We start from the raw sequence: 50,925 nt of genomic DNA, 5'->3' as shown, positions 1-50,925 counted from the left end.
GGCGCAGGTGTGGGCGGTCCTGGACGGCCGGGAGCTTGCCCGGCTGGCAGCGAGCCGCCGGCAGAGCCTGCCGGGCGTCCTTCCCGATCCCGCCATCCGGAACCTGGCCTCGGTCGTGGACGGGCGGCTGGCGGCGATCGTGTCCGAGAACCTCGGCGTCACAGTGGAGATCGACACGCTGACCGAGAAGAGCGCCCGGAACCTGGCCGACGCGGTGCGGGGAATTCTCGCCTTCGGGAAGCTCGGGACGCAGGGCCGGGATCCTGACTCGGCCGCGGCGCTGGAGACGATCTCGGTGACCGACCGCGGCAAGGTCGTCGACGTCCGGATGGAGATGCCCGGAGACCTCTTTCAGCGCCTCAAGGAGAAGTTCCGCCCGCCTACCCCCGCGAAGCCCGCCCCCGGCTCATAAAAGCACCAGAACGGGCCCGCAGCGACCGAGTTGTGTGACGCTTTACGAGTAGTGCTCAAGTCGCGAATTCGGGCGTTGTGTTTAGTCACTCGCGAGGGAGTCGCGCTGGAAGAGCAGGCGAAACCGGTAGCGCAGCTTGCCGGCGATCCGGTTCAGCGAATGGTTGCGGGGAAGGGCGGGAAAGACGGCATCCTGGCGCCGCTCGTGCCGGTCCAGCTCTTCGATGATGCGGGGGTGCTTGGGCCGCAGGGCGAGGCCTTTACGGAACGCCTCGAAGGCCTGCTTCCTGCGCCGGTTCCTCATGCTCACGATTCCGAGGTTGCAGAAGAGATCGGCATCGTAGAACTCGCGCTTCACCGCCTGCTCGCAGAGCTTCTGCCCCTCCTCCGATCTTCCCTGGGAAAGCGTCAGGGCGAGCCCCAGATAGGAGAGGTGCTTCATCCGCGGCGCGGCGCTCGTCTGCTTCTCCGTATCCATCGCGGTGCGCAGCATGGAGATGCACTGCTGGTATTGCTTATGCTCCAGCTGATCGATCGCCTTCCTGAAAAGCTCCTCGGATGTCGATGGGGATGGGTCGGGCATCGCGCCTCTCGAAAGGGTGGCCTGACGAAAACGGCCGGGGGTTAATATATTTCCAGGTCCGGCGGAGTCAACCGCCGGCCCGAAGAGGCCGGCGCGCGGTTACTTTGTCGTAATCAACCCAGGCGAGGCGCGGGAAAAACTAGGCGAGCAGCGATTTCAGGTCGTCCGCCATGGGAGAGAAGTCCATCTCCTTGCCGCCGAGCCGCTCCATGGCGTCCGAATAGCTCAAACGGCCCCCTCCCTTCCAGAGGTCCTTCAAGAAGCCTCCGACGTCCCGCTTGGCGAACCACTCCGGCCCAAAACGCTCGGCCAGCCGGCGTCTCAGCACCGATTCGAGCAGCAGTCCCAGGAGGTAGCGGGCCGAGTTGAAATGGAAGTCGGTCAGGTGGAGATAGGCCTCCGGAGCGAACCGGACGGAGCAGTGCTCGGCGATCATGTCGGAGAAGACGACGTCCATCTTGTCGGGTTGGTCGCTGGAATGGAGCGCCAGCTCGTAGCGGAACTGCGTGGCCAGGAGGCGCTGGAAATAGATCTCCTTGAGGCCCAGGGTCGCCAGGAGAGGGTCGGGATCCTTGTGCAGGCTCTTGCGCTTCGCCAGCCACCTCCGGTTCAGCAGGATGCCGCCGAACAGTCGGCCCGAGGCCTGGAAGACCGATGGAAATCCCAGGAAGCGGAACTCGAATGGCAGGGTGGGATCGACGGCCGACCGGTGCATGGCCTGCCCCGCCTCCTCCAGGAATTGCCGCAGCGCGGCGGGCCCCGCTTTTAGGCGCACCGAGACGACGAGCTCGTCCGGCACCCGGATCATGTAGGCGCAGCTCCGGTGGGATTTCCCGGACCGTTCGTCGAGGTCGTACGCGATGCGCCCGCCGGCGGTCGGATCGAGCCCCATGTCCTTCTGGATCTCCTCGACCGTGGAGACCATCTCCTTGGCCGGGAAGGCCTCGTCGAACTCCGTTCCTCCCAGGAGGTAGGCCATGTCCTCGCGGCGCAGATCGTCGAGCCCCAGGCCGAGGCGCTCGCGGGCCGCGCGCTCCATCGATTCGAAGTAGAGATCCCGCGTCCCGGAGAGGAACCGATCCACGGCTTCCCCCAGGACCTTGAGGTTCACGCCGATCTGGCGGCCGCACAGCTCGACGTGCCCGCCGCGGTTGAGCTGGTTGGAGGCGGTATGGAGATCCTTCAGGATCGAAAGAAGGATCGGATTGAGATGGCTGAAAATCCGGTGCTGCTCGCTGCCGATCAGCAGGCGCACGACCCGATCCGGCTCCGTGGCCAGCGCCGCCTGGCTGCGGCGGAAGGGGAGGGACTTGCGCCGAATCTTGAGAGTGGCCTTCCCCTGGCGGGAGTAGAGCCGGTTCTGCAGGGCGCTCACCTGGCTGTCGAGGAGCTGATCCAGCAGAAAGCTCAGCAGGTGAAAGGTCTTCGAGGCCTCTTCGCCCCGCGCCTTCCCTAGCTCCTTGGTCACTTCCTGGATCGCGCCGGGAGAGGCGAGGTCGGCGTACGACTGCTCGATGTCGAAAAGATCGGTTTCGCCCTTCAGACCGGACGAGAACAGGTATTCCTCCCGGTTGACCGCTTCCAGGTATTCTTCGCAGCGGCGGCGGATGTCCTCCAGCGCCGGGGGCGCCGGCGGCTGGATCGGCTTCCTCTTCATTCCATCCTCCTCCTCTGCAGGTCTTCCGCGATTCGGAACAGGCGCTCCACCTGGCGGTCCAGCTCGGCGATCGTCGGCTGAATGGCGTCGCCGGGGGAGACCAGGCTCATCGCCCGCCTCGAGTAGGCGCGGGCGATGGTGAGCGGCTGGCTGATCTCGTGGAACGAGCGCCGGAAGATCCGGATCAGCTTCTCGCGAAACAGCCCCTCGACCCGGGCCACGACCTCGCGGGGATCGCACGGGACGGCCACTCGATCGACCGGCTCGTCCAGCTCCGAGAGGGAGAAGCCGGCCGCCCGAGGCGGCTCGAGGAGCAGGATCGGGAGGTGGTCGTCCATCGGAGCGCCGTCCCAGAATTCCTGGATCGCGGCAAGCGACAAAGGCGCGGGGGCCTCCAGGACGAGGAGGCGCGGGCCGAGCGACCGGACCCTGTCCGGCCGGGCCTCGGCCGGCTCGAGGCGCCGGACGTCGAATCCGGCGTCCTCCAGGGCTGCGGCGATCGGCGCGGTCGACGCGCGCCCGGCGGCCAGCAGGACCGGCTGGCCCTTCATGCCGGTGCTCCGGCTTCCGCGCCGAGGTCGATCAGCTCGACCCCGACTTCCTTGGCGATGCGGAAGCTCTTCTCGTCGCGGTAGAACTCGCCGTAATAGATGCGCTTGATTCCGGCGTTGGCGATGAGCTTGAAGCAGTTCCAGCAGGGGCTCGCCGTCGTGTAGAGCTCCGCCCCGCTGATGTTCACTCCGTTCTTGGCGGCCTGGAGAATCGCGTTGGCCTCGGCATGAATCGTCGCGATGCAGTGGCCGTTCTCGAGATCGTGGCCCACTTCATCGCAGTGGGGCCGGCCGCGGATCGACCCGTTGTAGCCGGTGGAGAGAATCATCCGATCCCGCACGATGACGGCGCCGACGAACTTCCGGTCGCACGTCGAGCGGCTCGCCGCCTGGCGGGCGATGTTCATGAAATACCGGTCCCAGCCGACCCGTTCCCGCGCGGCCAAGAGACGCTCCTTTCGGACGGACTCTAGCGGCTCGAGACGGTGACGCGATCGATGGTCACCGGCTTGAGCGGCCGGTCGCTCGCGTCCCGCGGCGTGTTGGCGATGGCGTCGACCACCTCCAAGCCCGTCAGGACCCGGCCGAAGATCGAGTACTGGTTGTCCAGGAATTTGGAGTCCTTCTGCACGATGAAGAACTGACAGGAGGCGGAGTTGGGATCGGTGCTTCGGGCCATGGAGACCATACCGCGGACGTGGCTGGCCTTGTCGGAATGGCTGAATTCCGCCTTGATGCGCCGCGGGCCGCTTCCAGTTCCCCACGCGGAGACGTTGTCGGTCCGGGTGTTCGGATCGCCTCCCTGGATCATGAAGCCGGGGATGACGCGATGAAACTTCGTGCCGTCGTAGAAGCCGTTTTGGGCCAGCTCCAGGAAGTTCTTCACGTGCTCCGGAGCGAGCTCCGGAAGGGGCTCGAACGTGACGGTTCCCATGCTGGTCTGGATCGTGGCGATCGACTTCCCGGGCGTGGTTTCCATGTATTCCTCTCCTGGACGTGAGAAAAGATGATATAGCAAGGTCCCCCCAGGTGTACAGGGCGGATCCGCCGGGGTCCCGGTCAACTGCCGGAGCCTCCAGGGGTTGTGACCTGCAGATCGTAAGAGACAAATCCCAGGCGACGCGGGCCGCGGATACTGGCTTAAGTTCGCGCGGCCGGAGCCGACTGCCTTTGACCCGCGGGCGTGGTTTCTACGCCCGTCGGGTCCAAGGGCAATCTACTTTGAGGGAAGTGGAGAATCCGAATGTCGGGTCCAAGGGCAATTCACTTCGGTGAAGAGGAGTCTCCCGATTTCGGGACCGTAGCCTTCGGCTTAGCCTCAGATTTCTGGATCGTGGCGGACTTGATGTAATCCAGATTCGGGAAAGACTTTGTCAGGTAGGAGTTTCCTTCGGTCTGGGAGCGGCCCTGGTCCGGTCCTCGGCCCTGGGGCGCTCCCTCGCCGTAATCGGCGTAGAGCTTGTCGACGACCTCCATCCCCTCGGTCACCAGGCCGAAGGGGGCGAAGCCCTGTCCGTCCAGCATCGCGTTGCGGTCGTTGTAGTTGATGAAGACCTGGGTGGTTCGCGTCCCGGGGCCGGCCGTGGCAAAGGTGACGTATCCGCGCTTGTTGCTCTGGGCCACCGGATCGTCGGGAATCCTCGCCTCGCGCCAGACCTGGTTGAGCGCCGCATCGCCGTTGATCCCGAACTGGACCATGAATCCCGAGATCACCCGGAAGAAACGGGCCTGGTCGTAGTAGCCGTTCTTCACGAGGTTGTAGAAGCGGTCGGCGCCGTTCGGCGCCCAGGCGCGCGTGACTTCGACGACGAAATCGCCTTTCGAGGTGACGAACTTCGCTTTGAAGGTCTCGGGAGCCTTTTCATTGAGGGCCGAGGGGTTCATCAGCTTCGGGTTGGCCGCCAGAGCCGGAGCGCCGGCCGAAACGAGGAAAATGGCGAAGCAGGCGCCCAGGGCAAGGAACTTCACGATTCGCATCACCGTCTCCATGGAGAGGAAATTTTATACGAGCGGTCGCAGGCGCCATTACTTTAGATGAGGGACGCCGGAGGGTCAAATCCGGCTCTCCGGGCCCGGTCTGGGCCGGTCGAGCTTGTATAATCCGGGCCATGAGTTCCGCCACCCTGGATTCCCGCGTGACGGCCCTCGCCGCCGCCCTGAAGGAGGCGGGCGGCAGCGCCTACCTCGTCGGAGGATGGGTCCGCGATCTCGCGAGGCTGCGCCTGGAAGGCCTCGACGGCTATCCGGAGCAGCAGGAGATCGACGTCGAGGTCTACGGCCTGCCGGCCGAGCGGCTCGCGGCGCTCCTCCAGCGCTTCGGCCGAGTCAATCTGGTCGGAGAGTCCTTCGCCGTCTTCAAAGTCGTGCCGGAAGCCCGGGACGAGGGCGGCGCCGCGGGAGCCACGATCCCCGTTTTCGACGTGAGCCTGCCGCGCCGCGACAGCAAGGTGGCCGCAGGCCACCGGGGCTTCGCCGTGACGGGAGACCCCGATCTCTCGCAGTGGGAGGCGTCGCGGCGCCGTGATTTCACCGTGAACGCCATGCTCTTCGACCCTCTCTCCGGCGCGCTGCTCGACCCCTGGGGCGGGCAAGCCGACCTGAAGGCGAGGGTCCTGCGGGCCGTCGACCCCGCCACCTTCGCGGAGGACAGCCTCAGGGTCCTGCGCGCGGTCCAGCTCGCCGCCCGGCTGGAGTTCGAGATCGATCCCGGCACGGTCGCGCTTTGCCGCTCGATCGAGCTTTCCGATCTCCCCGCCGAGAGGATCTGGGGCGAGTTGGAGAAGCTGCTTCTCAAGGCGCGCCGGCCGTCGCGCGGCATGGAATGGGCCGATCGGCTCGGAGTCGTGGACCAGCTGTTTCCGGAGGTGGCGGTGCTGAAGGGCTGCCCGCAGGAGCCGGAGTGGCACCCGGAGGGCGACGTCTGGACCCACACCCTCCTCTGCCTGGATCGGGGCCGGGAGGAGACGGAGGGTCTCGATCGGGAGAGGCGCCTGACGGTGATGCTCGCGCTTCTTTGTCATGACTTCGGCAAGCCCCTCACGACGGCGGTGATCGACGGCCGGATCCGCTCCATGGATCATGAGGACGCGGGCGTCGCGCCGACGCGCTCCTTCCTGGACCGGCTCAACCTTCATACGCTCGGAGGCTACGATCTGCGCGAGCAGGTGGTGCAGCTCGTCGCGCACCACCTCACGCCGAGCCATTTCTTCAAGAACCGGGATCACGTCGGGGACGGGGCGTTCCGCCGCCTCTCCCGGAAGCTGGAGCCCGACCTTCTGTATCGCGTCTCCCGGGCCGATTGCCTCGGCCGCACGGGAGAGTTCGAAACCGATGCCCAGGAATGGTTCCGGGAGCGCGTCCGATCGCTGGGCGTCGAGGTGAAGCCTCCGGCGCCGATCCTGATGGGAAGGCATCTGCTCGCGATGGGGCTCGCCCCGGGGCCGCGCATCGGAGAGATCACCCGGGCGGTCTACGAGATGCAGCTCGACGGCCGCGTGGGAACCCTGGAGGAGGCGCTCGCGGGGGCGCAGCGGCTGCTCCTGCCGGCGGGGGAGCTTGCCGGCGGCGCCGGCACCGGCCGGGCCGGCGGGAATTCCGGGCGCGGGAAGGGGAGGTGAGGTTGCGAAACCCCCGCGCGGCGTTATATTTGCGGACTGGAGGACGGTGAAAAGACCATGCGGGTCACCTGGGACGTCGGCGGCTTCAGCCAGCCCGGCAAGCGACTGGTCTCGATTGTCATGGCGATCATCTTTGCCGTGGTGGCTGGAAGCCGGATTTTCTCCTCGGGACCGGGAGTGAGCGCCTCCTGGATTCTGGACCTCGCCGCGGCGGTGGGCGCGGGTTTCCTCGTGCGCTACGGCTTCCGCCAGCTGCGCAAGAAGAACATGATCGAAAACGTGCCGTCGTCGCCCATCCGGTCGGTTGCCATGGGCCTCTCCGAGATCAAAGGGAGCGCTCCCCGGGAGGCGGCTTTGGCGGCCCCGCTGTCGGGAGCCCGCTGCCATTACTTCCGGTACCTGGTGGAGGAGGAGCGGCAGCGCAGCAAGGGGGGCAAGGAGTGGGTGACGGTCGACCAGGGGAAATCGAACGTCCCGTTCCAGGTCGAGGACCCGACGGGCAGGATCCTCGTCAACCCGGAAGGCGCCGACGTCATCCTGCAACGCGACTATCAGAGAATCGACCGCGCCGAAGGGTGGTTCGGCAGGCGCAAGCGCTATTCCGAGTGGCGCATCGATCCGCGCGACGGTGTCTACGTCCTCGGCACGGTGTCGAAGCAGCGGGACCTGCTCGAGGATCGGCGCGCCGCCCTGAGCGAGAGACTCCGCCAGGTCAAGCGGGATCCCGGCGCCGTGAAGCGCTTCGATCTCGACGCCAACGGGACGCTGGACGAGCAGGAATGGGCGGGAGCGGTCGCGGTCGTGAGGCAGGAGCTGCTCCAGGAGGAGGCGGGAAGAGCGGCGGCGGAGCCGCAAGCGAGCCTGGTGGTGGGAGTGGGAGAGACCGAGTCGACGTTCGTGATCTCGGATCGCGACGAGAGGAGCATCGCCCGGCTGCTCGGTTGGAAGGCGTTCGGATGCATCGGGCTCGGCGGCGCCGGCGCGCTGGCGATGATGACGTCGCTTCTGGGCCGTTTCGGGGTCTTGCCGGGAGGCTGGACCTTCCCGTGGGCTTCACTTTTCGGATAGGGAGGAGACGATGGGGATCGTCGTGCTGATCGGGCTCGTGGTCTTGACGGTGATCGCGGTCGGCTATCTCATCGGCATTTACAACCAGCTCGTGCAGATCAAAGTGAACGTCGACAAGTCGTGGGCCAACATCGAGGTGTTGGAGAAGCAGCGCTACGACGAGATCCCGAAGCTGGTGAAGGTGTGCGAGGGGTACATGCAGTACGAGCGCGGGACGCTGGAGAAGGTGATCGAGGCGCGCAGCCGCTTCCTGCAGGCGAAGGGCCCCGCCGACATGGCTCAGGCCGGCGCCGAGATGGGGGGCGCGCTGAAGAGCCTCTTCGCCCTGGCGGAGGCCTACCCCGACCTCAAGGCGAACCAGAATTTCACCCAGCTCCAGCAGCGCGTCAGCGCGCTGGAGAACGAGATCGCCGATCGCCGCGAGTTCTACAACGAGTCGGTGACCATCAACAACGCGCGCATCCAGCAGGTGCCTTACGTCTTCCTGGCGGGAACGCTTTCCATGACGCAGCGGGAGATGTACAAAGTCGCCCCCGCCGAGAAGGAATCGCCCGAGATCAAGTTCGCGATGCCCGCTTAGGCGTCTCGTCCCTGAAATTCCGTCACATCCGGCCGTCGAGCCATCCCGGCTGGCGGCGTTGCGACCTCGCTGGCGTACCGCTTTGGGTACGCGACGCTCGGGCGCGCCTTGCCATCCGGGCGCCTCGACGGCCTCGGTTGGAACGTTATTTCAGAGACGCGGCGCTCCTATAGCATCCCAAAATCGTCAATTCCTTCGACGCTCGATGGCCATGACTTGCCGCCTTTGCCGACAGCGCCGACGGTGAAACCCCGGCGGTGCGAATGCTCCTAATCTGCACTGCAATACCCGGGGGTCGGGGGGCCGGTGGGAAGATCGGGCCGCGGCGGCTCCGGGAGGACGGGCGTGGGCGGAGTCCGATCCAGCCCGGGCGCAGCGCCCCCGAATCGGAAAGAATATCCCGCCAGGACGATGTAGTCGGGGAACGTCGCGTCTCCGGGGTTCCCGGTGTAAGGATTCGGCCGGCGATTGCGCACCAGCCCCTTCGGCACGTACAGCGACCAGGTCGAGCGGCTCGTGGAATAGATGATTCCGGGCTCGACGAAGGTCTCGTAGCCCGGCCGCCGCCAGCCGTGGCTGTCGCCGAACAGGTCGTACCGGGGCAGTCCTTCAATTCGAAAGCCGAGGCTCAGGCTGAGCCGGTCCTTCACGACCGGGAAAGCGGCCCCCACGCGGGCGACGTATTGGTCGGGAACGGAGTTCTCGATGATTCCCGCGAACGCCGGATTGGCTCCGAATCCGAGCCCGACGATGATCGACGGCGTCCCGTTGGTGTCGCGCGGATTCGCGAGGTAGGTCCCCGATCCGTAGAACGTGACGTGCTTCAGGCTCTTGTAGCCCTGGAGGTCGAAGAGAATTCCCCACCCTCCGTCTCCCGGCTGAATCGACTGATCGACCGCCTTGACGGTGTTGTTGGTCCCGTTGATGTTGGGGTACTCGTCCTCCGCGTCGTAATCGCCGGTCGGTGCCTTGACCCCGATCCCGGCGGCGATGTTCCCGCGCGGATGCTTCGACGGGCTGAGAAGCCAGAAGCGGGCGATGGCGCTCGCGTCGCCGATGCCGCTCGCGTTCTGCTCGCGCCGCGGTCCCAGCGGAGCCGTCGTCGGCTCCGGGATCGACCAGGTGGCGTTGACGATCGGCAGGCTGCCGAAGACGCTGAACCGCTGCGTGAAGTTGTACGAGGCGCCGAGATCGTAGAGCTGCTGGGTGTTGAGGACGAAGTTGCCTGCCGATTTGCGCTGGTACTGGAATTTGGTGCCGTTGTAGTGGTCGTTGGAGCGCAGCCCGCGATAGTTCAGCGAGAGCTGCCATTCATGGGGAGTGAAGGCGATCGACTCGGACGCGCCGAACACGGGCGCGTTGTTCCGGATGAGGACTCACCCCTGCGCCCAGGCCGGCTTGCCGGGAAGCAGCGCCGCCAGGGCGACAAGGGCCGCCGGGCCGAGAACCCGAAAGGTGCGCGCGTTGAGGCGCTGAAAGACCCGTCCCATCATGCTGTTCCCCCTCAAGGCCGACTGATCTACTTGGATTGAGCTCAACCAAGCAGCAAGAGCCGGGCCAGCGAATTCGAGGCGAGACGGAGCCCGCGAACGCAGATCCGGCGAATCACGCAACTAATTATTATTCTGTAAGTTGACGGCTGCTCGGGCTTGCGACTCCGGCGCGGCCCGGCCCGATTTTGGGCCGGGTCTCATCATTATTTGGATGAGTTATCTTAGGCCCGATGAGCGCGAATCCACGGGAGGGAACGGCCGAAACACGCTGCGGGACATCAGCACAAAAGGCCCGTCTTCATGTAGAATAGCGCTCCACGTGCCGAGGCATTCCGTGACGGCGCGACCAAACCCCAAGACCCACATGCAAGCAAGGAGCCCGAGAAGGACCATGACGACGACCAAGACCGCCACGGCAGACTTCATCAAGCTCGAAGAGGAATACGGAGCCCACAACTATCATCCGCTCGACGTCGTCATCGAGAAGGGGCAGGGGGTCTGGGTCTGGGACGTCGAGGGGAACAAGTATCTCGATTTCCTCGCCGCCTATTCGGCCGTCAACCAGGGGCATTGTCACCCTCGGATACGCAAGGCGCTGGTGGAGCAGTCGGAGAAGGTGACGCTGACCTCGCGCGCCTTCCGCAACGACCAGCTCGGCGCGCTCTACCGGCAGGTCGTCCAGCTTACCGGCTACAAGCGGATGCTCCCCATGAACTCGGGGGCCGAAGCGGTGGAGACCGCGATCAAAGCGGCCCGCAAGTGGGGATACAAGGTGAAAGGAGTTCCGGACGGCAAGGCGGAGATTCTGGTCTTCCGGGGCAACTTCCACGGCCGGACCACGACGATCGTCGGCTTCTCGGACGACGAGCAGTACCGCGACGGCTTCGGTCCGTTCACCCCCGGTTTCACGCTGCTGCCCTACGGCGATCTCGAAGCCATCCGCGCCGCCATGAACCCGAACGTAGTCGCCATCCTGGTCGAGCCGATTCAGGGCGAAAGCGGCATCGTCGTCCCGCCCGCCGGATACCTCCGCGGGATCGCGGATCTCTGCCGGAAGCAACGCGTCCTGTTCGTGGCCGATGAGATCCAGTCGGGTCTTGGACGGACCGGAAAGCTGTTCGCGTTCCAGCACGAAGCGGTGCGGCCGGACGTCGTGATCATCGGCAAGGCGCTCGCCGGCGGTTTCTATCCCGTCTCGGCGATCCTCGCCGACGACGAGGTGATGGGGGTCTTCAATCCGGGCGATCACGGCTCGACCTTCGGCGGGAATCCGCTGGCGGCAGCCGTGGCGCGCGAGGCGCTCCACGTGCTCCTTGAGGAGAAGATGATCGAGAACTCGGCGGAGCAGGGGGAATGGTTTCTGGGCCGGCTGCGGCAGATCCGCGACCCGCGAATCCGCGAGGTCCGGGGCCGCGGACTCTGGATCGGCCTGGAGCTCGTGCCGGAGGCGCGCGGGGCGCGGCGCTTCTGCGAGGCGCTGATGAAGAAGGGCCTGCTCTGCAAGGAGACCCACGCCAACACCATCCGCTTCGCGCCGCCGCTGGTCATCACCCGGACCGATCTGGAATGGGCGTGCGAGCGCGTCGAGCAGGTGTTCCGCGAGCTGAGCTGAAGCCCTAGCCTCCGAACTGGCGCCAGAGGAGCGCCGCGGTCACCACGAGGCCGATGACCACCACGGCCGCGCGCGCCCGCCCCCGTCCCATCCGGCGCGCCCAGCGCGCTCCGGCGTAGCCTCCCCCGATGGCCCCCGCGATCATCATCAGCGCGACCGGCCAGTCGACCGCTCCCTGGAGGATGAACCAGGCGGCCGCGACGCCGTTCATGCACATCCCGAAGAAGTTCTTCACGCCGTTCGCCGCGTGGATGTCCCCGAGTCCGAGGAAGCCGAGGACCGCGAGCATCAGGATCCCGATGCCGGCCCCGAAGTACCCTCCGTAGATTCCGATTCCAAGCTGCAGCACCCAGGCGAGCGGAAGCCGTTTCGCTCTCAGCCCTCCCGGCGCTTCCTGCCGGCGGCGGGCGATCGCGCCCTGGATCATGAAGAGCGTGGTCGCGAAGAGGACGAGGAAGGGAGACATCCACTCGAAAACGGCGGACGGCGTCCGCAGGAGCAGAGCGGCCCCGATCGCCCCGCCGAGGAGGCTCGGCAGGAAGAGGAGCTTGAGCCAGCCGGCGTGGCTTCTCACTTCCCGGCGGTAGCCGTAGAGGCTCGCGGCGGCGCCCGGCCAGAGGGCGACCGAGGAGGTGGCGTTGGCGATGATGGCCGACTCTCCCGCGAAGAGGAGCGCGGGATACGTGAGAAGCGTCCCTCCTCCCGCCATGGCGTTCATCATCCCGCCGCCGATCGAGGCGGCGATGGCCAGAGTGATCTGCGGAGCGTCCATCGGTTGGTTCGTCTCTCCCGTTCGAAGAGCTTCCCGCCGGAGCTCCGGCGCCGGGCGGGCGGATGGGTCGCTTAGAATACTCCAAGCACGGCTTTGCCGAGGGGCCGCCCGAACCCGCGGGCGGCTTACCGGCAGGGAAGGGAGGGAAGGGATCGTGCCCGAGCTGCCCGACATCGTCGTCTACGTCGAGGCCCTGGAGCGGCGCGTGAAAGATCGCGAGCTGCGGGAGGTCCGGCTGGCGAGCCCCTTCCTCCTGCGCTCCGTCGATCCGCCGCTCGCGGCGGTCCGGGGACGCACGGTGAAAGGTGTCCGGCGCCTTGGCAAGCGCATCGTCCTGGAGATCGAGCCGGATCTCTTCCTGGTGCTGCACCTGATGATCGCCGGAAGGCTCCATTGGAAGAAGCGCGGCATGAAGATCCCGCGCCGCTTCGGTCTCGCCGCCTTCGACTTCCCCGACGGGACGCTTCTCCTGACCGAGGCGGGCTCGAAGAAGCGCGCGTCGCTGCACGTGGCGCGCGGCGACGCGTCGCTTGCGGCTCTGTCGCGCGGCGGGCTCGAAGTCCTCGAAAGCCGGGCGGGCGAGTTCATCGACGCGCTTCGCCGGGAAAACCACACCTTGAAGCGGGCCCTCACCGACCCGCGGCTCTTCAGCGGGATCGGCAACGCCTATTCCGACGAGATGCTGCACCGCGCGCGCCTCTCTCCCGTACGGCTCACCGGCCGCCTCACCGATGAAGAGGCGGGACGCCTGCGCGACGCGGCCGTCGCGACGCTGACGGAGTGGACCGATCGGCTGCGCCGGGAGGCCGGCGAGAAGTTCCCGGAGCAGGTCACCGCTTTCCGCGAGGAGATGGCGGTCCACGGGCGATTCGGCAAGCCCTGCCCGGATTGCGGCACCCTCGTCCAGCGCATCGTCTACGCGAAGAACGAGTGCAACTACTGTCCGCGCTGCCAGACCGAAGGACGGGTTCTCGCCGACCGTGCGTTGTCGCGCCTTCTCAGGGAAGACTGGCCGAAGACGATCGAGGAGTTGGAGGAGAAGTCGGGGATGAAAAGCCGCCGAAGAGAGCCCTGAACAGAACGACCGTACCGAGCCTCGGCGCGGTCTGGCCACCTCAGATCGCCCAAGGACTCCGGGCGACGTTCCGTTCCACGACCGGTCCTGCCCATCGACGACCGCGGATTCCCTGAAACGTCGCCGCTCAGTGCGTCAGAATCCCCCGAATGGTGAAGATTTCGACCTGGTTGGACCGAATGTCCATCCAGACCGGATGGACCGAGTCCGCGGTCGCCGCGATGCCGAGATAGTCTCCGATAAACCCTCTCCCCCCGAGGGAAGACTTGGCTGAGGAGAGCCTCACGTTCGGCAGGAAGACGATGCCGTCGGACGTGTTGGCGTAGAACGCGTTGTAGTCGACGTTGTTCGGGTCGAGCCTCTTGTCCAGCCAGGTGAGACTCAGCAACCCGTCGGATGGACGGCGATCCATGGAAAGAACTGATCCGTCCCCGAACCGCTGTCGTCGCTCACCTTCACCGGCGCCGTCCAGGAGTTGCCTCCATTCCGGCTGACGGAGAGCCTGACGTCGGCGTTGCCGCAAGACGGACGATCGCTGCCGCCGATCCTTTTGCAGGAGCCTTCTGGAAAGTCTGCCCAGGCCACGTAGAGCGTGCCGTCGGGCGCGACGGCCGGACTCGGAAAGCTGTTCGAGCCCACCCCGAAGTCGGCGACCTCTCCGAAATTGGGGTCTCCGTTATCGAGGACGAAAAGGCCCGGGCTGGGGAGGTGGGAAGCCACGGAGGACGGAGCGCTCCACGAGATCCCGCCATCACTGGATTTGGAGAACTGGATGCTCAAGGAGCCGTTCACTCCGAACGTGAAGTTGGAGAAGAAGACGTAGATCGTGCCGTCGGATGCCACGACGGGCACGCTCGCCTGGAAAATGTTGGAACCCATGGTGTCGTTCGTGATCCGCACGGGACTCGACCAGGTGTGACCTCCGTCACGCGAGGACACGATCCGGATCGAGTAGCCGACTGCCAGGTCCGTGTAGCTCAAGTACAGAGATCCTTTGAAAGGGCTCCCGTTACCGACGTCGGCGACGATATAGGGCTTGTCGGGCTCGTTGACGGAATCATTGCCCGCTACCGCGACGGTGTAAGTGGGGAAAGTCCTGCCTCCGTCTGTCGATTTGGCCACGAAAAGGTCAGCCGGCACCGGGAGACCAAGATTGAAGTTGAGGTAGGCGAAGTAGAAATTGCCCGCGAGATCGGCAGTCAACGAAGGGTCGACGCAGGCGATGCCGGTCGCGGTCGGAAGCCGCTGGAGAGGGGAGGTGCCACCGAGAGTGTAAGTGGCGCCGCCGTTGGTCGTGAAAGCACTCTGGCACGTCTGGCGCGGATCGCTCCCGGCGGGGAACGTGTCCATGAACCCAAGGACGAGATTCCTGGAGTCGGCCGGATTCGCCGCGATGGAGGTCTCCACCTGACGGTTTCCGAACCCCCCCAGCCGGATGTTCGGTCCAAATTGGACGCTGGTCGCCGCGTAGGCCAGGGCGCAGAGAAATGCCGCAAAAGTGAGGAACCACGAGACGGAAAGGAAGAACCGTGTCCTGCTCTTCTTCATGAGGGACCTCCATAAGAAGAGTCTCGACCAGGAAGGTTGTCGTGTGATTTCTACGTACGGCGATCGGCGCGGGGAGTCAAGGAGATTCTGGGAGTGGAGGCGGATGTGTCGATTGTCAGATCTGTCGCGCATACGAGAGTCGAGTCGTCTGAGCCTCTTTGATTTCGGCGCGCGGGAATCCAACCGAACGACGCTTACCTTCAGTTCGAGAGCCGGCCCGGAGCCCATCCAATGCGCTTAGAAGGGCTGATCCTGAAGCGGGATCTGGTTCGAACGGTTCAAGGACCAGTCGTAGTCGAGGAAAGCGATGGGAGGGGCGCCGCCCGCCGAGTCGATGAGCCGCACGACCTCCTCCGAGGCATATTTCCGGAGGTAGGCGGGAAGGCTCGCCCCCGCGCCGTGGAATCCCCGAGTCGTGAAATCCGATCCGTACCATTCCAGAAGCTTCGTCACCTTCAGCTTCCCGTCCTCGATCCGCACGTAATCGGGCGAGGAGAGGAGGGAGCGGGCGGCGTACTCGAGCTGCGACTCGAGCTGCCCCCCTTTGAGCGCCTCGGAAGGAAGCGGCGGGCAGCTGATGGAGGCGCAGTTCACGACGAAGTGGATGCGGGGATCCTTGAAGAGCGGCCGCAAGAGGTTGTGCTCGATGTTGTTCAGGCTCAGCTTGAACCCTCCTACCAGGTGGGTCGGAGCGTCGAAGACTCCCGGGATGTCGCGAATGCTCTTCACGCCTTCGGGCTGCGCCGGGGTGAGCGTCTCGAGAATCGACTGGATGGTATAAGCGTTGTAGGCGTTCACCAGGAGCGCCGCCAGCTCGTCGCGGCCGAGGTCGGAGAGACGCGCGTCGCCCACTTCCCCCAGGTAGCGATCGAGATCCTCGCGATGCCTCTGGAGCCCGCGATAGTCGAAGCGCCTTCCTAAATCGAGGACATGGTGCTGGAGGATTCGATCGAAGGCATCATGGTTCATCCCAAGCTTTCCCGATTCGATTCCCTTACGGATTGCTTCGGCCGCGCCCCCTTGAAGCGCGACGGCCTTCGGGGCCTGGCAGGCGATCTGGGCGGGCAAGAGCCAGGGAACCAGCGCCAGCCACAATCCGGCGCGCCATCGCGGGGCTGACGCGCCGCCGCGGCGCGGCTCGCGACCGCGGAGCAGGGCTGGCGCGCCTGAACGGTCGTGGCTCATCGCCGTTCCTCCGAGAGGGCCCGCCGGGCGAGCCGCGTCAAGAAAAACGTAAGGAGCAAGGTCGCCGCCAGCCCGACGCTCCAAAAGATCGCCTCCCAGCCGTTGCCGATTCCCGGTCCGGCTGCCGTCCTGGCGACGGCGCGGCCCGCCACGCCGAGATAGACGTAAAGGACCGTCCCCGGAAGCATGCCGATCCAGCTGGCGGCGAGATACGGCCAGAAACCGACGCGCGTCAGACCGAACAGGTAATTCAAGAGGTTATAAGGAAACAGGGGGCTGAGCCTCGTCAAGAGGACGATCCGCCCGCCTTCCCGGCCGACCGCCCGGTCGATGGCGGCGAACTTCGGATTCTCCGCCGCCCAGCGCTCCACCCGTTTACGCGCCAGATACCTGCCGATCAGGAACGCCGCGCCGGCGCCCAGCGTGGCCCCGATGCTGACGGAGATAGTTCCCCAGAGCAAGCCGAAGATCGCTCCCGCCCCGACGGTCAGAATCGAGCCGGGAAGAAACAGGACGGCCGCCGCGACATAGACCAGGACGAACACGGCCATTCCCGGGAAGCCGGTGCCGGAAGCCCAGGTGAGGAACCGATCGAGGTAGTCCTCGATCGGGAGGAACCGGATTCCGGCGACGACGGCGGCGATCAGAAGCGCCGGAACGAAGATGCGGAGGAGGAGCTGCGAGCGTTTCACGGGATGCCCGCCGATCTGCGCCGCCGCGCGTAGAGCCAGGAGAAGGCACGGCGGGCCGCCGCGGTCAGGCGCGTCTTCTGGTAGGCGTCCCCGGCGCGCTGGATCGCCTGCGACAGCGTCGGATAGACGTGGATGGCCCCCGAAAGCGCGCCGAGGCCGATGCCGTGGCGCATCGCGACCACCAGCTCGTGGATCATCTCTCCGCTTCCTTCCCCCACCAGCGTCGCGCCGAGGATCCGGTCCTTTCCCGGAACGGTCAGCACTTTCACCCAGCCGGTGTCGGCCGCGTCGAGGATGGCCCGGTCGAGCGATTTGAAGTCGAAGCGATGCACGTCGTGCGGGATCCCTTGGGCGCGGGCCTCCTGCTCGTTCAGGCCGACGCGCGCCACCTCCGGCTCGGTGAAGGTGCACCAGGGAAGCACGAAATCGTCGGCCCGCGCGTGCAGGAGGCCGAAAAGCCGCGGCAGGAGAATGTTGCGCACGACGATCCGCGCCTGGTATTCGGCGAAGTGGGTGAACTGATGGCTGCCGGCCACGTCGCCCGCCGCGAAGATGTTCGGGCGCGTGGTGCGGAGCCAGCGATCGACCCGGACGCCGCGCTGATCGAACGCGACGCCGGCCGCCTCCAGGCCCAGGTTCTCGACGTTCGGGCGGCGGCCGGCGGCGAGCAGGATCGCGTCGGCCTCCAGGCTCTCCTCGCGCCCGCCCCGTTCGAGCCGCACCCGGTGTGCCGCCTCTCCCGGCTCGACCCGGATCACGCGCGCCCCCAGACGAAGATCGACCCGGTCGGCGCGCAGCGACTCTTGAAGAGCCTCGGCGGCGTCCGCATCCTCGCGGTGGAGGACCCGGTCGCCGCGATCGAGAAGCGTGACGCGCGAGCCGAGGCGGGCCATGGCCTGCGAGATCTCGCAGCCGATCGGCCCGCCTCCCAGGATCGCCAGCCGGCGGGGCAGCGCTTCATTCTCGAAGAAGGTCTCGTTGGTGAACGGGCGGGCCTCCGGGAGTCCTTCGATCGGCGGCACTGCGGCGCGGCCGCCGGTCGCGATGACGACGTGGCGCGTTCGGAGAACGCGGTCTCCGACGCGCACGGCGTGCGGCGATTCCAGCCGGGCCTCTCCGGCGAACACGTCGACGCCGAGCGACTCGAAGCGCTCGGCGGAATCGTGCGGCTCGATCCGCGCGCGCGCCGACTTCATCCGCCGGATGACGCGGGCGTAGTCGGCCTGAGGGTCCCGGGGCTCGAGGCCGACCCGATCGGCGTGCCGGATCCGATCGGCGAGGCGGGAAGACTGGATGAGGGCTTTGCTGGGGACGCAGCCGAAGTTGAGGCAATCGCCTCCCATCTTGCCGCGCTCGACGAGGGCCACGCGGGCGCCGAGGCCGGCGCTGCCCGCCGCCGTCACCAGGCCCGCGGTCCCGGCGCCGAGGACCACCACGTTGTAGATCCCTTCCCCTCGGCCGCTCCCGCCGCTGGACGGCCGGCTCATCGGCCTTCCCGGCCGGCGGCGGAAGAGTAGGCCTGACCGCAAAGGTCGGGATAGTAACGTCGCGCCAGACGATCGGGATGGACGCCGGCAAGGTAGAGCGCCGTGAGCCAGACGTTCTTCGTGAGCCGGCCCAGATTCCCTTCGTGATCGAAGCGCCGGCTGGAGGCGATGACCTCCTCCGACAGAAGCAGGGTCTTCCCATGGCGCCGCATGCGCCGGGAGAACTCGACGTCCTCGAACAGGAGGATCTCCCGGAACCCGCCGAGCTGGAAGAAGGCGCTCTTCCGGACGAAGATCGCCTGATCCCCGAGAAACACTCCGATCCGGCGTCCGCGCAGGTCGGCGAGCCGGCAACCGAGCCGCAGCAGGCGCGACGGCGAATCGAAGCGTCTCCGGAACGCCCCGCCGAGGACGTGAGGATCCTGGAGAGCCTCCCGAAGCTCCCCGTAGGCTTCGGGGCCCAGCCGCACGTCGGCGTGCAGGAAGACGAAGACGTCGCCGGCCGCCGCCCGGGCGCCTTCGTTCATCTGCGGCGCGCGCCCGCGCCGCGTGGCGCGCAGGAATCGCGCCCCGGAGGCCCGCGCCCGCTCCGCGGTGGCGTCGGCACTGCCGCCGTCCGAGACGATCACCTCGGGCGCCGGTGAGAGAGCGAGGCAGCGTCCGACCTGCGGCCCGATCCAGTCCTGCTCGTCGAGGGTCGGGATGACGAAGGAGACCTTCATGTTCCCCCCGGAAAGCGATTCTAAACCGGCTCGGGCCCATCCGGCACGCCCCTCATTACGGATCCCCGTCGATCCGGCCCGGCGTCTCGAGGGCGGGTGGCGCGGGAAGGGGCTCGACTTTCTCGAGCAGACGGCCGAACGCCGCCGGATCCGTCGTGGGCAGGCGGCAGACCCGCCTCTCGCATACGTACGCGGTCGTCTTGCCGCGCAGGGTCTTCTTTCCTTCGAGGTAAGGGACCAGCTTTTCCTGTTCCTCCAGATCTCTTCCCTCGGCCGCCACGACCAGGACGCGGTTGGGCGCATACATGGCGGCGAGGCGGGCCAGGAAGGGGGCGGCGTCTTGCCTTTTCGAAGGGGCGATCAAGACGATCTCGCGGGGAGTATCGAGGAGAAAGTCCGCGGCCAGCAGCATCTCCGAGAGGGCGGCGGGGGAGTCGGCGAGGAGCTTGGCCTGCGATCTCAAGGCGCGGACCGCCCTTTCGCGGAATCGATCCTCGGTCGTGAATTCATGGAGGCGGAGGAGGTTCATGACGGCCACCGAGTTCCCCGACGGCTCGGCGCCGTCGTAGGCGGGCTTCTCCCGGGCCAGAAGCTTCTCCCCGTCGTCGGCCGTCAGGAAGAAGCCGCCCCTGGCGGGGTCCTCGTAGTGCTTGGCGAGGACCGCATCGAGGTCGAGCGCCTGCCGAAGGCGCCGGGGATCCCCCGAAGCCTCGTAGAGATCGAGGAGTCCCGCGATCAGGAAGGCGTAATCGCTCAGCGTGCCGTCGCGCGGCGCCCCCGCCTCCGGGACGGCGCGCAGAAGCCGGCCGCCGCGCCGGGCGCTTTGCAGCAGAAGGTCGGCGCACCGCGCCGCGCGCCGGGTCAGGGCATCCTCGCCGAGGACGAGCCCGCCGCGCGACAAGGCGGAGATCATCAGCCCGTTCCAGGCGACGAGGATCTTCTCGTCCCGAAAAGGCGGGGGCCGCTTCCGGCGCGCCGCCTCGAGCAGCTCCTTCGCCGCCTCCAGCTCGCTCCGGGCCTTCTCGGGTGAGATCCCCCGGCGCCGGGCCGCGTCCTCCAGGGGCGTCGCGACGTGCAGGACGCTCCGCCCGTCGAGATTCCCGCGCGGCGTCACGCCGTAGTAATGGCGCACCAGGTCGCCGCGCGCCTTGCCGACGGCGGCGTCGATCTCCTCCGGGGTCCAGGTGAAGAAGCGGCCCTCCTCGCGCCGGCCGCCGGGGCCGGGGCTGTCGGCGTCGGTCGCGGCATAGAAGCCTCCTCGGGGCGAGGACATCTCGCCCTGGGCATAAGCGAAGACCTCCCTGGCGATCCGCGCGAACTCCTCGCGGCCCGTGGCCTGATAGGCCTCCAGCGCGTCGAGCGCGATGAGCGCGTTGTCGTAGAGCATCTTCTCGAAGTGCGGGACGAGCCAACGGGGATCGGTGGAATAGCGGTGGAATCCCCCTCCCAGCTGATCGTGGATCCCGCCGGCCGCCATCTTCTGGAGCGTCAGGACCGCCATCTTCAGGAACGCTTCGTCTCCGGTGCGCCGGTGATGGCGCAGGAGGAATCGAATCGGCAACCCGCTGGGGAACTTCATCGGCCCGGCGAGCCCGCCGTTCTCCGGGTCGAACCGGGCGCGATAGATTTCCGCCGCCCCGCGGAGGATGGCGGCTCCGGGAAGATTGCCCGGGGAAGCGGCGGCCAGATCGGCCTGCAGCGCCCGCGTCACTTCTTCGGCCCGCCTGGCGAGGGAGTTCCCGGGCGCGTTGTAGGCCGCGGCGAGCTTCTCGAGCAGAGTCCGGAACCCGATGGCGCTGCCGCGATCTCCGTCGCGGGCGGGGAAGTAGGTCCCGCCGTAGAACGGCTTCCGATCGGGCGTGAGCCAGAGGGTCATCGGCCAGCCGCCGCCCCCGGCGAGGGACTGGACCGCCGCCATGTACACTCCGTCCAGGTCGGGGCGCTCCTCGCGATCGACCTTGACGGCGACGTAATGGGCGTTGAGGAACCCGGCGATCTCCTCGTCCTCGAACGATTCCTCCTCCATGACGTGGCACCAATGGCACGTGGAGTACCCGACGCTCAACAGGACGGGCCGCCCCGTGGACCGGGCGGTCTCGAACGCCTCGTCGCTCCAGGGATACCAGTTGACGGGGTTGTGGGCGTGCTGGATCAAGTAAGGGCTCGCCTCCAGGATGAGACGGTTTGTGTAGACGGCCGATCCGTCCCGATTCAGGTGGCGCGATCGCGGCCGATAACCCGGCCCGCGGCTCGTGACCGCCGCCTCCAGGCGGCGGATGAGAGAGAGCTCGAAAGGCGGGGCGCCCGGGAGATCCTTCCACGTCCCTCCGGATGGGGCGCCCACCGACAGCGCCGCCTCGCATCCGAGTGTGAACAGAGACAGCAGCAGAAGGAGCGGACGGACGGGGCGAATCGGCACGAACCCTCCAGGAGTCGAAGAGGCAGTCTACCCTCTTTGAAGCCCGCGGGACGGCCGGGAAGCTCGAGGCAGGCGCTCAGGAGTGGGAGTCTTGGGGCGGGAGGGCGCGATCGTCGCCGATCAGCCGGCGGAGCGCGTCCCGATGGCTGCGCGTCAGCGTCAGCTCCTTGCCGCTCCGCATCCGGACGATGTACTCGCCGGTGAACCACGGGCGGAGCTCCTGGATGAAGTTCACGTTGACGATGGCGGAGCGATGGATGCGCATGAAATGCTCCGGGTCGAGCCGGGACTCGATGCCGTTCATCGTCTCCCGCAGGAGATGCGATTGCCCGGAGAGGTGCAGCCTCACGTAATTCCCTTCCGACTCGATCCATTCGATCTCGTCCACGGAGACCAGCGAGATGCGTCCGTTGCCTTTCACCGAAAGGCGACGCGGCCGGCGGGAGGTCATGGCGTTCTCGGCCAGCAGGCGGCCCAGGCGCTCGGCCGCGTCGCGGCCGCTGTCCGCCGCGATCCGCGCCTTGGCGGCGGAAACCGACTCGCGGAAGCGCGCCTCGTGAATCGGCTTCAGCAGGTAGTCGAAAGCATGGGCCTCGAAGGCGCGCAGCGCGTGCTGATCGTGCGCCGTCACGAAGACCGTGACGGGCAGCTTGCCGCCCCGGGCGGACAGCTCTTCGAGGACCTCGAAGCCGTCGACCTCCGGCATCTGCACGTCCAGGAACAGGAGGTCGGGCCGCAGCGCCTCGATCGCCTGAATCGCCGCGTTCCCGTCGCCGGCCTCTCCGGCGATCTCCAGCTCGGGATCGGCCGCGGCGAGAGACCGAATTGCCTCCCGGGCCAGCGGCTCGTCGTCGACGATCAGGAATCGAATTCTTCCGCTCACGATTTCTCCCCGGCCGCGCCGCCCTCCGGGCCCCGGAAGGGGATGTCGAGGTGCAGCTCGGCGCCGCCTTGGGGGCGGTCCAGGAGCCGGAGCTCGTAGGCGGAGCCGTAGAGCTGCACCAGGCGCGAGCGCGCGTTCCCCAGCCCGACGCCCGACCTGTGCGTCTTTTCGAGACTCCCGAGCGGCCCGTCGTTGACGATCACGATCCTCAGCCGCCCATCGGCGCGCCTCGTGGCCAGCTCGAGGCTGCCGCCCGATCGGATCCGGGCGATGCCGTAATGGATGCCGTTCTCGACGAGCGGCTGGATCATCATGTTCGGCACGCGGGCGTCGAGACTCGCCTGATCGATCTTCATCTCCACGCGCAGGCGGTCCCCGAAGCGCATCCGCTCGATCTCGAGGTAGGCCTTCACGAACTCGATCTCGTCGCGCAGGGAAACTTCGTTCGCGGTGGAATGGGACAGGGCCATCCGCAGCAGCTCGCTGAGCCGGACGAGCATCACCTGGGCCGTCTTCACGTCCCGGCTCATCAGGGTGGAGATGCCGTTCATGGCGTTGAACAGGAAGTGCGGGTGAAGCTGGAGCTTCAGGACCTGCAGCTCGTATTCCGCCATCTTCTGCTTCAGCTCGGCTTCACGGAGATCGCGCTGCCGGCCTTGCCGGTAGTACTGGAGGGCCAGGGCGGCGATGGCGATCGTCGCGTACATGGTGAACAGCTCGAAGAGATTCGAGCGAACCAGTGACTGCGCCGTCTCCCACGAGGCCGGCAGCGGCTGGAGCGTGTTGCGGTCGACCACCGTCCGGAACAGCAACCGAAGCGCCACGTACAGCGCCACGAAGACGGTCACTCCGAGAAGATGCACCGACAGGGGGAGCACCCACCGCTTCGACGTCGGCGGGTAGCGCCGGCAGAGCCAGAGCACGGGAAGCGTGAGACCGGCATAGATGAGGTACTTCTGGACCGACATCCAGATCGCCATTCCGAGCGAGGCCGGCTTTCCGGCGGCGGTGGCGTTCAGGTAGAACTGCACCCCCATGAAGAGGCCGAGGAAGAGCCACACTCCCAGCACCGTGAGAACGAGCCGGGCTGGACGCGGTACGTCCGCGGGCAGGGGAGCGGCGCTCTTTTCCAAGATGTGCATCGGCTCGATTGTACCGCCTCCGGGTGGTCCGGGCCGCTGGGCTCGTCACGCGCCGCGGTACGCTGGGCCCGCGAGCAATGCGAACGCTCCGGCTCTGACCCTCGGCCGGCAGGGCGTGGCGCCTCCCCGCTCCGGAGCGTCGAACCGGTCCGGAAGGGGCCCGGACAGGCCGAGTGAAGCGCCTTTCTCTCCATTCTCGTCCCGGCGAAACGTACCCTCGTGCGGAAGAACCGTAGTCTCCTCAGCAATCGATTGCCTCCTCTCCTCACGCCCCGTATTAGAGGCCCCCAGAGAAGAAACCCGTATCGCATCAAACTCAGACGGAGGAGGAATCGATGCGCAACAGATTCTGGCCCCAGATCCTGCTCTTCACGCTCGTCGTGGTGTTCACGGCGCTTCCGGCGGGAGCCCGCACAGTCTCCGATCCGGCTGAAACGACGCAGGCGGAGGGCTCGGCGACGGGCAACAAGCCGGTGGCGATTGCGACCGGAGGGTACTGGTTCATCATCCCGAAGGATTTCAACGGTGGGATTTTCGGCACCACGACCGACATCGAGAACCGCCTGACGTTCAACGCCAAGCGGGACGCGGACGGCACCGTGACGGGATGGTACAACTACGAGCAGGCGGCCGATGGCACCGTCTTCAAGTTCGCTGGCCCGGTGACCTGCATGGGGATCTACGACACCCCGGTCCTGCCGCGAACGTCGGAGGTTCCCGCTCTGACGCAGAACCGCGCGAAGTGGGGCGGCCGTGTCGATTTCTCCACCGATCCCACCTTCCCGGTCGGGACCTTCATCTGGTTCCAGTCGATGGACAATGGCGAGGGATCAATGGGCTGGACCGACTCGAGCTCCCTGCCAGCCTTCGGCGACGAGGCGACGAACATCCGCTTCTGCAACAGCGACCGCGTTCCCAATCCGAATTTCGGACCTCATCGCATCGGGGGAGGGAACATCCAGGTTCGCTGAAGGGACCCCTCTCCGTCGCGCCGACGCTCCAGCGGGCGGCGTGACGGTTCCTCCGGGCAGGCTCCAGGCAGGGCGCGGAGCCTGCCCGCCGTTTCCCCCCCAGTCGGCGCCTTCGACGAAGGCGAGAACGGGGCCCGGAAGGCACCGGGCTCCGTTCTCGTTCGGAAGCAAGAGGCATCAGAAGGAGGATCCAGACCCGGGAGAATCGTCGGGCCTCGGAGGATGCTGCGGCCGAAGATCGCGGAGTTTGTCCTGCTGCTCAGCGGTGAGCTCGTTCTTGACGCGAATCATCAGCCGGATGTGGGCCGTCTTGGCCTGCTTCTCGAGATCCATCAGCTGCGAGGCGAGCGCCAGTGCCGCCTTCTCGTCGACCTGCGGGGCGTCGAGGAGCGTGCGCAGTTGGTCCGACAGGTTCTTGAGGTCCTCGTGCACAGGCCCCATCTTGTCGTGGGTGACTCCGATTTCCTTGGTGATGGCAAGAATCTGCTCGTCGGTCAGTCCAATCTTGGATTGATTGGCGAGGACGAAATCGGGCGGGAAGAGGGACGCGCCGAAGCCGCCTCCCCAAAGGTGTCCCGGTCCGTCCGGACCATGATGAGGACCTCGCAGGCCCGGCCCGGCGGCGCCGGCGGCCCCGGTGACGGCCGCCAGGATCAGCGCTATTGCAAACAGTCGTTTCATCGGTTCCTCCTTGTCTGAATCGGGGGTTTCATCGCGAATCCGAAGACGAGGCGTCGGCCTGAGAATCCACCGCGCTTCCGGATTCGGAGGCCGACCCGGAAGCTCCCCTGGCCGCAAGATCGGCGGCCGTCATCAGGGAATCGGTCGGAGCGGTCCAGCTTTGCAGCTCTCGCGCCTGGGCGATCGCCTCTTCGATGGAAGGGCGCTGCGAGCGAGAACGGACCACAAGCGCGACAACCAACAGCATCGCCGTGGCGCTCGCCGCAGCGAGGAAGGCGCGGCGCGGGCTGATCCCGATCCGGCCTCGGCGTTTCAGCCGCCGGAGGGCGCCGCGCCGGAGGCTCTCGAACGGGCCGACCTCGGCCGCGTCGGACGCGCGAAGGGCTTCGAAGCGCTCGCGCAGCTCCCGATCCGGATCCTCGAGGCGCTTGGTCATCGGGAATCTCCCGGCGCCGAATCGGACGACAGCATCGCCCGGAGGCGTTGCTTGCCGCGATCGTAGTGGATCCGGGCCGTGCCGATCGAGACGCCCATAATAGCGGCCGCCTCCGCCAACGTCAGGCTCTGATAGAAGACGAGATGCAGGATTTCCTGCTGGCGGCGGGAAAGCGCCGTCAGAGCGCTTACGAGCCGGCTTGCCTCCCGAGCCCTCATGGTCTCGGCTTCAGGGCTCGCGGCCGGACCCGGAACGGGACGCCCGCGCGCGAACCGGGTAAGCCGCGACAGACTGAGCCAGGCTTTGCGCCGCTCGCCGGCGGCGGTGCGCCGAATGACGCCAAAGAGCCAGGTCTTGAAGGAGGATCGCCCGTCGAACCGGGCCTCCCCTGCGAGAATCTTGAGATACGCCATCTGGGAAACCTCTTCGGCCAGCGTCCGATCCCGATTGCAGCAGGCCAGCGCCCAGCCGAAGGCGGCCGGGTGGAGTACCGAGAGCGCCTCTTCCGTGACGGCCGTGTCGAGCGGCCCGTCCGTGATTTCCGTCTCCCTCGTGGCATGAGTGGCTTCGGGAGCGCCCTCATATGACAGGCGATCCCCGCCTGGGAGCGGATTTGCCGGCTGCACGGGAACGGCCGGAGTCCGGTGGCGTGGCAAAGCGGGCATGCTCCTTCTCGAAACGTACACCGGTGCCGGGTGACGAGCGCCGGCCGGCGAATCGACGCCTGCACCATGGGTGGCCCGAAGCAGGCGTTCATATGACAAGCAAGGCCGCAATTTCAGTGCGGTTGGACGAAGAAGGCTTGTCCGTAAGCTCTAGTGTGTCAGAAAGCCAGGGGAATTCCACCGATCCGCTGACCTCTCAAGGCGAAGCACGCGGGCTCCTGGAATCTCGGTCCAACGCGGCAGCACGATGGCTCGTCGAGAGTGACGCCGAAACCCGGCCGTGACGGACCGGCCGCTTCCGTAAGACGACTCGGCTGTTCCGCGGGCGCAGGATTTCGAATCGCACCGTCGATCCCCCGGGTCGTGGCCGGGGTTCGCTTCGGATGTGGCGGTTCGGGCCAGTGAAGGATCGCGGGGAATTCCCCGCGCCTGGCGGCGAATGGCGGATCGCTTGTGGGGAATCCGATGATACGCTGCCGGCATTTGTGGAGGCATCGCCCCCTTTCCCGGATCCCTCGCATCCCAGGGGTTCGCCCCAGACCCGGAGGCCATCCGTGACGAAGAAAACAGTCATTCCCGTCCTGATCTGTCTCCTGTTTGCCGGTACTCCTTGCGCCTTTGCCGAGCAGGCCGCTCCGGCCAGCTCGGTGCAGCAAGCCGACGCGCTGTACCAGAAGGAGGATTGGGCCGGCGCCGCCCGGGTCTATGAAGACCTGGCGAAGCGCGAGCCGGGCAATGGGCGCGCCTGGTCCCGCCTGGGTGCCTGCCGGCACCACCTGGGCCAGCTTCCCCAGGCCATCGAGGCCTATCGGAAAGCGGAGGCGATCGGCCACAATCCGTTCGTGATGTACAACCTGGCGACCGCGCTCGCGCTGTCGGGGCGCCGCGCCGACGCGCTGGAATGGCTGGACAAGGCGGCGCAGGCCGGATTCGCCCAGGCGGAGAAGATGGAATCGGACGACGATCTCAAGTCGCTGAAGGACGAGGCCCGCTTCCAGTCGATCCTGGAGAAGGTGAAGGTCAACGAGGAGCCGTGCGCCCACCTTCCGGAGGCGCGGCAGTTCGATTTCTGGGTGGGGAAGTGGGACGTCAGGACTCCCGCCGGCGATCAGGCTGGGACCAACACCATCGACCTCGTCCTCGGAGGCTGCGCCCTGATCGAGAACTGGACGGACGCCCGGGGCGGGACGGGGAAAAGCCTCAACCTCTACGACAAGATCAAGGGAAGATGGCAGCAGACCTGGATCGACAACCAGGGGGACGCCATCGAGTTCACGGACGGCGAATACAAGGACGGGGTCCTGCGATTCCGCGCCGAGAAGAAGCAGGCGGACGGCACGACGCTGAAGCGGCGCCTGAGCTTCTTCAATCTCGGGCCTGATAAGGTCCGCCAGTTCTCGGAGCAGTCGACCGACGGCGGAAAGACCTGGACCACCGAGTACGATCTGACCTACAACCGGATCAAATGATCCTCTTCGAGACCAAGACCCGACATCCTTTTTCGGGATCTTCGAGTGAGCGCCGGGGCGGTTCCTTTGGTATCATGAGTAAGCGCACTTTTTCCTTGGGAGGATGTCGATGACCAAGCGCAACGCCCTGATCGGATTCACGGTACTGGCCTTTGGCCTGCTCGCCGCGGGGGTTTATGCGGGTGAAGAGGCGAAGGCGAACCTGGACGTGAAGATCAGCGTCCGGGGAATGACCTGCTCGGGATGCGCCAACGGCGTGAAGGCCGCGCTGGAGAAGGTCCCGGGAGTGACGAAAGCCGAGGTGAGCCTGGAGAAGAACGAGGCACAGGTGACCTACGAGAAGGGGAAGACGACCCCCGAGGCGCTCGTGAAGGCGGTCGAGAAGGCCGGATACAAAGCGTCGCTGCAGAAGGAAGCTCCCCAAGGCGCCTGATCGGGCGCCGGAGCCAGGATGCCGACCTACTCCCATTCCCGTCTCGCGTCCTTCGAAAAGTGCAAGCTCCAGTATCGCTACCGGTACGTCGATCGGATTCGCCGCGACGTTCAGGGGATCGAAGCCTTCATGGGGAACCGTGTCCATGAGGCCCTGGAGAAGCTGTACCGGGATCTTCAGATGGAGCGGACCCCGTCCCTGGAGGAGCTGACCTCCCTGTATCACCGGAATTGGGAGCGGCAGCACTCCGACAAGATCCGCATCGTGAAGAAGGAATACACCGCCGATCACTACCGCAAGGTGGGGGAGCGGTGCATCACCGACTTCTACAAGACGTACCACCCTTTCGGGGACGGGGTCACGCTCGGGCTCGAGGAGAAGCTGGGGATTCCTCTCGACGCGGCGGGGCAGTACCGTCTGGAGGGGTACGTCGATCGGATCGTGCGGCTCGAGCCGGGAGTCTACGAGGTCCACGACTACAAGACGGGGAACTCCCTGCCCTCCGCCGACGACCTGGAGAACGACCGGCAGCTTCCTCTATATCAGCTCGGCGTCGAGCGGAAGTTCCGTGACGCGCGCGAGGTCCGGCTCGTCTGGCACTATCTCGCCTTCAATCACGAATTCCGCTCCGCCCGGGATCCCGGCGCGCTGGAGAGCTTGAAATCGAAGACCCTCGACCTGATTCACCGGGTCGAGTCGGCGCGGGACTTCCCGCCGACCGAGAGCGCGCTGTGCCGCTGGTGCGAATACCAGGAGATCTGTCCCCTCTGGAAGCACCGGATGAAGGTGGCGCCGCTTCCGGCCAACGAATTCCTGCAAGACTCCGGCGTGCAGCTCGTCGATCGGCTCGCGCAGCTGGAGGCGGGCCAGCATTCCGCCGAGAAGGAGATTCTCAAGGTGCGCGAGGCGATCTTCGCCGAGATGGAGCGGGAGAAGGCCTCGGTGCTGGCCGGCACGAAAGATGAAGTCCGCCTGCTCGAGGAGGACAGTCCCCACTTCCCGGCCCCGGGCGACACGGGCCGCAAGGGGCTGGAGATGGTCCTGAAGGAGATGGGCCAGTACGAGCGCTTCGCCTCGCTCGACTCCGAAGCCCTGGGCCGCGCGCTGCAGGATCCCGAGACCGATCGCTACCTCAAAGCCGCTCTCGAGAAGTTCACCCGGCTCGAGAAGACCCGCCGGCTCCGCCTCACTCCCAAAGGAAGCCGCCAGCTCGCCCTGTTCGACTAGCCCTGGAGGCTTGGCTCACAGTGCGCGTGGACCAAGGCATCCGACGTTAGAAGTCCATCTGGATGCCGATTTGGAAGCGCCGTCCGAAGCGGCGGGTCTCCTCAGCCTGGAGGCTATCCACCGAGTTGTCGATTTCCGTAATCCGGAGATCGTCGGTGTTGAGGAGATTGAAGACTTCGAAGAAGGCGCCGGCGGACATGTGCCCGATGACGAAATTCCTTTGGGTCCGGACGTTGATGTCGTAAACCGCGTGGTTCCGGTGTATGTTCCGCGACTCCGCGTAGAACTTTCCGGTGGTGATATCCCGCCTCCCGAAAAGCGTTCGGTTCTGAGGGTATAGGACGTCGTCGCTCGAGCGGACGCGGTTCACGAGGCTGAAGGGAAGCCCCGAGGACCAGGTGATGGCCCCGCCAATCTGCCAGTCGGAAGGGAGGAAGGCGACGGCATGAAGCTTGGCGACGTGGCGTTGGTCGTAAGCGAGGTACCCGCTTTTCAGCTCGGTGAGGCTGGGATCGCTCCCGCTTTCCGAGAGGAACGACTCCGCCTGGCCGGTGGCCTGGGAATAGACATAGCTGGCATCCAGCTGCCATTTCCGCCGCAGCCGGCGCGTCAGATGCACCTCATAACTGGAGTAGGCTTGAACGTTATAGTTTCCCACCCGAAAAATCTGGTTGAAGTTGAAGTTGTTGACGAAGAGATCCGGGTAGCCGTCCGGAACGCTCTGGGGGGAAAAAAAGCCTGATGGCGTAAGGAAGACTCCGAAATCGTCGCAGAGCCCGGAAGACGTCGGCCTCCCTTTGCACTGAGGGGCACGGCGGGTGGAGTGGTTCACATCGACATCCTGGAGCTGGTCCCGGTAGTCCCGCCGGACGTAGGTCAGGGAGATCGAGATCTCAGGGGCGATCTCCCGGTAGATTCCCGCGGTGAGCTCGTCGGTGAAGGGAGTGCGCAACCCGCGGTCCACTTGATAAGCCGATGGAGGGGGAAACGCCAGTGTCCTGCCGGCCTGATTGTCCGGCAAGCCGGACGGACTTAGGCCGTCCTGGTCGTAGGTGTAGTAGGGGCTGATGGTGTCCGGGCCCTGCTCCCCGACCACCGTCTCCAGAAAAAGGTTTCCATAGAAACGCCCCCACGAAGCGAAGACCTTCGACTTCCCGTCACTCTGGGGATCCCAGGAGACACTCAGCCGCGGCGCCAGGTTGTTGTTGCTGATTTCAATCTCCTCCGGCTGCCGCGGGTGACCATTAAGAAGAAGGTCCGGATCGCTGATCCCGAATCGCGCGAGCCGAGCCGACTCGATGCTGGTCAAAAAATTGTGCCGGGTCAACCGTCTCGGCGCAATCTCCACCAGGGCCGACTCGATGCCGGCCCAGCGGGTGTCCTGCGCGGCATAAAGCGGGTCACCCTGGAGCCCAACCTCGACGACGCCGTCCACATCCAGGTCTCCCGACGTCGTCTCGATTCCCCTGAGGGCCATCAGGAGATCGAACGCCTGTCGCTGGGCCACTGGGTCGAAGGACTCGTACCCCTGGGAGCGGACCACCTCCCGGTCGAAACGGAGCCCGAGCCCCAGGGCCAGGTTCGGGAGCGGCTTGTAGGAATCCTGCAGGTAGAACCCGAGGTGATCGCTCTCCGCCATGTTGTCGACGGTGTTTTGGGTGGGGAGAAGGGCGCCCACCTTCCCGGGGACAAAGGTGAAGGCGTTCCCCCGGGGGGGGGTGATCTGAAGGAAAGGGCGCTGGTGGGTGGTCCTGTCGAATCCCTCCTTCTCGAAGATCATTCCGATCTTCAGGTCGTGGCTTCCCATCAGGTCGCCGGCGTAGGCGGAGATCTCCTCCTTGAGGGTGTCCCGGGTCCGGCTGTCGCGATAATCGGAGTAAAAGGGCCCGGAGATCCGATTGGTTTTGACGCTCAGGAGGTAGTCACGGTCTTGCGGCAGAGGGGCATGGAATTCCCCGGGGTCGGGAATCCCGTCGCCGTCCTTGTCCGTCCAGAACGGGAAGGGGGTCGCTCCCGCCCCGGGCATGGTGTTCAGCATTGTGTCCCCGTTCCTGTCCTCGGTGTCGAGCCTGCCATTGCCCCGGGTGCCTGGCTCGTATCCGTCGGGACAGAAGACGCGGTCCTGGCAGAAGATGCCGGTGTCCTCCTTCGGGTCTGCCAGTCCGTTCCTGTTCAGGTCCACCTCGGCATCGATCAGGCCGTTGCAATTGAGGTCCTCGTGGTCCTTCCCCTCGCAGCCTTCATACAGGGTGAGGCGCCCATCCCGGTCCCGGTCCTCGCCGAAATGCAGGAGGCCGTCCCACGGCGCGACCGCGCCCTCGGGAGGGAAGCAGACTTTCGTCCCCGTAGTCGGGTCCCTCAGGCATCCGTCCAGCCTTCCGTTGCCATTCAGGTCCTCGTAGACGTCGTAGCGTCCGTCGCGGTCGTAGTCCTCCCCGGGATCCCGCTCCCGGGCATTCCAGAAACCATCGTTGTTGCCCAGGCCGGGAATCCCGTCCGTGAAAAGAAGGCCGTTTCCGTTGGTGTCTGCGTCAAGGGTGGGAATGACTGCAAAGGACTGATCGAAGCGGGAGACGGTGGTCTCCACCGAGAAGTTGGGGGTGATGATGGCCGTGTCCCGCAGGGTCAAGGTCGGTCCGCCACGCCCGATGGCGTAGCCGCTCTCCAGAGCGGTCCTGCTGGTGAGCCCCTGGTTATCCACGTGGGTGTCATCGTACAGCGCGACGAAATCCAGTCGGTTGGCGGACGCCACTTGCCAGGTGACTTTTCCCATGGCTCGGACCGCCCGGGTAGCCGCCACGTAGGTCTGGGTTCCGGAGTTGATGGGTTCCTCGATCTGGACGAACTCGGGAGCGAGGTAATACCAGAGGTGGTTCTTGACGAGGGCGCCCGAGAGGGATAGGAAGGGATAGAGGTCGGAGAATTTCCTGTTCCGGAATCCGTCCGGCTCTCCCAGCCCTCCGCGGAGATCGACCGCGTCGGTCCCGGCCCCGTCGCCATCCAAACGGCTGGTGCGCATGAAGAACTTGAAGGTGCCTTTGAATTCGTTCCCGCCGGATTTGGTGACGATGTTCACGAACCCGCCCGAGGCGCGGCTGAACTGGGCCGATGCTCCGGCGGTGATTACCTCGATCTCCTGGATCGACTCGACGTTCAGCTCCTGGCCGTAACGCCCCGTGAAGGGATCGGTGGTGTTCACGCCATCGACGAGAGTCACGACGTCGGTGTCCCGGGCGCCGTGGATGTTGGGGTTCCCGGTGTTGTCGACGTCGGTGACACCCGGCGCCAGGGTGAGGATGTCCTGATAGTCACGTCCCAGAACCGGCAACCCGGCAAGGAACTGGGAGGAAATGGTGGTGCTGGTGGTCGCCGATTCGGTCCGCACCACGTCGGGCTTCGCGCGCACTTCCACCTTTTCGGTTAGGGCGGGGGGGAGGGTGATGTTGGGCAGCGGGTTGGCGTCCGAAAGAACCTCCACCTCCCGGAAGACGAGGGTCTGATACGAAGGGAGGCTGACGCGCAACGCATAGCCCTTCCCGAGCGGGATAGAGAGGAAGCGGAACTCTCCCTGAGCGTTGGTGACGGTACCCCGGGGCTCATGCCCTAGGGAAGTGTTTTCCAGAACGACGGTGACCCCCGCCAGGGGATGGCCGTCCCGGTCCACGACCGTTCCCTCGAGGCTCCCGGTGAGAGGCAGAGCCCAGGCTACGATCCCACTCAGTCTCATCCACGCGATGAGAACGACGAGAAGCACGATGGGACGGTGACCACGCCGGGCCATGGCTCCTCCCCCTGTCAATGAGTCAGAGGGTGTGGTGGCTGTCAGCCGGCTGAGAGCGCTAGGGGCACTCTTCCCGAAAATGCCAATTTGACATAAATATACTCCACCCGCGCCCACCCGCGCACCTGGCCGGCCCCCGATGGGCACCTCCACTGGCCGGTCGACTCCCGGACGAACAGGGCGAGCCAGTTCATCGAGTCGCGTCCGACGACGTTCGGATGCGGCAGCGTGCCGCTTCGAGCGCCGGCCGACGCCGGCGGGGACGTGCCGAAGACGGTGGAGCGGACCGCCAAGGGGTCTGACCCAGAACTCGTGGGACAGCCATGGATCACAGGCGGGCCGGCAATCGGCCCCTCACTCCGGAAGAATCGTCTCCCGGAAGAGAGGGCGTCCCGCCAGCGCGACGGCAAGCGCGTAGGCTGCCAGACCGGTCGCGATCAGCAGGACGAGGAAACTATTCCCCGCGTACCACGTCGAGAAATCAAGGGTGAGAGGAAAATCGTAGAGAAGCGCGCTGAAGGCCGCGGAGACGACGATCGGAAGGAAGCCGAACCGGAACAGAAGAACGATGTACAGGCCGCATTGAAGCAGCCCGAAAGCCAGATCGGGGAAAAGATTGTTGCCGATCGCGACGGTCGCCGCGCTGAAGAGAGTCACGGTGGCACCGATCGCCAGAGCCTGGCTCCGGAGGAGAATGCGGAGCAACAACAGGAGAATCGTGAGGATCATCGGTATGAGGAGGGAGCTTTGCAGGAGGTTGAAGAGAACTCCCACGGAATTGCGAGCGCTCTCCAGAGTCACCAGCTGCAAAAGTCCCGGGCCCCAATAATCCGGGCGCATCGGAGGGAGTCCGAGCCAGCGGGGTATGATCACGTGGAGCTGTTCGAGGAGCCGGAAGACCGTGCCGGCCAGAAGGCCGATGAAAACGTCGCGGCCGACCAGTGGATCCCGGAATTGTCCGTCGAGAAATCTCATCCAGGAGGTCAGAACGTGAGGCCACACTCGGCGGAAGTAGGGTTCCAGCGCGAGATAGAAAGTGCCGGCGATGGTTGCCTCGAGTAGGCTGAGTCCGGCGTTCGATAGAGCACGTCCGAACTCAGCCGGTACGAGCCAATGCGGCGAGAGGAACAGCCATTCCAACACGGCCGCGACGAAGAGGAAGATCGAGAGCTTCCGCGCCCCCTTCCGATCGCCCCGTCCCAGTCGCAGATTTCGACGCGCGATCAGGATCCCCCCCGCCAGGATCGAGACCCCGAGCGTGATGAGCAATCCGCGGACAAAGGAAGTCCGGGCCGGCACCCTGGCCGCTTCCATCCTATTGGGGATTGCCCAGGGCTCGACGATCCGGAAGAAGACCGGCTTTCCTCGATATGCCGCGGCTTCGATGCGAATCGGAGTCCGGGGATTCGTGGCGTAGGAGCCTACCCACGCCGCTCGCGAATCGGCGTAGACGGGAGGAAACCATTCCGGAGTAGCCGGCGAAAAGGCGGCAGGGTCGAGCTTCGCCGCCCCGAAGAGCGCTTCCCAGCGGGGAGCCGCGGAAGAGGGCGGAGAGGGGTCCAGCTCCGGAGGAACCGCCAGGAATTCAACCAAGCGCCCATCGGGAGCGAGCGTTGCGCCAGCCATCCCGGAAACGAGATAAGGAGGATCGTCCAAAAGGCGCCATTCGATGTAGTTGTAGGGCAAGAGAGGGCGAGGACTCTGGCGATAGCCGAACGTCACCGCGAACGGAGGTCCTCCGGCAAGGCGATCCCACCGCGCTGAAGAATTGTCGTCCTTGTCGATGAAGCCGAGATACTCTTTGTTCGACGCGAACCAGAGATAGGTATCGCCAGGCGGAGCAGAATATCCGAGCCTGCGGACGATCTCCCGGGCCTTTTCTTCGAGGACAGACGGAGGCTTGGGGAGCGAGACCATCCGGGGAAGCTGGCTCCGGTCGGCCGCATAGAAGATGAAGAAAACGCCGGCAGCCAGAAACACGAGACCCATCCACGCCCCCGTCGGGCTCAAGCCGCCAGTTTCTCCCGCTTGGGCGACCAGCTCGGGAGAAGGAGTCTCTCCGGCGGCGAGCGCCGCCGCCAACGGGTCGCCGCCAGGAAGGGCGGCGGCCACGCCGAGAGCCGAAGCAGGCCGCTGCAGTGGATCGCTCTGCAGGCATCGGAGGATCACCCGCTCGACGATCGGATCGAATCCTTCGATCAGGCGGGAAGGGTTCGTCGGAGGGCTCTCCTGCTTGAGCCGGGCCATCTCGGCGGGAGTCGATCCTTTGAATGCCGCCTGTCCCGTGAACAGCTCGTAGAGGACGAGACCCAGCGAGTAGAGATCGCTCCGGACGGTGATCCCCCCACCCGAAAACTGTTCCGGCGCCATGTAGGCCGGAGTTCCCGCCCGGCTCCCTCCCTCCTTCAAATCGTCCGCGAGTCCGGCCAGCCCGAAGTCGGTGATGCGGGCCCGGCCGCGGCCATCGATCATCACGTTGGCAGGCTTGAGGTCCCGGTGCAGGATTCCCTGCTCGTGAGCCGCGGAGAGTCCCGCGCAGATCTGACGGGCGATCTGGACGGCCTTGTCCTTTGGCAGCCGGCCGATACGCTTCAGGAGAGTGGCCAGGTCCTCGCCGTCCACGTACTCCATGCTCAGGAAATGACGGCCGTCGGCCTCTCCGACGTCGTAGACTTTGCAGACGCTCGAATGGGCGATTTGCCGGGCGATTCGCACCTCGGTGAGAAGGCTTGCGAGCCTCGCCTCGTCTTTCTCGAGAGACTGAGGGAGGAATTTGAGCGCCACCGCCTGACCGAGCTTGAGGTCGTCGGCCCGATAGACCTCCCCCATTCCTCCGCGGCCGAGGAGGCTCACGATCCGATAGCGCCGCGCGACAACGACGCCTGGAAGAAATCGCCCGGAAGGAGTGGTCGGAGAGGGACCGACGTGCCCCGCGCCCTCACGACTGCCGAGCGCGGTCCGTGTCGGAGACAACGAGGGATCTTCCAGCGAAGATCCGCAGGCGGGGCAGAAGGAATCGTCTCGAGAGACCTGCCGCGAGCACGCAGGGCACCGGTGCATGGCGGGACGGTAGCACAACCGGCTTGAGGAAAGGAAGCCGCGTGGGGACCCATTCGCCGGGAATCGTGCTTTAGCGCACGCGAACTTTGAAGCGGAGCGATCCGGAGGAGCCTGCCGGGACGTTCCCGACGATCACCGTGACGAGGCCGTTGATCGGGGTGGCCGGATCGTCGGGATTGGAAACCGCGGCGGCGCTGAAGCTGCCGGCGTCGGCGTCGAGGGCGTTGGTGAGATCGGAGGTCGCGCCGAACAGGAGCCGGATCCCCTTGCCCGCCGCGAACGCGTCGCGAATGAAATCGGTGTGAAGCGGCACGCCGTCCCGGGCCACGAAGGCGACCGCGTTGCGGGATCCGTTGTTGGCGAAGAAGACGGCATAGGTGAGGACATCGCCGGGGACCACGGTCGTGGACAGAGCGCCCGAAACGCCGGGCGGATTCGAAGGATCGTCCGGCAGCGCCGCACCGTTCTTCTCGACGATCCGCTTGGCCAGGGAGGTCACGGGCTCGCGGAGGGTGGCCAGCGTCGGGTCGTCGGTCGCGACTGTCGACGGGTCGTCGCTCGGGATCCCCGTCTGCGTGGCGCTGGCGAGAAAGGCCTGGTTCGAGATCACGGTTCCGTCCGGGCCCGGGAGAACCCGGGCGGTGAAGCTCAGCGTCACGTCTCCGGCCGGCGTGGGGCTCACGCTCCCGAGCGCGGGCGTGGTGGCGGCCCTCCAGGTGATCGTCCCTCCTGCGAAGACGCCTCCCTGGCCGGGAACGACGTTCCCCAGCTTCGTCGTGTCGACCGCGTCGGTGACCGCCACGTTCGAGGCGGCGGCGGTGCCGGCGTTCTTCACGACGATCGTGTAGGTGACGGTCTGGCCGGCGACGGGTGTCGGAGGGCTCACCGATTTCGTGCTGGCCGTGAGATCCGACGCGACGTAGACAATCGTCAGCTTCGGCCGGAGCGCGGGATTGGCGAGGTAATCGGAGGTGTAGAACTGGCGCTCGTTGTTGCCGCCGGCGCTTGGCGAATCGAGAATCATCCCGAAATTGGGAGCGCTTCCGCTGATCCACGATTGGACGAGGGCGGTGACGTTCCATTGCCTCCAGACGTTCACCGTGGCATTGACCGTCGTGGAGGCGGCGACGGCGGGATCGAAGTCGCCGCCGGCCGTCGTCCAGGAGTTCACCCCGTCGTAGGCGCGCCAGGTCGCTCCAGGCTCCGTCCATGCCCGCGTCAGGCGATGGACCCGCAGCGACTCCGAAAGCGCCGAGCGCGAGAAATAGTGGTACATCTCGAAAGTCGCTGACGAGATCGTCGCTCCTGCCGGGATCGAGGAGAGATCGAAGCGGACGAGCCCCCGGCTGCCTCCGTTGGATTGCGAGTTGGTCGTGAGCTGAGCCTCCGCGCCGTAATTCTGGACGTTCGAAGCGAAGGCGACGTAGGTGTCGGCTCCGGCCGCCGGATCGGGCTGCAGGACGATCGTCGTCTGGCAGAAGGCCCCGCCCGCGAGGACGAGCGCCAGCCCCAGGACGGTGGCTGCGGCGCCGAGGCGCGCTCTCGACTTCACGGGTTCTCCCGGATCAGCTCGAGGATCCGGTTCAGCTTCGTCGTCAAGTTCAAGTAGAAGCCCCGCTTGAACGACTCTTCGTCCCCCTCTACCGCGCGCGTTCCGGTCAGTCCGTAGCCGCAGCCCACGCGCAGATCTTCCGTCGCCCAGAAGCCGGCCTCCAACCCGAGGCTCCGGCGGCGGAGGCGGTCCTGCCAGAGGGTGACGTCGCGGATCTCGCCCGCCGCGTCCCAGCGCCGGCCGAGGCGGTATTCCAGACGCGACTGCAGGAGCGTGGTGGTCGTGTCCACCGACGGCAGGCCCGCCGGGGTGTCGGTCGTGAAGCTCAGCGCCGCCCGAGCGAAGAATCGGGCGCGCGGCGTGAGGTCGAAGACCCCGTCGGCGGACAACGTGTCCCGCAGCGTCCGCACGTCGTCACCGGGCCCGTTCGATCCGTGGCGGCGATCGCTGCGCTTCCAGGCGATGAGGACTCCGTAATCGTCCCGCTTCAAGGGCCGCAGCGCGAGCCCTCCGAAGAAGTTCACGATCGTCGTATCCTGGCCCCGCTGGCTCGCGTCGCTGGCGTCCAGCCGGGCCAGAAGCGTCACGTCGTCGCCCGGCTTCCCGATCGCGGCGGCGGTGAAGGTCTGTCCGAAGCCGTCGGCGTTCCGCAGCTCGTAGCGCATCGTCGTCTTGAACCGTTCCCTGGGGATCCAGGAGAGGCCGGTGCTCAGGCTCTCGAAGGAATCGCCCTCCCCGGCGACCCGGAAGCCCGCCTCCCCGCGGAAGTCGACCGAAAGCTGGTCGTCGACCGGCAGGCGTGTGCCGAGCCCGACGACGGCGTAGCTGTCGGTGCCGGAGATGCCGTTTTCGACCTGGTACCGGGACGTCAGCGTCGAGTGCGCGCCCAGACGCGACTCGGCGCCCAGCTGGAGCTCCGAGCGGGAGCGCGGAGGCGTCAGCCCGGCGGCCCCCAGATCGGCGATCGCTTCGATCGGGCGGTCGCTGTCGCGGAACTTGAGGAAATAGCGGATCTCCTGATTCTGCTGGAAGCCGGCCGCGAGGAAAGTGCTGTCCGGATAGGAGGGATCGCTTTCCGATCCGACGTTCTGCTCCCGCCGCGCCGACAGAGTCCACCGAGGCGCCGGCCGGAAGCTGGCTCCGGCCGTGAGAAGATCGGAGGCGACGCGCCGATCGGAGATCCGATCCTCGAAATCACGGTGGTCCAGCCCTCCGGTGAGGCCCAGGCTGCCGCTCACCTGCGCCGTCACGCGCAGCGAGCCGGTGGTCCGGGCGTTGTCGACGACGGCGGTGCGATTCTTCTCGTCCTGGAGCGTGACCCCGAGCCGCAGCTTTTCCGTGAGCGCCGGTTCCGCGCCGAGCAGGATGCGCCGCGATCCCGGGGCGATCGAGACGCCGTAGGGATTGACGAAGTCGGCATCGACGTCCTGGTAGGCGAGCTTCAACGGCCCCCGGAGGGCGGCGAGCCGCTGCGCGTATTCGAGGCGCAGGGCGGCGCCGGCCCCGGCCGGGTCGGGCCCCAGCGAGGCGTTGCCCTGGTTCAGGGGACGGCCGTCGCTGCGGGCCGCCTCCAGCGAGAGGGTTCCCGGGCCGGGGAGCTGCTGGAGGAGATCGGCCGCGACCAGGCGGAAATCCTCGCCGCCCTCGGGATTCTCGCCGAACGCGGACAGCCCGGCGCTCGTCTTCCCCCCGTTCCACTTCTTGATACCCCGCGCCGCCCAGGAAAGGGAATCGAATCCCGCGGCTTCGTACTCGTACAGGACCACGATCTCCACGAGATCGAAATCCCCCGCGAAGGAGCCGATCGGCCGCTTGAAGAGCAGGGTGGCGGCCAGCGGATCGAGATCGTAGTCGGTGCCGCGCAGCAGAATCTGGCGGCTCAACACCTCCTCGGGGTTGCGGCGGTCGTGGACTTCCAGCGCCACGCTCTCCGAGCCCGGGATCAGCGGCGCATGGCGCAGCCGGTAGAGGCCGCCGATCCCCGCCGCCGGGATCACTTCCCGGGCGAAGGCATTGTCGGGACGGGCCGCCGCCAGGGCGATCCGGTCTCCCGGCCGGTCTTCTAGGTTGAGCTCCAGGCCCGTCAGCTTGCGATGGTAGGCCGAAAGCCGCGTGTCCCCCATCCCCGGATCGAAGTCGCCGTAGAGGAGGTGCGACCGCTCCCTTTCCAGCTTCAGATAGGCGCGGCTGTTGCTCGCCGCCTCCTGGAAATGCGTGGAGCTGTCGCCCATCACGGGATAGGTCTGCTCCAGAGGGTCGAGGTCGAACAGGCGGTCGGAATCGGCCGTCCGGTTGAGCCTTCGATCGGAGTCGTAGGCGGCGGTGAGGAGGGCGCCCGGCAGCGCGACGCCGCCCTTGTAGAAGAACGCCACCCGGCCGTGGGCGCCGTCCTCAATCGTTCCCGCGTCCTTGCCCACCCCGGGATCGACGCTCGCGGCGCCGAGAGTGGCCTCCGCCAGGCCGACGAGGATCGCCGGCTGCGGCGCCGGCAGGAAGACGACCGCGGTCTCATCCGACAGATCGCCGTACTCCGCCCGAAGGTGGGCGGTCCCGGTGGACGGATCCGAAACGAGCTGGAGGCGAGCCGCGCCTCCATGCGTGGCGAGCGCCACGTCCCGGTCGCGCCCGCCGGCGTCGTCGGACCGGAGCGACCCCAGCGAGGCGAGGATTCTCACCCGGCTGTCCTGAGCGGGGTGATCCCAGGCGTCGAGCAGATCGACGCGCACTTCGGTCGCCGAGCGGCCGTCGGCGGGAAGCTCCCGCTCGAAGACCGAGATCCTGATCTTCTCGGCGGCGCCGCGGCCGTAGACCAGGATCTCCCGCGAATCGCCGCTGCCCCCGTCGCCGGTCAGCGCCGTGATCGAGACGCGGTTGGGACCGGGCAGAATCGGGATGCCGACGTAGTGGAACGTCGCCAGCTGGTTCTTGTCGTCCAGCTCGGTCTGGCCGAGGCGATCGGCTTCAACGGTGTGGTCGTTCACCGAGACGCGGAGCGCGCCGCGGCGATGCGTGCGAACGGTCAGATCCAGGGCCCCGGTCGGCGAGACGGCCTGGTCCGCCGGCTCGAGGACTTCGAAGGCGCCCGGTGGCACCGAGGGGAGGGTCTCGGTCTGCTCCCTCACGTGGACGCCCGGCTCGGCGGCCGCCGGCGCTGCAGGCGGCGCGGCCCCGGCCCGCGCGGTGGATCGCGCGGTCGCCGCTTCCTCGCCGGACGGAGGGCGCTCCGGACAATCGCCCCGGCGCGTCAGGGAGAAGTTCTGTTTCAGGAGCGCGCCCCCCCGCAAGGGAGTCCGCAAGAGGCGCACGCTGCCCCGATCGCCGAGGCGATCGGGGTCGGCGGGGCAGAGACCGGGGGGGTAGGTCGATGGATCGAGGCCGATCATCCGGGCCCCTTCCGGCACCGACGGGAGGCTGTAGAGCCCCTCCGAGTCGGTGGTCGCCGACATTCCGTTGTCGAGGACGACGCGGATACCCGGCAGCGGAGCCTCCCCGGCGTCGAACCGGCCGTTTCCGTCGCGATCCTCGAAGACGCGCCCGATGAGCGCCTGCTGGAACGAGAAGATCCCTTGGCGGACGAAGACGACCGCCCGCGCGGGACCGCCGGCGGCGGGATCCCCGGTCGGGAGAAGTCCCGAGGCCACCGCTTCGTTGGAGAGCGCGGCGGCCGGGGCGCCGGGCGCGATGCGCGCCCGGTACGAGATCTCCGCCTGGCCTCCGGGAGGCAGATCGCCCAGCGCGAAAACCAGGGTGCGGCCCGACTGCGCCGGAACGATCGGCGACGCGATCCCGGCCGAGATTCTCCGGGCGGCTCCTTCCACGACGTCGAGGAATTCGGGCAGGGTGTCGGTGACGCTCACGCCGCTGACGGGCACGACTCCGGGGTTGGTGACCTGCACCCGGTAACCGACCGATTCGCTGACCCGGGCGTGGCTCGAGTCGGCCACTTTGGTGACGATCAGGGGGCTGGCGGAGAACACCGGGACGTTGAACCCGAAGGCCGAGACGCCGGAGAGGACCACCGGCCCGGAGGTCAGGGAGAAGCTCCCCGGAAGGGCCAGCGGCAGGCCGTCCGCCGCGGTGAGGGTCAGCGTGAACACCGGCGCCGACGGGGAGCTGCCCGAGGCGGCGGCGAGGTCCACCCGGATCAGGCGCGGCAGGAAGCCGGGCGCGACGACGCGCAGGAAGCTCTGAGTGATCGCGCCGGCAGCGCCGGCGGCCGGGTCGGGAAGGAAGCTGAAGCGCCCCGCCGTGTCGGCCGCGAAGGGGTTCGTGTTGTCGACGTTGGGGGTGGCGCCGGCGCCGGAGAGCGGTGGAATCGACTGCAGCGTGCCGGAAGAGTCCGACCAGAGCGACACCAGCGCCCCGGAGACGGGGAGCCCTCCTCCGGCCTGGAAGATCAGGCCGAACGGATCGACCAGGACGCGGGCCGCGTTGGAGTCGACGGGCGCCGTTCCGGCGGCGGTGAAGGTGGCGAGGTTGGAGAGGAGCGTCGCGGGAGCGGTGCCGGGGTCGATCCGGGCGTGGAACTCGATCCGGTGGGACTCGCCCGGAGCCACCGAGGCGAAACGAACCGTCACCACCTCTCCGGCGACTTCGCCGGCGTCGCCGTCCGCGGCGTCGCTCAACGGCGAGCCATCCAGGCGCAGCGATCCCGGGACGTACAGAAACCCGGCGGGCAGGGTGTCGGTCGCCGCCGCGTTCGCGGCCTCTCCGGTGCCGCTGTTGGCGAACTCGAGGGAGAAGGTCACTTCCTGGCCGCGGGCGGCATTGACGCCGCTCTGGCCGTCGACTCTCTTGGCGGGAGGCTGGCCGGGATTCGCCGGATCGCTGAACGCCGCAGCCCCCCCGCCGACTTGATCGCGGATCGCGCCCGCATCCGTGGCAAGGCCGTTCACCGCTCCGGGCTCCTGACTCTGCGCCGCCAGCCCGAGGACGACGACCGTGCCGGACGGGACGCCGGCGCTGGAATAGCGGAACAGGACGCCGAGGCTTGCCGCTGGCGGCAGCGGCGGTGAGAGGGTGAGCCCGGGCGTCACCGCGGGATCGGTCGGATCGATGGCGCCGTTGCCGTCCAGATCGAAAAACAATCCCGTCAGGGTGGCGGGCGGAGAGACCGTCGAGGCGGTCACCTGGAAGCGGTCGCCGCGATTCCCCAGGTTCGTGACCGTGAAGTGGCGGACCACCGTGGCGCCAGACGGGACGAAGCCGGAGACGATCGCGTCGTCGGGGGTGACGGAGATCGCGGAGACGGGCGCCACGCCGACGAGGGCGGTGTTGGAGAGGGAGGCGGCGCTGCCGCCTGAAGCGACGTCGTGCGCGGCGGAGGCGCGGTTGGCGATCGACGCTCCGGCCGGGGCGGCGGCGAACGCACCCCCCCCTGCACCCCCCAGAAGATAGGGGAGCGCGGCGAGCAGAGTCGCCCAATCCAGCGGTCGAAGCCTGTGCGGCATCGATCAGAATTCCCGGGAGGCGCCGCCGGCGCCGGTCAAGAGGGCGCCGGCGCGGCTTCTCGCGGGATTCCTGCTGCCGCGGAGGGAGGGCGAGGAGACGTCCCCGCCCTCCCCGCGCGGAGCTACTGGATCGTCCGCCGGATCGTGAACGTGCCCGAAATCCCCGGAGCCAGGGCGGCCACGTTGTCCGTGAACACGGTGTTCAGCGGCGCGTTGTCGGTCACCGTACCAAGGGTGGCGGTGGCGGCGACGTGCGCCGTGCTCGCCGCCCAGTTGTTCGGGGCGGCGCCGCCGTCCTCGGTGATGCTCAGGTTCGTCGCCGTGAGCGTGCCGTTCCCGACCCCGAACGTGGAGTTGGCGACGTTGCTGTAGGCGACGTCGTACCGGATTTCGGCGCCCGGAACGGGATCGGCGGGGCCTCCCACGCCGGTCCCGTTGATCACCGTGGCCGTTTTCACGAGCCGGACGAAGCCGGCGAAGAAATTGTCGAGCGTCCGGTTGATCGCCCCGGGGCTGACCTGGGACTCCGCCTGCAAGAGCGTCGTGAAGCCGGTGAGCACGGCGGTCCCGGCGGGCGCGGTCACGCTGGTGGTGAAGCTCGTCGTGACGCCGTAAGGCACGGCGATGTTCACGAAGCCCCCGCCGCTGACGACGACCGCGGGCAATGGGCCGGCGCCGTCGGGATCGACGCTCACCGTGAATCCGGTGGGCACGGAAGGTGCGGTGATGCGGAACGTGTCGGCGGCATTGCCGGTGTTCCGCAGCGAGTTGGTGAACACCAGCGTCGATGCCGCCGCGGTGACCGATCCGGGCGGCAGTCCGTTGCCCGCGGCCGAGGAGAGATCGGTGAAATCGTCGTCATGGGTGTTGTCGATCGCGCCGGGCGCTCCGGCGGGGCCGAGGAGCACGCTGCCCACCTGCGTCAGCAGCGTGAGCTGGACGATTCCGTCGCCGTCCACGTTTCCGGGCGCGGCTCCTTCGGTGAAGTCGCCGTTCAGATCGCCGACGTTGGCTACCGAGTCGCCCGACTGGTCGGTGAGACCCGCTCCGACGAAGTCCCTCGCGAACGCGTCGGCGATCGTGGCGATCGGCGACGTCGCGTTCGTCGTCGTGATCACCACGGAGAAGGTGAACGGTCCCGCCGTGGCCGAGGCGGCGAGGCTCGCTCCGGAGCCGAAGAAGCCGACCCGGGTCACCGCCGCGAGAGGCGGCGCGGCGCTCGTCCAGACCGCCGCCGAAGGGGCGGTGCCGAGCGGGGAGGTGGTGTAAATGACGGCGTATCCGGCCGGAGCGCTCGGAGCGGGCGCTCCCAGAAGCACGGTCCCCACGGGGATGGCGTTCGAGACGAGAATGCCGATCTGCGGGGCCCCGTCGACGTTGAAGCTGTTGCCGCTCGCGGCCCGCCCTCCCTGGTTCGCGAGACTCAAGCTGTAGGCGAGGTTGCCGCCGAGGGCGACAGGGCCGGCCGGCACCGTGTCGGTGAGGACGAGCTGGGCGTCGTCCTGCACGGTGGCGGTGATGTCGCCGCGGTCCTCCCGGCGCGAGTTCACGGTGCTCCCGTTGACGGTGCGCACCTCGTGGGCTGAGAGATTGACCGCCTGATTCGCGTCGTCGCCCAGGATCACCTGGAGGGTGTCCCCCGGATTGGCGCCGGCGTGCACGGTCAGCTCGACCAGCACGGTGAGGCTGGCGCCCTGGGCCACCGCGGCGGAGGTGACGTCGGCGGCGTTCGTGAGGATGTCGGTGTCGCCGCCATCGATCGCGCTGCTGCCGTTCACGTCGATCACCGCCCGGGTCACCGTCACGGAGGCGGCGCCGGTAGTCAGCGCCCGGACGCTCGCGCCGGCGGCCTTGAACAGGAAGTTGTCGGTGACGTTGCCTGTATTGCTCACGGTGAACTGGAAGAGGACCCCCGTCTGGATCGAGACGACCGGCGGGTTCACGCCGGCGTCGGGCGTGATGGAGATGCCGGCGACGTTGGAGACGATCGTCGTGACGGTATTGGAGACGGTGGTGAAGCTGTTCGTGCCGTCGGAATAGGTGGCGGTGGCGCGGTTGGTGATGACCGTGCCGCCCGGCGTGGATTGCGCCGAGAGTACCGTGGCGAAGAGCACCGAGCCCGCGAGCGCGGCCAGGATGAGGGTAGCGGTGTTTTTCATCGGCTCACCTCACCTGGACTTGATAGGAGACGCTCGCCGTGGCGGAGGCGGCAAGCGGGGCGGCCCAGGTCCATCGGATGGCGGTGTAGCGCTCGACGGGCGCCTCGATCGTCCGGGGCCGGCCGTCCTTGCCGCTCACGGTGATGGTCGGCTTGAGAGAGAAGGTCTTGCCGGCGTCCACGCTGTATTCGACCTTCAGGCCCGCTCCGCTCGTGACGGTGCCCGGGACCAGGACCGTCCCCGCCGGGATGGGACCGATCGCCGCCGGGGTCCGAGCCTCGCGGTCCCCGAGGTTGCTCAGGTCGACCTTGTAGAGAATCCGCTCGCCGGGCGCGACCGGAGAATCCTCTTTCAGAGTGGTCCAGGCCGCCGCGCCGCGAGAGCGATCCTGGATGCTGCCGCTGAGCCGGATCTGAACCTGCGGTCCGGTGGCGGCTCCGGCGCCGCTGACCAGCCCCACCCCGAGCAGCAGCATTGCGGCAGTCCACCTGCCCTTTCTCCAACTCGACGCGTCCATCGCTCCCTCCTCCTCCAGGTTTTTGGAACTCAGTCATATGCCTATGGATATAGGCATGGAGGGTGAAATCTATAGTTGTAATGTCACGAAAACAAGTTTGTATTCATCAATAGCAATATGCTATTAACTTATTGAAAATATAGGAAATATATGGGCGAGTCTAAGGAGTGACTTCGACGGTCGAGCTGGGGAGGGTTAAAGACGGATCGACTTTGAGCTTGTTGATGACTTCTACGATGCCGCCCACCGAGAGGACCAGCCGCTCCGCTTGAATGCGGTGGGTGAACAGAGGGACTCTTCCCGAGAGCGTCGCCCGGCGATTGTCCACGACGACCTCGTAGTCGCCGGGGACCGGCGTCAGCCCCCCGTGGAGAAGCAGCCGGCTGCGTCGCTGCAGCTCGGCGTCGTCCCCTTCCGCCGCGGCGACCACGCGGATATTGTTTTGAATCGACGCCACGCCGGGGACCTCCGAGGCGCTGCGCTCGGCGAGGAGCTTGCGGGCGTAGGTGACGGTGGTGCCGCTGAGCCGCACGTGGGCTTCGTCGACCGCGACGGAGATGGCGTCGCCCCGGAAGGCCGCCACCCCCAGGGAGCTCTGAATATCGAGGAGGATGCGCGAATCGGGGACGCCGGAACTCGCGATTCCGGCGGTGGTCACCACGTCCAGCACGCCGCGGACGCCGCCGGCCCGGTGTTCCGCCTGGCGCAGGACGCTCAGGGTGTCCGCCTTCCCCTTGAGCGTGACGATGCCCTCGTCGCACGCGACGGAGAGGCTCGAGTGTCCCGCGATCGCGGCATCCGCTGACAGGGCTCTTTCGATCTGGGCCTGGATCTCTTCATCCCCCGGCGGAGGAAGCGACGGGACGCCGGAAGGGGAGGGCCGCGGCGGAGGGGCAGGAGGGGCTTCGGCAGGGGCGGTCTGCGCCGGCGAGGTCTGGGGGGTCGCGGGCTCTTCCCGCGCCAGGGAGGCTGCCGGGGCCTGAACGCCCAGCGCGGCCCACAGGACGAGAAAAGCGAGCCAGGGCCTGAATCGATTCATACTCCCATTATAGCCCCGGCCGGCGATGCAACCGGCCGGCGCCTCGATGCGCTACGATGCGGCCGGAGGAAACCTTTGACACGGACCTGCCTGATCCTCGGCGGCCTGGCTCTGCTGGCCTCCTGCGCTCCTCCGGGCTCCTTCGAGGAGGAGAGAAAGCGGATGGTCTCCGAGCAGGTGCAGTCTCGCGGCGTGACCGACGAGCGGGTCGTTTCCGCCATGCTCGAGATTCCCCGCCACCGCTTCGTTCCCGAGGCCGAGCGCGCCGCGGCCTACGACGACCGGCCGCTTTCCATCGGCCACGGCCAGGCGATCTCCCAGCCCTACATCGTGGCCTTGATGACCGATCTGGCCCGCCCGATGCCCGGGGATCGCGCCCTGGAGGTGGGGACCGGCTCGGGATACCAGGCCGCCGTCCTGTCGCGGCTCGTGAAGGAGGTCTTCACGATCGAGATCGTCCCGGAGCTCGGAGCCGAAGCGGCCCGCCGATTGAAGGATCTCGGCTACGCGAACGTTCAGGTGAGAGTCGGCGACGGCTTCCAGGGATGGCCCGAGGCGGCGCCGTTCGACGTGATCCTCGTCACCGCGGCCCCGGAGGAAGTGCCCGAGCCGTTGCTCGAGCAGCTCAAACCAGGAGGCCGGCTGGTGATTCCGGTCGGGCCGACGGGCGCGGTGCAGAGCCTCCAGCTGGTCGCCAAGGACTCGGACGGCCGGCTCCAGGCGCGGCACGTTCTTCCCGTCCGGTTCGTTCCCTTCACCCGATCCCCATGACTTCCGGCTCTCGATGCCGCCCTCGGGCGTGGTGCTATACTTTCGCCGCGTCGGGGCGCCCGATCGCCCCGGTCCGATTCCCCATTCCCGCGAATTCTCGGAGGCCGACGATGCGTCGAAGCGCTCTTCTTTTGTCCTTCATCGCGGCCGTGGCGCTCACCGGCGTGACGGCCCAGGAAGCGAGCTTTCGTCTTCCCCGCAAGGCCCGGGCGGCGCTCGACGGCATCGAGGCCGCCCGCATCCGCGCCCACGTGAAGCTCCTCTCGAGCGATCTTCTGGAAGGCCGCGGGACGGGACAGCGCGGCGGGGTCCTCGCTTCGGCTTACATCGCCACCATGTTCGAGCTGCTGGGACTCAAGCCCGGGGCCGCGGACGGAAGCTACTTCCAGAGAGTGCCGCTGATGGGAATCACGACCGATTCCGGAAGCAGCCTGAAGCTCGCGGGGCCGCGGGGCAGCGTTCCCCTGAAGTACCTCGACGATTACGTCGCCTGGTCGCGCACCGAGCAGAGAGTCACCGATCAGCATTCGAGCCTCGTCTTCGTCGGCTACGGGATCGTCGCGCCGGAATTCGATTGGGACGATTACAAAGGAGTCGACGTGACCGGCAAGACTCTCTTGATGCTGGTGAACGATCCCCCCTCGCCCGATCCCAAGCTGTTCGGCGGTCCCGCCCTGACCTATTACGGCCGCTGGACCTACAAATTCGAGATGGGACTCAAGAAAGGGGCCGAAGGGGTCATCCTGATCCACACCACGCCGTCGGCGGGATACGGCTTCAACGTCGTCCAGAACTCCTGGTCGAAGGAGCAGCCGTTCGTCGGGCGCGCGCCGGGAGACCGCGCGCTGAAGCTCGAGTCCTGGATCACCGAGGCGAAGGCCCGCGAGGTGTTCCGGCTCGCCGGCAAGAGCCTCGACGAGGCGCGCGACGAGGCGGCCCGGCGGCAGTTCCGCCCCATCCCCCTGGGAATCACCGTGACGTCGCACATCGTCTCCAAGGTGCGCAAGGTGGAGACCGCCAACGTCCTCGGGCTCCTCGAGGGAGCCGATCCGGCGAAGAAGAAGGAGGCGGTGGTCTTCACCGCGCACTACGACCACCTCGGCGTGGGCAAGCCGGAGAACGGCGACGCCATCTTCAACGGCGCGATCGACAACGCGACCGGCGTCGGCACCATCCTCGAGATCGCCCGGGCCTATCAGGAAGCCGCGTCGCGCGGAGCCCGGCCGCCGCGGTCCATCCTCTTCATGGCGGCCGCCGCGGAGGAGGGGGGACTGCGAGGCTCGCAGTACTATGCCGCGCATCCCACCTTCCCCCCGGGAAGGATCGCCGCCAATCTGAACATCGACGGCATCCAGGTGCTGGGTGAGGCGCTCACCTACACCTTCCTGGGAAGCGACAAGACCACGCTCGGGCCGGTGATCGCCTGGGCGGAGCGCCAGTACAATTTCAAGAACGTTCCGGATCCCGAGCCCGGCCAGGGATCGTATTACCGCTCCGATCATTTCAACTTCGCGAAGGTCGGAATCCCCGCCGTGTCGATCGATCAGGGAGATACCTTCGAGGGGAAGGACCCGGCGTGGGGAAAGAAGCAGTGGGAGGACTACAACGAGAACCGCTATCATCGCCCCGGGGATGAGTTCGATTCCTCCTGGGATTTCTCAGGGCTGGTCAAGCTGGGGAGGATCGCCGGGGCGATCGGGTGGGTCGTCGCCTCCCAGGACAAGCTGCCCTCCTGGCAGCCGGGGGACGAGTTCCTCGCCGCCCGCAAGGCGAGCTGGAAAGCGGCGAACTGATCAGGCCTGCTTCCCGGGGAGGCGCGCCAGGAGCACCGTCGCTCCCATCCTGCGGAACGCTTCGCGCCGCGAGGCCGGGGAGAGTCGCGCGACCAGCCGCCAGAGCCAGGCGCACGGCATCTCCCGCCGCAGGCGCCGGGCTTCCTCCCACACAGAGCGGAATTCCACTTCAGCCCAGCCCAGCTTGCGAAAGAACTCCGTCCCTTCCGCCGGCGCGAACTGCATGCGCGCGTCGCCCTGGGCGAGGGTTTTTCCGTAGATCTTCTGCATCCGCCGCAGGAGCAGGGGAGAGGCCAGGTCGATGATCCACCATCGGAAGCTGGGATGGTTGAGATCGCCGGCCAGCGAGGCCACGTCCGCCTCCTTCAGGTAAGCCAGGAATCCCTCGGTGACGATCACCGCCTTCCGCGAGGAAGCGGCGACGCGCTCGAACAGACGGCGCCGCGCCGCGACGTCCGCGAGGTCCATCATCACCGACTCGCGAAGGCAGCGCGGCCTTTCCGAGGCCAGCTTCTCGTCCTTGTAGGCCAGGATCTCGGGAAGGTCGACTTCGATCCAGCGCAGCTCCGCCGGCAGGGGAAGCCGGTACGGGCGCGTGTCCAGTCCGGCGGCGAGATTCAGGACGGTGTCGGCCCCTTCCCGTTCGACCGACCGCAGAATCAGCTCGTCGAAGACGCAGGTCCGCACCACCAGGGGCCAGGCGGAGAGCCGCGCGCCCGGCATGCGGCGGAAGATTTCCTCCCCCCTCTCTCCCGCCAGCATGCGCGCGTAGGGATCGTGGAAATGGGAGTCGGGACGCTCCGTCTCCATCGCCCGATAGATGGCGACCCACCGCGCGGTGTCGGAGATGTTGCGGATGACGGGAGAGGCGGCGCCCATGGCGGGTGGGGTCCGGGCTCAGTCGCCCCGGAGGATGTTCCCCAGCACGCCCGCCCCCTGTCCGCCGCCCCCGCCGCTGCGACCCGGGATGCGCGGGATCAGCCAGGAAAGGAAGGCCTGCGTGGATCGGGTCTGCAGGTAGAGGTCGCCCGCCCCCTTGAACTCACAGACGAGCCCTTCCCCCGACAGCAGGGTCGATTTCCAGTTTCCGACCCGGCGCACGTCGAACGAGAGGTTCTGCGTGAAGGCGACGACGTGGCCGGTGTCGCAAAGGTAGGGCTGCCGCCCGTCGAGGCTCACCTTGTGGATGGCGCCGTACGAGCTCAGGATGATCGGCCCGCTGCCCGAGGCGCGCAGCAGGAACAGCCCTTCCGAGCCGAAGAAGGTCCGCGCCCCGCCCCACTTCAGATCGAGGTTGAGCTCCGGCGCCCCGGCGAGGAAGGAGCCCGACTGGACGTAGAGCGTCTCGTTCGCAAGGACCAGCGAGCCGATGTCGCCGGGAAGCGCGGGGGCGAGCGTGATCTCGCCGGCGCCCCGGCGGGAGG

At 66.9% G+C, this 50,925-nt stretch carries 41 protein-coding genes (1 of these 41 cut by a window edge); 12 read left to right on the top strand and 29 right to left on the bottom strand.

Features of this window, described 5'->3' with window-relative positions:
• The coding region (locus VGR67_11970; GenBank protein ID HEV8337126.1) for a hypothetical protein at positions 1-412 on the top strand (412 nt) is incomplete at its 5' end.
• Positions 413-493: 81 nt separating this feature from the next.
• Here VGR67_11970 and VGR67_11965 read toward each other — a convergent pair.
• The 6 genes from VGR67_11965 to VGR67_11940 form a co-directional block, all read right to left on the bottom strand.
• Entirely contained in the window at positions 494-994 is a 501-nt protein-coding gene (locus VGR67_11965) for a hypothetical protein (GenBank protein ID HEV8337125.1), read from the bottom strand.
• 139 nt (positions 995-1,133) lie between these two features.
• Complete coding sequence (locus tag VGR67_11960) at positions 1,134-2,651, bottom strand: hypothetical protein (protein ID HEV8337124.1); 1,518 nt, start codon at positions 2,649-2,651, stop codon at positions 1,134-1,136.
• A complete protein-coding gene (locus VGR67_11955; GenBank protein HEV8337123.1) occupies positions 2,648-3,202 on the bottom strand; it encodes a hypothetical protein in 555 nt (184 codons plus the stop codon). The genes VGR67_11960 and VGR67_11955 overlap by 4 nt, the downstream gene beginning before the upstream one ends.
• Positions 3,199-3,648 (bottom strand): dCMP deaminase family protein, encoded by a 450-nt coding sequence (locus VGR67_11950; GenBank protein HEV8337122.1) that lies wholly within the window; start codon positions 3,646-3,648, stop codon positions 3,199-3,201. Before VGR67_11950 ends, VGR67_11955 begins: the two co-directional genes overlap by 4 nt.
• A 23-nt stretch (positions 3,649-3,671) precedes the next feature.
• Positions 3,672-4,181, bottom strand: coding sequence for a peptidylprolyl isomerase (locus tag VGR67_11945; GenBank protein HEV8337121.1), 510 nt, complete (start codon positions 4,179-4,181; stop codon positions 3,672-3,674).
• A 284-nt stretch (positions 4,182-4,465) separates the two neighbouring features.
• Positions 4,466-5,179, bottom strand: coding sequence for a peptidylprolyl isomerase (locus tag VGR67_11940; GenBank protein HEV8337120.1), 714 nt, complete (start codon positions 5,177-5,179; stop codon positions 4,466-4,468).
• A gap of 131 nt (positions 5,180-5,310) precedes the next feature.
• Between VGR67_11940 and VGR67_11935 the strand changes: the two genes are divergently transcribed.
• The 3 genes from VGR67_11935 to VGR67_11925 are packed head-to-tail and all read left to right on the top strand — an operon-like array spanning position 5,311 to position 8,467.
• A complete protein-coding gene (locus tag VGR67_11935; protein HEV8337119.1) occupies positions 5,311-6,819 on the top strand; it encodes an HD domain-containing protein in 1,509 nt (502 codons plus the stop codon).
• A 57-nt stretch (positions 6,820-6,876) separates the two neighbouring features.
• Complete coding sequence (locus VGR67_11930) at positions 6,877-7,887, top strand: GIDE domain-containing protein (GenBank protein HEV8337118.1); 1,011 nt, start codon at positions 6,877-6,879, stop codon at positions 7,885-7,887.
• Between the two features lie 10 nt (positions 7,888-7,897).
• A complete protein-coding gene (locus VGR67_11925; GenBank protein HEV8337117.1) occupies positions 7,898-8,467 on the top strand; it encodes a LemA family protein in 570 nt (189 codons plus the stop codon).
• Positions 8,468-8,736: 269 nt separating this feature from the next.
• Here the strand turns inward: VGR67_11925 and VGR67_11920 are convergent, their stop codons facing one another.
• Positions 8,737-9,819 carry a hypothetical protein gene (locus tag VGR67_11920; GenBank protein HEV8337116.1) on the bottom strand — a complete coding sequence of 361 codons (1,083 nt, stop codon included), beginning with the start codon at positions 9,817-9,819 and terminating at the stop codon, positions 8,737-8,739.
• A gap of 532 nt (positions 9,820-10,351) precedes the next feature.
• Between VGR67_11920 and rocD the strand changes: the two genes are divergently transcribed.
• Entirely contained in the window at positions 10,352-11,572 is a 1,221-nt protein-coding gene (gene rocD / locus VGR67_11915) for an ornithine--oxo-acid transaminase (GenBank protein ID HEV8337115.1), read from the top strand.
• 4 nt (positions 11,573-11,576) lie between these two features.
• On the opposite strand, the gene VGR67_11910 is transcribed toward rocD, so the two are convergent.
• A complete protein-coding gene (locus VGR67_11910; GenBank protein HEV8337114.1) occupies positions 11,577-12,344 on the bottom strand; it encodes a sulfite exporter TauE/SafE family protein in 768 nt (255 codons plus the stop codon).
• Between the two features lie 154 nt (positions 12,345-12,498).
• Between VGR67_11910 and VGR67_11905 the strand changes: the two genes are divergently transcribed.
• Positions 12,499-13,419, top strand: a complete 921-nt coding sequence (locus tag VGR67_11905) for a DNA-formamidopyrimidine glycosylase family protein (protein ID HEV8337113.1) — start codon at positions 12,499-12,501, stop codon at positions 13,417-13,419.
• Positions 13,420-13,546: 127 nt separating this feature from the next.
• On the opposite strand, the gene VGR67_11900 is transcribed toward VGR67_11905, so the two are convergent.
• From VGR67_11900 to VGR67_11860, 9 genes are all read right to left on the bottom strand, one after another.
• Positions 13,547-13,831 carry a hypothetical protein gene (locus tag VGR67_11900; protein ID HEV8337112.1) on the bottom strand — a complete coding sequence of 95 codons (285 nt, stop codon included), beginning with the start codon at positions 13,829-13,831 and terminating at the stop codon, positions 13,547-13,549.
• Positions 13,801-14,967 (bottom strand): sialidase family protein, encoded by a 1,167-nt coding sequence (locus VGR67_11895; protein HEV8337111.1) that lies wholly within the window; start codon positions 14,965-14,967, stop codon positions 13,801-13,803. Before VGR67_11895 ends, VGR67_11900 begins: the two co-directional genes overlap by 31 nt.
• 237 nt (positions 14,968-15,204) lie before the next feature.
• Positions 15,205-16,152, bottom strand: a complete 948-nt coding sequence (locus tag VGR67_11890) for a DUF547 domain-containing protein (GenBank protein HEV8337110.1) — start codon at positions 16,150-16,152, stop codon at positions 15,205-15,207.
• Positions 16,149-16,844, bottom strand: a complete 696-nt coding sequence (locus VGR67_11885) for a TVP38/TMEM64 family protein (GenBank protein ID HEV8337109.1) — start codon at positions 16,842-16,844, stop codon at positions 16,149-16,151. Before VGR67_11885 ends, VGR67_11890 begins: the two co-directional genes overlap by 4 nt.
• Complete coding sequence (locus VGR67_11880; GenBank protein HEV8337108.1) at positions 16,841-18,331, bottom strand: mercuric reductase; 1,491 nt, start codon at positions 18,329-18,331, stop codon at positions 16,841-16,843. Before VGR67_11880 ends, VGR67_11885 begins: the two co-directional genes overlap by 4 nt.
• Entirely contained in the window at positions 18,328-19,053 is a 726-nt protein-coding gene (locus VGR67_11875; GenBank protein ID HEV8337107.1) for a TIGR04283 family arsenosugar biosynthesis glycosyltransferase, read from the bottom strand. The genes VGR67_11880 and VGR67_11875 overlap by 4 nt, the downstream gene beginning before the upstream one ends.
• A 55-nt stretch (positions 19,054-19,108) precedes the next feature.
• A complete protein-coding gene (locus tag VGR67_11870; protein ID HEV8337106.1) occupies positions 19,109-21,472 on the bottom strand; it encodes a thioredoxin domain-containing protein in 2,364 nt (787 codons plus the stop codon).
• 76 nt (positions 21,473-21,548) lie between these two features.
• Positions 21,549-22,355, bottom strand: a complete 807-nt coding sequence (locus tag VGR67_11865) for a LytTR family DNA-binding domain-containing protein (GenBank protein HEV8337105.1) — start codon at positions 22,353-22,355, stop codon at positions 21,549-21,551.
• Positions 22,352-23,497 carry a histidine kinase gene (locus tag VGR67_11860; GenBank protein ID HEV8337104.1) on the bottom strand — a complete coding sequence of 382 codons (1,146 nt, stop codon included), beginning with the start codon at positions 23,495-23,497 and terminating at the stop codon, positions 22,352-22,354. The genes VGR67_11865 and VGR67_11860 overlap by 4 nt, the downstream gene beginning before the upstream one ends.
• A 335-nt stretch (positions 23,498-23,832) precedes the next feature.
• Here VGR67_11860 and VGR67_11855 point away from each other — a divergent pair, with 335 nt between their 5' ends.
• A complete protein-coding gene (locus VGR67_11855) occupies positions 23,833-24,468 on the top strand; it encodes a hypothetical protein (GenBank protein HEV8337103.1) in 636 nt (211 codons plus the stop codon).
• A gap of 177 nt (positions 24,469-24,645) precedes the next feature.
• Here VGR67_11855 and VGR67_11850 read toward each other — a convergent pair whose 3' ends face one another.
• Genes VGR67_11850 through VGR67_11840 form a run of 3 tightly spaced genes read right to left on the bottom strand, consistent with a single transcriptional unit; the run spans position 24,646 to position 26,250 of the window.
• The gene (locus tag VGR67_11850) at positions 24,646-25,149 is read right to left on the bottom strand and encodes a Spy/CpxP family protein refolding chaperone (protein HEV8337102.1); all 504 of its coding nucleotides are present in this window, start codon (positions 25,147-25,149) and stop codon (positions 24,646-24,648) included.
• Between the two features lie 28 nt (positions 25,150-25,177).
• Complete coding sequence (locus VGR67_11845; GenBank protein ID HEV8337101.1) at positions 25,178-25,585, bottom strand: hypothetical protein; 408 nt, start codon at positions 25,583-25,585, stop codon at positions 25,178-25,180.
• A complete protein-coding gene (locus VGR67_11840; GenBank protein ID HEV8337100.1) occupies positions 25,582-26,250 on the bottom strand; it encodes an RNA polymerase sigma factor in 669 nt (222 codons plus the stop codon). The genes VGR67_11845 and VGR67_11840 overlap by 4 nt, the downstream gene beginning before the upstream one ends.
• A gap of 554 nt (positions 26,251-26,804) precedes the next feature.
• Between VGR67_11840 and VGR67_11835 the strand changes: the two genes are divergently transcribed.
• From VGR67_11835 to VGR67_11825, 3 genes are all read left to right on the top strand, one after another.
• On the top strand, positions 26,805-27,719 hold the full coding sequence (locus tag VGR67_11835) for a tetratricopeptide repeat protein (GenBank protein ID HEV8337099.1): 915 nt from the start codon (positions 26,805-26,807) through the stop codon (positions 27,717-27,719).
• A 109-nt stretch (positions 27,720-27,828) separates the two neighbouring features.
• On the top strand, positions 27,829-28,152 hold the full coding sequence (locus VGR67_11830) for a heavy metal-associated domain-containing protein (protein HEV8337098.1): 324 nt from the start codon (positions 27,829-27,831) through the stop codon (positions 28,150-28,152).
• Between the two features lie 18 nt (positions 28,153-28,170).
• Positions 28,171-29,379, top strand: a complete 1,209-nt coding sequence (locus VGR67_11825; GenBank protein HEV8337097.1) for a PD-(D/E)XK nuclease family protein — start codon at positions 28,171-28,173, stop codon at positions 29,377-29,379.
• 46 nt (positions 29,380-29,425) lie between these two features.
• Here VGR67_11825 and VGR67_11820 read toward each other — a convergent pair whose 3' ends face one another.
• The 7 genes from VGR67_11820 to VGR67_11790 form a co-directional block, all read right to left on the bottom strand.
• Positions 29,426-33,160, bottom strand: coding sequence for a carboxypeptidase regulatory-like domain-containing protein (locus VGR67_11820; GenBank protein ID HEV8337096.1), 3,735 nt, complete (start codon positions 33,158-33,160; stop codon positions 29,426-29,428).
• 354 nt (positions 33,161-33,514) lie between these two features.
• Entirely contained in the window at positions 33,515-36,133 is a 2,619-nt protein-coding gene (locus tag VGR67_11815) for a serine/threonine-protein kinase (protein ID HEV8337095.1), read from the bottom strand.
• Between the two features lie 157 nt (positions 36,134-36,290).
• Positions 36,291-37,772: a DNRLRE domain-containing protein gene (locus VGR67_11810; GenBank protein HEV8337094.1), complete on the bottom strand. Its 1,482-nt coding sequence runs from the start codon at positions 37,770-37,772 to the stop codon at positions 36,291-36,293.
• Positions 37,769-43,222 (bottom strand): hypothetical protein, encoded by a 5,454-nt coding sequence (locus VGR67_11805; protein ID HEV8337093.1) that lies wholly within the window; start codon positions 43,220-43,222, stop codon positions 37,769-37,771. The genes VGR67_11810 and VGR67_11805 overlap by 4 nt, the downstream gene beginning before the upstream one ends.
• Positions 43,223-43,344: 122 nt before the next feature.
• Positions 43,345-45,381, bottom strand: coding sequence for a hypothetical protein (locus VGR67_11800; GenBank protein HEV8337092.1), 2,037 nt, complete (start codon positions 45,379-45,381; stop codon positions 43,345-43,347).
• A 4-nt stretch (positions 45,382-45,385) separates the two neighbouring features.
• Positions 45,386-45,898, bottom strand: a complete 513-nt coding sequence (locus tag VGR67_11795) for a hypothetical protein (protein ID HEV8337091.1) — start codon at positions 45,896-45,898, stop codon at positions 45,386-45,388.
• 160 nt (positions 45,899-46,058) lie between these two features.
• On the bottom strand, positions 46,059-46,937 hold the full coding sequence (locus VGR67_11790) for a BON domain-containing protein (protein HEV8337090.1): 879 nt from the start codon (positions 46,935-46,937) through the stop codon (positions 46,059-46,061).
• A 75-nt stretch (positions 46,938-47,012) separates the two neighbouring features.
• Here VGR67_11790 and VGR67_11785 point away from each other — a divergent pair, with 75 nt between their 5' ends.
• Both VGR67_11785 and VGR67_11780 read left to right on the top strand, forming a co-directional pair.
• Positions 47,013-47,708: a protein-L-isoaspartate(D-aspartate) O-methyltransferase gene (locus VGR67_11785; GenBank protein HEV8337089.1), complete on the top strand. Its 696-nt coding sequence runs from the start codon at positions 47,013-47,015 to the stop codon at positions 47,706-47,708.
• Positions 47,709-47,818: 110 nt separating this feature from the next.
• On the top strand, positions 47,819-49,501 hold the full coding sequence (locus VGR67_11780) for a M28 family peptidase (GenBank protein HEV8337088.1): 1,683 nt from the start codon (positions 47,819-47,821) through the stop codon (positions 49,499-49,501).
• Here VGR67_11780 and VGR67_11775 read toward each other — a convergent pair whose 3' ends face one another.
• Together VGR67_11775 and VGR67_11770 are read right to left on the bottom strand one after the other, a co-directional pair.
• On the bottom strand, positions 49,502-50,380 hold the full coding sequence (locus VGR67_11775) for a class I SAM-dependent methyltransferase (protein HEV8337087.1): 879 nt from the start codon (positions 50,378-50,380) through the stop codon (positions 49,502-49,504).
• A gap of 18 nt (positions 50,381-50,398) precedes the next feature.
• Positions 50,399-50,925, bottom strand: partial view of a TIGR00266 family protein gene (locus tag VGR67_11770; GenBank protein ID HEV8337086.1) — the 3' portion only. It continues 202 nt past the right edge of the window; the window shows 527 of its 729 coding nt (coding positions 203-729); the start codon falls outside the window, past its right edge; its stop codon occupies positions 50,399-50,401.

Source organism: Candidatus Polarisedimenticolia bacterium, assembly GCA_036004685.1.
GTDB lineage: Bacteria > Acidobacteriota > Polarisedimenticolia > Gp22-AA2 > AA152 > DASYRE01.
Note: the sequence above shows the minus strand (reverse complement) of the source record. Positions and strands in the feature narration are given on the sequence as shown.

Coding starts and splice junctions, on each gene's coding strand:
- VGR67_11965 (HEV8337125.1), bottom strand. CDS start 994: ATGCCCGACCCATCCCCATCGACATCCGAGGAGCTTTTCAGGAAGGCG.
- VGR67_11960 (HEV8337124.1), bottom strand. CDS start 2,651: ATGAAGAGGAAGCCGATCCAGCCGCCGGCGCCCCCGGCGCTGGAGGAC.
- VGR67_11955 (HEV8337123.1), bottom strand. CDS start 3,202: ATGAAGGGCCAGCCGGTCCTGCTGGCCGCCGGGCGCGCGTCGACCGCG.
- VGR67_11945 (HEV8337121.1), bottom strand. CDS start 4,181: ATGGAAACCACGCCCGGGAAGTCGATCGCCACGATCCAGACCAGCATG.
- VGR67_11940 (HEV8337120.1), bottom strand. CDS start 5,179: ATGCGAATCGTGAAGTTCCTTGCCCTGGGCGCCTGCTTCGCCATTTTC.
- VGR67_11935 (HEV8337119.1), top strand. CDS start 5,311: ATGAGTTCCGCCACCCTGGATTCCCGCGTGACGGCCCTCGCCGCCGCC.
- VGR67_11930 (HEV8337118.1), top strand. CDS start 6,877: ATGCGGGTCACCTGGGACGTCGGCGGCTTCAGCCAGCCCGGCAAGCGA.
- VGR67_11925 (HEV8337117.1), top strand. CDS start 7,898: ATGGGGATCGTCGTGCTGATCGGGCTCGTGGTCTTGACGGTGATCGCG.
- rocD (HEV8337115.1), top strand. CDS start 10,352: ATGACGACGACCAAGACCGCCACGGCAGACTTCATCAAGCTCGAAGAG.
- VGR67_11910 (HEV8337114.1), bottom strand. CDS start 12,344: ATGGACGCTCCGCAGATCACTCTGGCCATCGCCGCCTCGATCGGCGGC.
- VGR67_11900 (HEV8337112.1), bottom strand. CDS start 13,831: ATGGATCGCCGTCCATCCGACGGGTTGCTGAGTCTCACCTGGCTGGAC.
- VGR67_11895 (HEV8337111.1), bottom strand. CDS start 14,967: ATGAAGAAGAGCAGGACACGGTTCTTCCTTTCCGTCTCGTGGTTCCTC.
- VGR67_11890 (HEV8337110.1), bottom strand. CDS start 16,152: ATGAGCCACGACCGTTCAGGCGCGCCAGCCCTGCTCCGCGGTCGCGAG.
- VGR67_11880 (HEV8337108.1), bottom strand. CDS start 18,331: ATGAGCCGGCCGTCCAGCGGCGGGAGCGGCCGAGGGGAAGGGATCTAC.
- VGR67_11875 (HEV8337107.1), bottom strand. CDS start 19,053: ATGAAGGTCTCCTTCGTCATCCCGACCCTCGACGAGCAGGACTGGATC.
- VGR67_11860 (HEV8337104.1), bottom strand. CDS start 23,497: ATGCACATCTTGGAAAAGAGCGCCGCTCCCCTGCCCGCGGACGTACCG.
- VGR67_11855 (HEV8337103.1), top strand. CDS start 23,833: ATGCGCAACAGATTCTGGCCCCAGATCCTGCTCTTCACGCTCGTCGTG.
- VGR67_11850 (HEV8337102.1), bottom strand. CDS start 25,149: ATGAAACGACTGTTTGCAATAGCGCTGATCCTGGCGGCCGTCACCGGG.
- VGR67_11845 (HEV8337101.1), bottom strand. CDS start 25,585: ATGACCAAGCGCCTCGAGGATCCGGATCGGGAGCTGCGCGAGCGCTTC.
- VGR67_11840 (HEV8337100.1), bottom strand. CDS start 26,250: ATGCCCGCTTTGCCACGCCACCGGACTCCGGCCGTTCCCGTGCAGCCG.
- VGR67_11830 (HEV8337098.1), top strand. CDS start 27,829: ATGACCAAGCGCAACGCCCTGATCGGATTCACGGTACTGGCCTTTGGC.
- VGR67_11825 (HEV8337097.1), top strand. CDS start 28,171: ATGCCGACCTACTCCCATTCCCGTCTCGCGTCCTTCGAAAAGTGCAAG.
- VGR67_11820 (HEV8337096.1), bottom strand. CDS start 33,160: ATGGCCCGGCGTGGTCACCGTCCCATCGTGCTTCTCGTCGTTCTCATC.
- VGR67_11805 (HEV8337093.1), bottom strand. CDS start 43,222: ATGCCGCACAGGCTTCGACCGCTGGATTGGGCGACTCTGCTCGCCGCG.
- VGR67_11800 (HEV8337092.1), bottom strand. CDS start 45,381: ATGAAAAACACCGCTACCCTCATCCTGGCCGCGCTCGCGGGCTCGGTG.
- VGR67_11795 (HEV8337091.1), bottom strand. CDS start 45,898: ATGGACGCGTCGAGTTGGAGAAAGGGCAGGTGGACTGCCGCAATGCTG.
- VGR67_11790 (HEV8337090.1), bottom strand. CDS start 46,937: ATGAATCGATTCAGGCCCTGGCTCGCTTTTCTCGTCCTGTGGGCCGCG.
- VGR67_11780 (HEV8337088.1), top strand. CDS start 47,819: ATGCGTCGAAGCGCTCTTCTTTTGTCCTTCATCGCGGCCGTGGCGCTC.
- VGR67_11775 (HEV8337087.1), bottom strand. CDS start 50,380: ATGGGCGCCGCCTCTCCCGTCATCCGCAACATCTCCGACACCGCGCGG.